The sequence below is a fragment of the Alteraurantiacibacter aquimixticola genome, from assembly GCF_004965515.1.
GTDB lineage: Bacteria > Pseudomonadota > Alphaproteobacteria > Sphingomonadales > Sphingomonadaceae > Alteraurantiacibacter > Alteraurantiacibacter aquimixticola.
This window is the reverse complement of sequence record NZ_SSHH01000001.1, coordinates 1,078,127-1,133,238: the sequence shown is the minus strand read 5'-3', so window position 1 is coordinate 1,133,238 and position 55,112 is coordinate 1,078,127. Positions and strand designations below refer to the sequence as shown.

Here is a 55,112-nt window from a genome sequence, read left to right as displayed (position 1 = left end):
TTGCCGATGATCGTCCAGTGGAAGGCGCGCCCGCGTTCGCCCAGCGCTGCCTCGATAATCGTATCGATGCCATGCAAGGGGATGAACTGGCCGTAAAACAACACCTTGACCAGCCCTTGCCCACCATCCTGCTCCCTCGCCGGGAGAGCCGCAAAGGCGCTATCCTCCGCCCCGACGAAGGCGTTTCCCATCGCCTTGGCCGGCAGATTGTGCAGTTCGGCAAACATGTCCGCATGCGCCGCGGTATCGAGCACTACCAGGTCTGCCCAGCGCGCCGCCGCCGCTTCCGCCCGGCGCAGCAGCCGCGCTTGCAGTGAACGCTCGGCAGCCATCCCCCTATCCCGTGCATAGGTATCGTAGAGCGAGAGGAAAGCGTCCCAGACGACGGGAATGCCACGCATGCGGGCAAACGGCGCGATCACCAGCACATCGAACAGGCCGAGATAGCCCACCACGACAACGTCTGTGCGCTCAGCACGCAGGAAACGCCAGACAAGGCCCGGATAGGCGAGCAGCCAGCGCAGCGCGAAGCCCAGCAGCCGCCCCGAACCGGAAAGGCCGCTCTTGTCCTCGACCCCTTGCCATACACTCGTATGAATCTCGGTCAGCTGCAGATCGATCCGGCGCAGCGCCTCACGCATCAGGCGCGTGCGCGGCTTGCCCGTATCATAGGTCCCCCACAGCATCACCCGCATTGCGCATTATCCCTGTTTGCCCCCGGAATAGCTCGAAGATCCGCGAATGGCACCAATTGCAGCCAAGAGACTTAACCAGTTCTTCACCTAAATTCGCAAGAAGCATCGAGTGAGTAATCCGCCGCTTTTGAGCGTGGCGGAAAGATATGACGGGGACAGACGCATGAGCGCTTTCGGACGCAAGAACGGAGCTGGTGGCATGAAAGCAGGTGCCCGCCCCTCCTTCGGTGTGGCCAAACCCATGCAGGGTGGCGGTGCAGGTGGTTCCGCGCAAGACTCCGGCGGCGAACAATTCCCTCCCGTACCCGATGAAGGCGCCGAAGCGCCGATGGCAGATGCCATGCCCGGCATGCCGGGCGGTAGCGATGCGATGTCGCGCCTTGCCGATCGCGCCAATTCGGTCAACGAAGCCTCCAACGAGCCGACAGGCTTCGAGGCGTCGGTCCACAAGATCAAGGAGCAGGTGCTGCCGCGTCTGCTCGAACGCGTCGATCCCGAAGCAGCGGCTACGCTGACCAAGGAAGAGCTTTCCGAAGAATTCCGCCCCATCATCCTGGAGGTGCTGGCCGAGCTCAAGATCACCCTCAACCGCCGCGAGCAGTTCGCGCTGGAAAAGGTGCTGATCGACGAGCTGCTGGGCTTCGGCCCGCTCGAAGAGTTGCTCGGCGACCCCGACGTGACCGATATCATGGTCAACGGCCCGGACCAGACCTATATTGAAAAGAAGGGCAAGCTGACCATCGCGCCGATCAAGTTCCGCGATGAAAGCCACCTCTTCCAGATCGCCCAGCGCATCGTGAACCAGGTCGGCCGCCGCGTCGACCAGACCACGCCGCTGGCCGACGCCCGCCTCAAGGACGGTTCACGTGTGAACGTGATCGTGCCGCCGCTTTCGCTGCGCGGCACCGCGATCTCCATTCGTAAGTTTTCCGAGAAGCCGATCACCATCGACATGCTCAAGGGCTTCGGCTCGATGAGCGACAAGATGGCGACCGCGTTGAAGATTGCCGGCGCCTGCCGCATGAACGTGGTCATCTCCGGCGGTACGGGTTCGGGTAAGACGACCATGCTCAACGCCCTGTCGAAGATGATCGACCCGGGCGAGCGCGTGCTGACGATCGAGGACGCCGCCGAACTTCGCCTGCAGCAGCCGCACTGGCTGCCGCTGGAAACGCGTCCGCCGAACCTTGAAGGCCAGGGCGCCATCACCATCGGCGACCTTGTGAAGAACGCCCTGCGTATGCGTCCTGACCGCATCATCCTGGGCGAAATTCGTGGCGCGGAGTGTTTCGACCTCCTCGCCGCCATGAACACCGGCCACGATGGCTCCATGTGTACGCTTCACGCCAACTCCCCGCGCGAGTGCCTGGGCCGTATGGAAAACATGATCCTGATGGGCGACATCAAGATCCCGAAGGAAGCCATTTCGCGCCAGATCGCCGAATCTGTCGATCTGATCGTGCAGGTGAAGCGCCTTCGCGACGGTTCGCGCCGCACGACCAACATCACCGAGGTGATCGGCATGGAAGGCGACGTGATCGTGACGCAGGAACTGTTCAAGTTCGAGTATCTGGACGAGAGTGAGGACGGCAAGATCCTCGGCGAATTCCGCTCCAGCGGCCTGCGCCCCTACACGCTCGAAAAAGCCCGCCAGTTCGGCTTCGACCAGGCTTACTTGGAAGCGTGTCTCTGACACGCCTGCGCAGGCCCATCCGGGCCTGCGATATCCTCGCCTGAATCCCTCCGTTTCGCTTCGCTCCACTGCGGGGCGGCTGCGGGCGCGCGGTCGCGCTTGCGGGCCTTTGGCCCGTTCAGGCGCTGCATCACAATCGTCATTGCGAGCGAAGCGAAGCAATCCAGTGCGGGACTGCACTTCTCTGGATTGCCGCGTCGCTACGCTCCTCGCAATGACGGTGAAGTGAGGTCGCGGCAGCACGGGCGCCCAGCCGACCGCAAGGCCGAACGGCCGCCCGCAGCGGGGGCAGCTTGCTGCCCGTCTAGCGAGGACGCACCCGCGGATGCGTGCCCACAAAAAACCCCAACTACCCCGCAACCCAGCCCTTCACCGCCACTACCAGCAAGCCGCTGCCGACAAAGGCGGAGACCAGGAACACCAGCGTCCAGGGCATATAGCCGACACGGTCGATGTCTCTCCGCTTCGCCCGCCGCTTCTCTGCCACAAGCGCATATACGGCGAGCAGCAGGAAACCGCCGGCCCAGAAGGCCAGATGGGTCGCCTCGCTGGCGAAGGTGATGAAGGCGGGCCAATGCATTTGCGTCGCGCGCATATGCGTCCTGCCCCGCCGCTGTTCAATGACCCTTCAAGCACTGTTTGCAGATTGCCGCGCCGCGCCTATGGCAATGGCATGAATGCCGGCGAAAGCGATAATGACCGTCCCTTGCTGGCGCTGCTGATCCGCCTTTTGGGCATTGCCGGCCTTGCCACCATGGCCGCGCTCATCAAGTTTGCATCCGAACGCGGCATCCATCTGATCGAACTGCTGTTCTGGCGGCAGGCCATCGCCATTCCGATCCTGCTGGTCTGGGCCATGCTGTCGGGCGGCGTGATGACGCTCGCTACCAAGCGGCCAAAGGCGCACTTGGCGCGCGGGCTCTATGGCCTGGCCGGAATGGTGCTCAATTTCGGCGCGGTGGTTCTGCTGCCGCTGGCGGAGGCGACCACGATCGGCTTTTCCGCGCCAATCTTCGCGGTGATCCTCTCGGTCATCCTGTTGAAGGAGACGATCGGCGTATGGCGCTGGTCAGCGGTGGCAGCGGGCTTTGCTGGCATCATCGTGATCGCACAGCCGGGCGGCGGGCACATCCCGCTCTACGGCGCGCTGGTGGCACTGGGCGGCGCTTTCATGATCGCGCTGATCTCGATCCAGATCCGCGACCTCTCGCGCACGGAGAAGTCGCTGGTGATCGTGTTCTGGTTCGCTGTGACGAGCTCCGTCTGCCTGCTGCCCGTCGTGCCCTTTGTCAGCAAAGCGCATTCCTTCGAGGACTGGATGCTGCTGCTCGTGATCGGCCTTGCCGGTACTTTCGGCCAGCTGGGGATCACGCTGGCGCTGCGTTACGGGCAGGTCTCCAGCGTGATCGTGATGGACTATTCATCGATCGTGTGGGCGACGATCTATGGCTGGCTGCTCTTCGCCATGCTTCCGCCCGCCACCACCTGGCTGGGCGCGCCGCTGATCGTGGCGGCGGGATTGATCATCGCCTGGAGGGAACGCATCGTGGCCAGGAACCGCTTTGCCGACCAGCGTGGCGCGGCCGGAACTTGAGGCTTCCATCGGCGTTTTTTCTGCTACATCCCCAAGTCGGGATTCTTGAAAGGAAGAGAAGAATGGCTCGCAAGATCGTAATCGCCGTGACCGTCGGCCTGCTGACGCTGAGCGTGGCTGCCTGCAACACGGTGCGCGGCGTAGGCGATGACCTGAAGTCGGCCGCGGACGCCGTCGACGACGAAACCTGAGGCTGCACGCCTCCCCCTAGCGCTTGCGATAGACCAGCATGATATTGTTGGCGGGCATGGCCACGCGCCGTGTCCGCCTCAGGCTATGAGATGCCGCCAGCGCTTCCATCCATTCCGCGCGGCGCAGGCCCCACTGCGGATTGCGCGACTTTAGGCTGGCATCGAAGGCAAGGTTGCTCTCGACCGTCTCCACCCCCTCCTCCAGCCACGGGCCGTAGAAGATCAGCGGCGCGCCTGATGGCAGCATCCGCCCGGCGGCTGCGAGCAATCCCTCGCTGGCGGCGACGGGACTGATATGGACCATGTTGATGCAGATGATCGCATCGGCGGCCTCAACCGGCCAATCCAGCGCGGAGGCATCCACTTCCAGCGGCGGCGCGATATTGGCAAGGCCCGCCTCGGCGGACCATGCGGCGATGGAAGCGCGCGCCTCCGCATCGGGATCGCTCGGCTGCCAGTTGAGTTGCGGGAAGCGCTCGGCGAACAGGGTTACATGCTCCCCCGTCCCGCTGGCGATTTCGAGCACCGTTCCGCTATCAGGCAGCTCTTCAGCCAGCACATCGGCGATGGATTCGCGATTGCGCGCGGCCGCGGGGGCTTCCTTCTTCACAGCTTGAGCTTTCCCTTGCGCGGATTGGCCCGGCGCGCCGCCGGCTCGCGGATGATGAGCCAGATAAGCAGGCCGAAGGGCCCGGCGATGAAAGTCAGCAGCAGCACCGGCGCCTGCACGATCCGCGAAATGCCCTTCGCATCCGCATCACGCGCGATCCACATGCCGGCGAAGAGGTCCAGCGCGAGATAGTGGATCCAGCCCACCGTCACCCCGCCATCGGACATGAAGATATTGCGCACGCCCTCGATCGTCGTGAAACCGGCCCCGCCCGCGCCCGCCAGCGCGCCATTGTCCACCGAACCCGTCACCAGCAGGACGAAGAGCACGGAATAGGCGAGGCACAAGAGGCCTATGCCGAGATAGAAGACCAGCGCCTTGGTGATTTCGCCGCGCGGCAGCAGGAGCAGCACGGCCCAGCTCGCCAGCGCCCAGATATTCGCAACGCCGAACAGCGTATCCCAGTTCATTCGCCCTTATCCTCTTTCCGCGACCACCAGGCCGCCAGCAGCGAGCCGATGACCACGTGATAGACGGAGGAGATGGCGCTGGGAACCGGCGCCAGCGCCGCCTGCGCCACGCTGGAGAATTGCGCGGCGAAGCTCGGCGTGCTGGCAAGGCTGGCACCGAGCCCCGAATTCTGCATCCCCACCTCGATACTGATCGTGCGGCAATCGACCTCCGCAAAGCGCAGCAGGCGCGGCACGGCATAGCCAAGCGCGAATCCGGTCAGGTGCAGCAGCAGGATCGCCAGCAGCAGCACGCCCGCATGTTCGATGATCTGCGCCTTGGAATTGCCCATGATCGCCCCGACGATCAGCACCACGGCGATCACCGAAACCAGCGGCGAGACCACCGCGATGCGCCGCGTGACATTGGGCAGCAGCGTGTTGAGCGCCACGCCCGCCACCACCGGCACCAGCACGATGGCGACCATGTTGCGCAGCAGGCTCCAACGGTCGATGGCGATGAAAACACCCGCCAGCCAGTCGGTCAGAAGCGGGGTCAAGAGGATGGCTACAAGGGTCGAGCACAGCGTCATCGAAACCGACAGCGCCAAGTTCGCCCGCGCGAGATAGGTCACCACGTTGGACGCCGTCCCGCCCGGACAGCAAGCCACCAGCACCAGCCCCACCGCCAGTCCCTGCTCAAGGCCGAACAGCATGGCGAAAGTCAGGCCCGCCAGCGGCATCACCGTGAATTGCAGCCCCGCGCCCGCCAGCACCCGTCGCGGCATGGAGAGGACGTGGCGGAAATCATCAAGGCTCAGCGTCAGGCCCATGCCGAGCATGATGACGCCCAGCATCACGCTGACCAAAGACTGGCCCGCCACCTGCGTGCCCGTGACCCAGGCGAAATGCGCCGGCACCGCCCATGCCCAGGCGACGCCCAGCAGCGTCCAGATGGCGAACAGGCCCGTCGCCCTGTCGATCAGTTTTTGCAATGATTGCCCCTCCCCCGCCTGCCTATCGCGCGGGGCCGGAGCTGCCAAGCGTCAGTCTCGTTCCAGCTTGGCGATCAGCCTCTGCATCGCGTCATATTCGTGCGTGAAGCGCCCGCCCGCCTTCTCAAGCGAGGCTTGCAGCAGCGCCGCGGCAACTTCGCTGGCATGAATGGCGCGGTATTTGCGCCGCTCCCCGGTAAGGAACAGGTTCGCCAGCGGAGAGGCCATGCGGGCGAGGCCTTCGAGCGGGCGAAGATCGTTCTCGCGCGCACCTTTCAGCAGGCCGGGACGCAAGATGTCGATCCGCTTGATGCCGGTCTTGAGCAGGCGCTGCTCCATCTCGCCCTTGGTGCGCAGGTAGAAATTCTCCGAGCGCGGGTTCGCACCGACCGAAGAGACGACGGCGAAGCCCTGCACGTCCGCCGCCTTGGCCGCCTCCGCCATGCGCAGCACGAAGTCGCGATCGATCGCGGCAAAGGCCTCCTGATCGCCGCCTTCCTTGGAGATGGTAGTGCCCAGCGCGCAGATGATCTTGTCGGGCGCGATCATCGCGATCGCTTCTTCCCAGCCCTCGTGCGGGGCGACCAGTACTTCCATCCGCGCGCCTTTGGGCATGGCAATCTCGCGCCGGGCGAGCGCCATAAGCAACAAGTCCTCGCGCCCCACCGCGCGCTCCATCACGTGGCGGCCGACAAGCCCCGTCGCGCCCAGCAGCAGCACGCGTTGCGGATCAGACATTCGATAATCCCTCCGGCACCTGCCCGAAGATACGAGCATAGCAATCCATTGCATAGCGATCTGTCATGCCGGCAATGAAATCGGCAATATGCCGCGCACGTCCGGCGGGATCCTGCGGCAGGCTGTCGTGCCAGCCGGCGTTCATCAGCGAGGGGTCCTGGTCGAAAGCGGCATAGAGCTGCGCGATCACCTTATGCGCCACTTCCGCGGTGTTGACCTGTTCGGGGTGGTAATAGAGCCGTTCGTACATGAAGGCCTTCAGCCGACGTTCGCGCGCGGTCCATTCGTCGGAGAATGTCGCCAGCGCACGGCCTGCGGCGCGCACTTCGGCGACCGAGCCGATGCCTTCCACATTGAGGCGCGTGGTTTCGATCAGGTCATTCACCATCACGCCAATCTGGTCGCGCACCAGCTCACGCAATTGCAACGCTTGGGATGCATCGGGATGGCGAGCCTGCGCCGCATCCCAAGCCTCGGCGAGGAAATCGAGCTCGAGCAGATCCTCCACCTTGAGGAACCCGGCGCGCAGCCCATCATCGATATCGTGATTGTCATAGGCGATATCGTCCGCCAGCGCCGCTACCTGCGCCTCCAGCGAAGGCCAGAGGGTGAGGTCGAGCGGGTAGTCATTGTCGAGCGCGGTGAGCGCCCAGCCGGGCTGGTCCACCGGGCCATTATGCTTGGCGAGGCCTTCCAGCACTTCCCAGCTGAGGTTGAGGCCGGGAATATCGCAATAGGGCCGCTCCAGCCGCATCAGCACGCGCAGGCACTGTTCATTGTGGTCCCAGCCGCCATGCTTCTCCAGCGCGGCCTTCAGCGCGTCCTCTCCCGCATGGCCGAAGGGCGGGTGGCCGATATCATGGGCAAGGCACAGCGCCTCGGTCAAATCCTCGTCCAGCCCCAGCTGGCGAGCGATCACGCGACCGATCTGCGCCACTTCCAAGCTATGCGTCAGCCGGACGCGGTAATGATCGCCATCGGGCGCGACGAAGACCTGTGCCTTGCCCGCCAGGCGCCGGAACGCCACCGAATGGATGATCCGGTCCCGATCGCGCTGGAAAGCGCTGCGCGGACCGCGCGTACCGCCGCCGGCTTGCTGGAATTCGCGGCCGCGCGAAGCTGCGGGATCGGCGGCGAAGGGGCTTCGTGACATGTCCCGTCAGCTACGGCGCGGCGGCGTGACTGGCAACGGGAACAACAGGTGAACTGCGGCGCGACGGCTTTATTTGCCGTGCAATATCCATTCCGCCGCGCGGCGTGCGTGGATGCGCGTGCTGTCATAGATCGGCAGCACATTGGCATCGACATCGACGACCATCTCCAGCTCGGTCGAGGCAAGCACGATGGCCTGCGCGCCTTCCTGCCCCTTCTCGGTAATCATCGTCTTCAGCACGCGTTCGGCGTTGCGGGTGGCACGGCCCATCACCAGCTCGTCATAGATGATGCGGTCCACCGCCTCGACATTGACCATTTCGGGCGGCAACAGGTCGATCCCGTGGGAGACCAGGCGGCGGCGATAGAAGCCGCCGGTCATCACATTCTTGGGCCCGATGATCGCAGCCTTGGTCACGCCATCGGCAGCCATCGCCTCGCCCACGCATTCGGCGACATGCAGCATGGGAATGCCGACTTCCGCCTCGATCTCGCGATAGACGCGGTGCATGGAATTGGCGGCGATCACCAGCACCTCGGCCCCCGCCTGCTCCAGCCGCTTGGCAGAAGCGATCAGGATGGCCGCGGCGCCTTCCCAGTCCTTGTCGGTTTCCAGGCGGGAGAGTGCCGTGAAGTCGAGGTTCTCGATGATCATGGGCGCGCTGGCATGGCCGCCCTTGGTCTTTTGAACGATGCGGTTGATCTGCTCGTAATAGCTGCGCGTCGAAACCCAGCTCATACCGCCGATCAGCCCCAGTTTGTGCAATGTCGTGACCCCTTGAACGCTACATAGTTGACGGGGCTCGCGCCCTGCCGCCTTGTTTCGCTGAACGAATTACGGTGGCAAGCGTTTCCCCCATATTAACCATATGGAGCGAGTACTTTGTGCGACAGGATGAGGGCGAGCGGGTGCAAAACCGCCGCAATTGCGGCGCTGCACCGCCCTCCTGTGACCGAAATCAGTCGCCGAGAGCCTTGTTGATTTCCTCGACCATCTTCTTCGCATCGGACAGCAGCATCATGGTCTGGTCCATGTAGAAGACATCGTTATCGACGCCTGCATAGCCCACGCCGCCCATGCTGCGCTTGATGAAGAAGACCTGCTTGGCCTTGTCCACGTCGAACACGGGCATGCCGTAGATGGGGCTGGACTTGTCGGTCTTCGCCGCCGGGTTCACCACGTCATTCGCGCCGATGATGAAGGCGACGTCGCATTGCGCGAATTCGCTGTTGATGTCCTCCAGCTCGAACACCTTGTCATAGGAGACATTGGCCTCGGCCAGCAGCACGTTCATATGCCCCGGCATACGTCCGGCAACGGGATGGATGGCATATTTCACCTCGACGCCCTGCTCTTCCAGCAAGTCGCCCATTTCACGCAAGGCATGCTGCGCCTGCGCCACCGCCATGCCGTAGCCGGGAATGACGATGACCTTTTCGGCCTGCTTGAGCATGAAAGCGGCATCTTCCGCGCTGCCCTGTTTGTAGGGGCGCTGCTCGCGCGCCTCGCCGCCCCCACCCGCGCTGTCATCCGCGCCGAAGCCGCCCGCGATCACGCTAAGGAAGCTGCGGTTCATCGCCCGGCACATGATGTAGCTGAGGATCGCGCCGGAAGAGCCGACCAGCGCGCCGGTGATGATCATCGCCGTATTGCCCAGCGTGAAGCCCATCGCGGCGGCTGCCCAGCCCGAGTATGAGTTGAGCATGGACACCACCACCGGCATGTCCGCCCCGCCGATCGGAATGATCAGCAGGAAGCCGATGATGAAGGCGGCAATGGTCAGCGCCACGATCAGCGGCATGGTGCCCGATGCAGCGGCCGTGGCGAACAGGCCGGTCAGCACGATGATGGCGGCGAGCGTGCCGAGATTGATCACATGCCGGCCGGGCAGCAGGATGGGCGAACCGCTCATCTTGCCCGACAGCTTGGCAAAGGCGATCACCGATCCGGAGAAGGTGATCGCACCGATGGCGATGCCGAGGCCCATCTCGATCCGCGACACGGCGGAGATATCGCCGCTCGCCTCGAGAATGCCGAAAGCGCCCGGATTGAGATAGGCCGCCCAGCCCACCAGCACGGCGGCGAGGCCCACTAGCGAATGAAAGGCCGCCACCAGCTCGGGCATGGCGGTCATCGCGATGCGGCGGGCAATGGTGAAACCGATGATCCCGCCGAGCAGGATGGCGATCCCGATCTCGACGATATTGGCGACGTCATGCGTCACCAGCGTCGTCACCACGGCGATCAGCATGCCGACCATGCCATAGCGGTTGCCCGCGCGACTGGTGGTCGGATGCGACAATCCGCGCAAAGCGAGGATGAAGCACACGCCCGCGATCAAATAGGCAAGCGCCACCCAGGGGTTTACCGCGCCGTGTGCCGGATCAGCTGCTTCCAATGCCCGCATACCGAGCGCGAAGTGGGAATTGGGATTGCCGGGATCACAAGCTCCGCCGTCATTGGTAATATCAGCACAAGCCTGCAAGGCCATGAAAATGCCAGAGAAGTTGGACAGCATGCTCACTTCTCCTTCTTCTTGTACATGGCGAGCATGCGCTCGGTGACGGCAAAGCCGCCGAATATATTGACAGAAGCGAGCACCACGCCCGCAAGCCCCAGCCACTTGGCCGTCGCACTCCCCGCCTCAGCCGAGGCGACCAGCGCGCCGACAATGATCACCGAGGAAATCGCATTGGTCACCGCCATCAGCGGCGTGTGCAGTGCGGGCGTAACCGACCAAACGACGTAGTAGCCCACGAAACAGGCCAGCACGAAGATCGAGAGGATTGAAATGAAGTCCAAGGGTTCTACTCGCTTCTATTATGCCCGCTAGCAACGCAAAGTCGGCATTAGTTCATCAAGTCCTGCAATTCTTCACCTCTGAAATTGCTAAGAATTTCGAGACGGATCATCTCGTCCTGAACGTCAATGACGCGCATCACCATGTTGCCAAGCCCGAGCAACGTATTGGTGCGATAACCGACACAATAACCTTGCTGCGTAAGGCAAAAAAACGATCGACCTCCATCGGGGCCAGTGATCCTTACTCGCACAAAGGCTTCCCAATAAGGCGGAGAACCATCGCGCGGTCGACGGCGCAAAGCCATATGATCTGAATAGATTTCCAACCGCGGAAGGTTCGCAAGATCATCCGGACTGATCGGAACAAGCGACGGGCTGGAAATGCTGAGGGGAGCCACCGGAACGCGGGCACTGAATTCCCAGACAGGTTGTCCCGATGAGAACTGCCACGCCCTTTCATAGCTGCCATCACGGTCAAAATCGCCGACACAGACCCGCCTCAGAGGGTTCAGGAAACCCGCTTCCGTTTCAACGTGGCTGCAAAGAATCGAATATCTTGATCGCATGCTGACCATCTGCGTACCGCTTGGCAGAAAGACGTTTTCGTCAGAAGTCTTCAGCTCTTCATCAAGGACGTAGGCCTTTTTCGGCTGGAGTGGCACGTCGACGAACCGTTCGCGTTCGTCATACCAACCATCAGGCTCGGTCAGCGTAACACTGGCGGGCACCAATTGCGCCCGGAACTCGATGTCCCGTGCAGGCAGTGCCTGCGCGAATGATGGTGCCGCGCAGAACATGGAGGTTGCGGCAGCAACAACTAAGAAAAAGAAACGCCTCACCCCTTCAGCCTCTCATTCACCACGGCCCCACCCTTGGTCAGCCGCACCGCATCGCCGATTTCCTCGTCCAGCGTCACCGTGCCCGTCTCCTTGTCCCAGAAGGCGGAGAGGAAGTTGAAGAGGTTGCGGGAGAACAGCGCGCTCGCATCGGGTGCGAGGTGTGCGGGGGTGTTGGAATAGCCCATGATGAAGACGCCGTGGCGCTCCACCACTTCGTCAGCCACGCTGCCTTCGACATTGCCGCCTTGCGCCACGGCGAGGTCGAAGATGACGCTGCCCTTGCGCATGGTGGCGATCTGCGCGTCGCTGATCAGGCGCGGCGCGGCGCGGCCGGGGATCAGCGCGGTGGTGATGACGATGTCCTGCTTGGCGATGTGGCTAGACACCAGCTCGGCCTGCGCCTTCTGGTATTCCTCCGACATTTCCGTGGCATAGCCGCCGCTGCCCTCGCCCTCGATCCCCTCGACGCTTTCGACGAAGACGGGCTTGGCGCCCAGCGACATGATCTGTTCCCTGGTGGCGGAGCGCACATCGGTTGCCGAAACCTGCGCGCCCAGGCGCTTGGCGGTGGCGATCGCCTGCAGGCCCGCCACGCCCACGCCCATGACGAAACACTTGGCGGCAGACACGGTGCCCGCCGCAGTCATCATCATCGGGAAGGCACGGCCATACTGGTTGGCGGCGGCCAGCACCGCCTTGTAGCCGGAGAGGTTGGACTGGCTGGAGAGCACGTCCATGCTTTGCGCGCGGGTAATGCGCGGCATGAATTCCATCGCCAGCGCCTCGAACCCGGCCTTGGCGTAGAGGTCCACGCGGTCCTTGTCGCGGAAGGGATCGAAAGTCGCGGCCACCATCGCACCGGGCTTTGCACCCGTCAGCGTCATGACGTCGGGCGCCTGCACGCCCAGCACGATATCGGCGCCCGCCACGGCCTGCGCCATGGGCAGCACATCCGCACCGGCGGCGCGGTAATCCTCGTCTGTAATGGCGGAGGTCTCGCCCGCGCCTTCCTCGACCGCGAAGCTGGCGCCCAAGCCGATGAATTTCTTCACCGTTTCGGGCGTTGCAGCCACGCGCGTCTCCCCCGCGGCCCGTTCCTTCAGAACGGCAATGCGCAGATCCCCCATACCGCGCGGCTCAGGAAATGAGCACGAGAACGATCAGAACCAGCACCGCGATCAGCGGAATCGCCCATTTCAGCATGGAAATGAACCCGCCATAGGTCTTCTCGTTCGACTTAATATCTTGGGAATTGGCCATTTTCGCCTAAGGTCCTTTGCCTGAAACCATTGAGTGTTTCGCATGCTCTATCGGCAGTGGGCAAACCACTCAAGTGTTCGCTTAACAGCCTCTTTACCCACGCTTGATATGCCGTCCGTTCACACCGGAAAACCGGATCTTACAGCACCCTTGGGTCGGAAGGGAACGAATGGCCGAAGCCGAACAGCGCCTGTTGATGCTGATCGACGACGAGCCGGCGCAAAGCCGGCTGATCAGCGCACTCGCAGCACGCGAGGGCTGGCGCACGCTCGTGATCGACGAGGCAGAGAAGGCCATCGCCACGCTTGGCACGCGGCAGGGCATGCAATTGTCCGCGATCATCCTCGACCAATGGGTACCGGGTGACCAGGCCTGCGAACTGATCGCGGAGCTGAAGGAACGCCGCCCCGCCCTGCCTATCCTGATGCTGACCGCGAGCACCTCGCCGCTCTTGGCGGTGGAGGCAATGCGCGCGGGCGCGACCGACTACCTCGTGAAACCCGTCGCTCCCGAACGGCTGATGCAGGCGCTGCGCAATGCGACCACCCGCGAAGCGCCGACCGACGAGCTGATGCCGCTGACCGAGAAGATGCATGCGAAGCTGGACTTCGATGCGATGGTCGGCACCGCCCCACCCTTCCGCGATGCGCTGGCCAAGGCGGCCAAGGCCGCGCGCGGTCATGGTAATGTGCTCATCGAGGGCGAGAGCGGCACGGGCAAGGAAATGCTGGTGCGCGCGATGCATGGCGCATCGCCGCGCGCCAAGGCGCCCTTCCGCATGATCCATATCGGCGGCGTCCCCACCTCCAGCCTCGAATCGGTGCTGTTCGGGCATGAGAAGGGCGCTTTTGCCGGCGCGTTCGACCGGCAGGTGGGCGCACTGCAGAATTGCGACGGCGGCACGCTGGTGCTGGACGAGATCGACCGGCTTTCAACCGACCTGCAGGACCGCCTGGCCGAAGCGCTGAAGAATGGCTCGGTCCGCCCGATCGGCGCCAAGCACAGCTTCAAGGTGGACGTGCGGATAATCTCCGCCAGCAACCTTCCGCTGGCCGATCTCGTCGCCACCGGCCACTTCAACGGGGAACTGCTGGAGCTGCTTTCGCGCACCAGCATCACCCTGCCCCCCTTGCGTGAGCGCAACCGCGATGTCGGCGCGCTGACCCGCTATTTCCTCCACCAGATCGGCCAGCAGCCGGGCCTGCGCCCGCTGGGAATCACTTCCGATGCGCTGAAACTGCTGGGTGCTTTCGATTGGCCCGGCAATGTCCGCCAGCTGCAGGCAGTGCTGTTCCGTGCCGCCGTGTTCTGCGAAGGCGACGCGCTGACAGCCGAGGACTTCCCGCAGCTGCGCGAAATCGTGGGCGAGAGCGAGCCGACGACCACCAACGGCCCGATCCGCGAAAGCGCAGGCGTGATGCTCTACACGCCCGATGGCAATCTGCGCCCGCTGGAAGAGATCGAGGCCGACGTGATCCGCCTCGCCATCGGCCATTATCGTGGCCGCATGACCGAAGTCGCCCGCCGCCTCGGCATTGGCCGCTCGACGCTGTATCGCAAGCTGTCGGACCTCGGGATCGACAACGCGGCGTAAGGCTCGACAGCGCTGGCCGCAGCTTATAGCGACCGCGGCATGGCTATCGAGACTTCCTTCACGGGCAAGACCGCCCTCGTCACTGGCGCTGCCTCGGGCATTGGCGCCGCCTGCGCGCGCTGGCTTGACAAGCAAGGTATCGGCAGGCTCGTGCTGGTCGATCGCGACGCGGAAGGCCTTTCCGCACTCCCCCTGTCCTGCGAAATCGAACGCCATGCCGGCGATGTGTCGGACCCCGCCTTCTGGCAAAAGCTGGAGGGCGATCTGGGCAAGATCGACCATGCGGTGATCAACGCCGGTATCGCCGATGGCGCGACGATCCGCGATGCGAGCTTCGATCACTGGCGCCGGATCATGGCGGTCAATCTCGACGGCGCCTTCCTCTCGCTGCAAGTGGCCATGCGAACGATGGGATCGGGTGGCAGCGTGGTAATGCTCGGCTCGGTCTCCGGGGTGAAGCCGATGGCGGGCGCATCGGCCTATTCCGCTTCGAAAGCGGGGCTGATCCACCTTGCCAAGATCGCGGCGCTGGAAGGTGCTCCTGACGGCATCCGCGTCAACGTCATCGCGCCGGGCGGCGTCGATACGGCGATCTGGGACGACAATCCCGACTTCACGAAGATGGTGGAGGATATGGGGCGCGAACAGGCCCTTGCCGCCATGGCCAGCGCCACACCCAGTGGCCGCTTCGCCAGCGCGGAGGAAATCGCGCAGTCCATCGGCTTCCTGCTGTCCGATGCGGCAGGCAATATCACCGGCGCCGTGCTCGCCAGCGACGGCGGCTTCTCGCTCTAGGCAGGAATTGCCGGGAGTTATCAGACCCTGGCTGACAGGCGTCCGTCGAAATTGTCGCGGACGAAGGAAGCGAGGAAGAGCCTGTATGCCTCTTCGGTGACGGTATAGGTGGTCGCGGGAATTCCGCGCGAGTGATGTATCTCCCTGGCCAGCCCGCGAAGCTTCAGAGTCTTGAGCCAGAAGTGGCCATCGTCGGCGCTCATCGGCAAGTCTCTCAGGGTCAATGGCTCTCCCTTGAGATAGGCCTGGATCAACACCAGCAGGACGCTCCATGATGGATCGGTGGAGCGGCCGACACCGTCCATCAACGAGCGCCGGACCAATTCCGCCCGCAGCGCGACATCCAGGAACTCGGCCACGTCATTGGAGACGGTCGGTTCGATCCTGTTTTCCTCCGCTTTCTCGAGAACCTGGTCGACCTTGTCCGCCATGGCGGCAAGCTGGCGTTTGATGCTGTTGAGCTCGCCCGAGAGGTTTTGCGATCCGAGGGCGCCGAAGGCTTTTGCCTGGATGTTTGGAGTACCGGCAAACTTGTCGTTCATTTTCATTCCCGCTCCTTGGTCCCCATGCCCCAAACAATGGCTTCCAATGACATTCGAATTGGCACGCGGCGCGCGGTCCCAGCGATCAGGCCGGGACTTTGCTGGCAGACCTGCAACCCTTGCGGCGATCCGCTCGCACCTTGCCGCATGCCGACGGCCTGGCGCGGTCGGCAAACGAAGCGGCAGCTGCGCGGTCGCCGGCTTTTGGGATGAGGTCGATGAAACGCATGGCAGTCCTCCAACAGGGTCTGCCACAAGCAATTCAAGGATCGTGCCGTTTTCCGGCAACCGCAGAATTCCGTTGAAGCCGACCATCACCGGAGCCAGAACATGCAAAATGCAAAGCGATTTGTTGCGATTTGCAACGCGTGATTTGCAGAGTGCGATTTTATCGCACTCCGCCGGATCGGACCGCTACAGCGCAAGAAGCCCGTTAAAGTCCGTCACCCCAGCATCGCGCAGGCCGCGCCAGACATTGCGCGCCGGTATTCTGTGCCGCCTCATAGGTGTCGTGTAGGCACAACAACAGGCGCTCGACGCTCTACCGAAAGCAGAGCGCTCGGGATCGACCACGCCGCCTAGCCTTGGTCGCGGCCGAACCAGCCAAGGCGCGAGGCCCATTCGCGCTGCCGCTCGCAATCCACACCGCGATAGAGATCCGCTCCATTCACGAAGCCCCTCCCGAAATAGGACCAATGCATGGCCGGTGCCTCGTCCACCCGGATCTGCGCGTGATTGGAAAGGGCGATCTGTCCCCTCGCTGGTGCCCTCATGATGACAGGCGTCAGGTCGGCCAGCGAGCGCGCCGGCCGATGTCCGCGGTCACCATCTGCAACCAGCAGGCAATATGGCTGCCCCTGAGCGGCGCGGTTGGCCTCGCGGACAACAATGCCAGGCTGGGTCAGGCTGAAGAGCAGCAATCCAGAAACGATCGCGCTGGCTGAAAATGCGGCAATGCGGTGGTGGACAGCCGCCATGCGCCGCGCGAGAACGACGAGCGCGATGGCGACGATTGCCCCGGCAAGGAGGACCACATGGGGTCCGACAACTCCTGCAACCAGCGGCATACACCACCACAGAAAGGCCAACCCCAGCGTGAGCAACAGACTAACCTTGAATGGACGCCAGTCGATTGGCGAAGGGGCCGCCTTGATGAGGAACTTCGCGGCAAGTGCAGAAGCAATATAGCGAAACAGGAAGGCCAGCAGGCAGGCGATGACCCCGGCAAAGAGTATCATGTTACCGAAAGCCGCCCAATCCTGCTGGAAGGAAACGGGCCGGTTCGAAAGCCAGAGGAGTCCGGCAAGCAGTGGCGCAAAACTGGCGACCAGCCATGGATAGAGGATGCGCGGTGTTACAAGGGCCAGTATGGGGACGATCAAGAACGCTGAGATGACCAGCTTGGCGATCACCCGGGTAGCCCCGTGAAATCGGTCACCCCGGCATCGCGCAGGCCGCGCCAGACATTGCGCGCCTGCACCGTCTCGAAAACATCGTGCACGCGCAGCAGGTGATAGCCCGCATCCATGCCCAGCTGCGCCAGGACGATGGAGCCGCCGAGCCGCTTGTTCGATCCCGCCTCGTTCGAGAGCGCGCCGATCATGCGCTTGCGGCTTGCGCCCAGCAGCAGGGGCTGTCCGAGTGCGTGGAACAGCGGCAGCGCGTTCAAGAGGTTGAGATTGTCGGCCACCGACTTGCCGAAACCGACACCGGGATCGAGCACGATATTGTGCCGCGCGATCCCGGCCGCCAAGGCTGCATCGCGCCGCTCCTTCAGCCAGTCGAACACGTCGAAGGCCACGGCGGTATAGTCGGCGTTGGAATGGAGGTCCTCGGCCGCCTCATTGCTCGGCCCCGGCGCGTGCATCAGGATCACCGGCTTGCCGCTGGAGGCTGCGAATTCCAGGCTGCGCGGATCGTGGCGCAGGGCTGATACGTCATTGATGATCGCCGCGCCTGCATCGAGCGCCGCCTGCATCACCGCGGGCCTGCGCGTATCTACGCTGACCGCCGCGCCCATGCCCTTGCAATATTCGATCGCGGGGATGACGCGCTTGATCTCGTCGCCTTCCCACACCGCCGCAGCGCCGGGCCGCGTGCTTTCGCCGCCGATATCGATGATCGCCGCGCCCGCTTCGTGCATGTCGGCCGCCTGATCCTGCATGGCGAGCGGATCGTCCATGAACTTCCCGCCATCGGAGAAGCTGTCGGGCGTGACATTGAGGATGCCCATGATCTGCGGCGCGTCGAGGCGGATCACCCGCTCCCCGCATTGCAGCGGTTCGTGCACCGTGGAGAGGTTCGACCACTGCGCCTCGCCTTCCGCCGCGAGATCGTCAGGCAGGCCGCCCAGCAGATCGGCGATACTGCGCGAGGTGGCCAGCTGCCGGTCCACCACCTTGCCGCCCTCGCGCGTGATCACCGCGAATTCGCGCGCATAGGCCATGGAGCCGCCGAGGCGCACCGCATCGCCCTCCACCGCCTGCGGTCCGGTGACGGTGGAGATGGGCTGGATATAGATCGATTGGGTCATGACCTGCCTTTAGCTTCCTTCGTCATTCCAGCGAAAGCTGGAATCTCCCACGTCACGCGACAGGATGGAGACCCCAGCTTTCGCTGGGGTGACGGATCGGATCAGTCTTCTACCGCCAGCAGGTACAACTGCCGCGCGGCATCCACAGGTTTGACGTCGCCGTCCACCTCGTAATGCCAGAAGGTCCAGCCATTGCAGCTGGGCGCGCCTTGCAGGTCCTTGCCCACGCCATGGATCGAGCCGGTGACCTTGCCGCATTCGATCGAGCCATCCGCGCGCACCTTGGCGATCCAGCGGCGCTTCTTGTCGAACACCTGCGTGCCCGGCTTGAGGAAGCCCGATTCCACCACCGCGCCGAAGGCGACGCGGGGCTGGTTCTTGCGGCTCTGCATCGTCTTGAGCGCACTTTCGTCGAGCGGCAGTTCCTTGGCGATGCGCTTGGTGGCGACTTCGCGATAGGCGCTCTCACGCTCGCAGCCGATCCAGTCGCGGCCCAGGCGCTTGGCGACAGCGCCGGTGGTGCCGGTGCCGAAGAAGGGATCGAGAACCACGTCGCCCGCCTCGGTCGTCGCCAGCAGCACACGGTAGAGCAGGCTTTCGGGCTTCTGCGTCGGATGTGCCTTGTGGCCTGTATCGTCCTTCAACCGCTCCCCGCCGGAGCAGATCGGCAGCACCCAGTCGCTGCGCATCTGCAGCTCGTCATTCAGCGTCTTCATCGCGCGGTAGTTGAAGTGATACTTCGCCTTCTCCCCCTGCGAGCACCACAGCAGCGTCTCATGCGCATTGGTGAAGCGGGTGCCGCGGAAGTTCGGCATGGGGTTGGTCTTGCGCCAGACGATGTCGTTGAGGATCCAGAAGCCGAGGTCCTGCAGGATCGCGCCGACGCGGTAGATATTGTGATAGCTGCCGATCACCCACAGCGCGCCATCGGGCTTCAGCACCCTGCGCGCTTCGATCAGCCAGTCGCGGGTGAACTTGTCATAGAGCGCGAAGCTGTCGAAGTGATCCCAGTCGTCGGTCACCGCATCGACATGGCTGCCATCGGGCCGGTTGAGATCGCCGCCAAGCTGCAGGTTGTAGGGCGGATCGGCGAAGACGAGGTCGACGCTGGCATCGGGCAGCTTGCGCATCGCGCTCACGCAGTCGCCCGCAAGGATCTTCCCCAGCGGAAGGTCCTCCTTGCGCACCGGCGCAGCGCGTTTCGCTTTTGCAGCAGGAGCCGCGCGTAGCTTCGTCAATTCACCCATGGATCGGATAGTCCCCTGTAGTTATCCACAGGGTGAATCCTTGGGAGTCCGAGGTCAACCCGCAAATGCCGGGCGGACTCCGACAAGCGGCGAAGCGTTTAAAGAGAACGAAAAGAGTCCCCTACAAGATGTTGAGTCTGATGGATTCCCCGGGACTCGACATGATGGGGTGTGGCCCGGAAGACTCGCCCGGAAAGAGACCGCAATTTTTTTTCTAAAGCTGCATTTCCAGCTGCGCAACCGGAGCGAAGCTGCGACGATGCAGCGGCGTGGGGCCGTGCACGCGCAAGGCCTCCATATGCTCCTTCGAGCCGTATCCCTTGTTCCGCTCCCAGCCGTAATGGGGGTAACGTTCCGCAGCCTCCACCATCAGCCGGTCGCGCCAGGTCTTGGCGAGGATGGAGGCGGCGCCGATCGCCTTCTCCTTGCCGTCCCCACCCACGATCGCGCGGGCGGGCCAGCGCCATTCGGGCAGGCGTCCCTCGGGCGTCAGATTGCCGTCGATCAGCGCCTCGCCCACTTGCGCGCCCGCAGCCTCGCACAGCCGCTCCACCGCGCGGGTCATCGCCAACATGGTGGCGGCGAAGATATTGATGCGGTCGATCTCCTCCACCTCGACCACGCCGATGCCGAAAGCGCAGCGGGCGCGGATCGTTTCCTCCAGCCTCTCGCGCGTCTTGGCGGTGAGCGTCTTGGAATCGCCCACACCCCTTGGTCCCGGCTTGCATAGAATGACGGCAGCGGCCACAACCGGCCCCGCCAAAGGGCCGCGTCCAGCCTCGTCCACCCCGGCAACAAGGGGAGCGGGGCCAAGGCGGTCGCAAAAATCGCGAGAGGGAGTACCCGAAAGCATGCGTAATCGTTTCCTGACCACCGCTTTATTCCCTGCCACTCTTGCGCTCGCAAGCTGCGGGACGTCCGCAAATGGGGAAAGCGTCGCAATTCCCGCGCCGATGGCGGGCACGGCCGTCGAGCTTGAGGAAGGTTCGCCCTTCCTCGCCGAGGCCTATATCGACCTCGACGAAGGCTGGGGCATCGCGATCGAGCCGACCACCGGCAACCTGCTGATCACCGAGAAGGGCGGCACGGCCAAGTATTTCAATCCCGCTACCGGCACCACACTGGAAGTGAACGGCCTTCCCGAAGTCGCCTATGGCGGCCAGGGCGGCCTGGGCGACGTGGCCTTCGCACCCGATTATGCGGAAAGCGGCACCGTCTATCTCAGCTGGGCCAAGGCCGATGAAGGCGAAGCGCGCCGCGCCGTGGCCGGCAAGGGCACTTTCGCCTGTGACGAGGCGGCCTGCACCATCTCCGGCCTGACCGAGATCTGGCAGCAGGATCCGGCAATCGAAAGCTTCGGCCATTTCAGCCACAAGATCGCCTTCTCGCCTGACGGGCAACACCTGTTCATCACCAGCGGCGACCGCATGCAGCAGGACCCGGCGCAGGACCTGTCGAACAATCTCGGCAAGGTGCTGCGCCTCAATCTCGACGGCACGCCCGCTGCGGGCAATCCGTTCGAGGCAGAGGGCGGCGTCACCAGCCAGATCTGGTCCTATGGCCAGCGCAACCTGCTGGGCATCGATTTCGATGCCGGCGGGCAGCTGTGGACGATCGAGCACGGACCTGCTGGCGGCGATGAGCTCAACATGGTGGAGCCGGGCAACAATTATGGCTGGCCGGTCCGCTCCAACGGCGACAATTACGATGGCCGCGACATTCCCGACCACACCGAGGATGACGGCTTCGTGAAGCCCGCCATCTTCTGGAACCCGGTGATCGCGCCGGGCGACATGGTCTTCTATTCGGGCGAGATGTTCCCCGATTGGGAAGGCCAGCTGCTGGTCGCCAATCTCGGCACCATGACCATCGCACGCATTGCCACCGATGCCGCGACCGGCACCGCGACGGAGGAAGCACGCTACGCCTTCCCGCAGCGCCTGCGCGATATCGCCGTGGCGGCCGACGGTTCGCTGTGGGTGGTGGAAGACACGCCCGATGGCCGCCTGCTGCGCCTGACCGCCGCTTCTGCGGAATAGGTAACGGCTGAAACAATTGCATGGAGGCGCGCCGGTCCCTATCGGCGCGCCTTCCATGACACCTGATACCGCCACGCTGATTCCCCTCGAAGGGGTCGATCCCGCCATGATCGAGCAATTGCTCGACCGTGCATTCGGGCCTGAACGGCGCCAGCGCACGGCATACATGCTGCGCGAAGGCGTGGACTGGCTCCCCGCCCTCAGCTTCGCCGCGCTCGATGCGGACGAGATGCTGGTGGGGACGATCCAGGCCTGGCCCGTCGCGCTCACCGATCCGCAGGGCCGCCCGCATCCGTTGATCATGGTCGGCCCCGTTGCCGTACTGCCCGAGCATCAGAATGAGGGCTTCGGCCATGCGCTGATGCTGGCGCAGGCAGGCGCGATGGACCCGCGTGCGGCGATCCCGCAATTCCTGATCGGTGACGCGCCCTATTACGGCAAGTTCGGCTTCACCGCCGATCACACCACAGGCTGGCAATGCCCCGGCCCGTGGGCACCGGAACGGCTGCTGGTGCGCACGGACAATCCGGCGGTTCTGCCCCGCGAAGGCATGCTGGGGCCTTGGAAGTCCTGATCTGACCTGTCATCTGTGGCGCATGCCTTATGAAGCGCCGCCCCAGCTTGCCGACATGTCGCTCGCCGATATTGCCCGGGCGCTGGAGGAACGCCGCCTCCCTCCCATCGAAAAGTGGAACCCGACCGAAACGCTCGATAGCAAGATGCGCATCGCGGCGGACGGCACATGGTTCCATGAGGGCAGCCCAATCTCTCGCGCGGCCATGGTGCGCGCCTTTTCCACCCTGCTGGTGCGTGAGGAGGATGGCAGCCACGCGCTGCTGACCCCGCAATGCCGCCAGACGATCAAGGTGGAGGACGCTGCCTTCGTCGCGGTGGATGTGCAAAGAAAAGGCGATGCCCTCGCCTTCCGCCTCAACACCGACGACCTCGTGCTGGCCGGGCCTGATAACCCGCTGCAAGCGCGCGGAGATGCGGAAGTACCCGCGATCTACCTCAAGGTCCGCCACGGGACGGAGGCGCGCGTGAACCGCTCGACATGGCTGCAACTGGTCGACCTTGCCGAGGACTTGGACGGCGTGCCCCGGGTCTCCAGCCAGGGCGCAACATTCCCGCTGGTCCCGCAATGAGCCCGCTGTTCGAGCGGGTGAGCGTGCTGTTCGAACAGACGCATCATGTCGGCCTCAAGGGCCTGCATGACGATGGCCGCTTTATCCCCGAACGCGTACGGCCCGCCGCCGTGCTGATCGCGGTGACCGACCGCAGCGAGCCGGGCGTGATCCTCACCCATCGCCCAAAGACCATGGCCAGCCATCCCGGCCAGGTCGCCTTCCCCGGCGGCAAGCTGGAGGCGGGCGAAACCCCTATCGAGGCGGCGCTGCGCGAGGCGGAGGAGGAGCTGTCCATCACTCCATCGCATGTCAGCGTGGTGGGCGAGGCGGCGCGCTTTGCCACCGGTTCGGGCTATGAAGTGACCCCGGTGCTCGGCGTGGTGCCCTCCGACCTGCCGATCGTCCCCGATCCGCGCGAGGTCGACAGCTGGTTCGAGGCGCCGCTCCGCTTCGTGCTCGATCCCGCCAATCACGAGCACAAGGTCGGCCTCTTCCGCGGGCATCAGCGGCCCTATATCGAGATCAACTGGAACGGCCACCGCATCTGGGGCATTACCGCAGGCATCCTCAGCAACCTCTCTCACCGCCTCGCCTTCCAGGACCTTCTTCCATGAGTACTGCCCTGCCCGAAACCGACTGGAACCAGCGGGAGGACCTCGTCCAGCTGGTCAAGGCGCTGGGCAGCGGGAAGGTCCGCTGGGTCGGCGGCTCGGTGCGCGATACGCTGATGGGTCACCCGGAGGATGTCGCCGATGTCGATGCGGCGACCCCGCATTTGCCGGAAAAGGTGATCGAGCTGTGCAACGCGGCGGGCATCCGCACCGTCCCCACCGGGATCGACCACGGCACCGTCACCGCCATCCTGCCGCACGGCAATGTCGAGATCACCACTTTGCGCAAGGACGTCTCCACCGATGGCCGCCGCGCGACGGTGGAATATGCGGACGACTGGAAGGACGACGCCGCAAGGCGCGATTTCACCATCAACGCGCTCTATGCCGATCCCGAGACGCTGGAGGTCTTCGACTATTTCGCCGGCATGCTCCACATTCAGGAACGGCGGGTAAAGTTCATCGGCGATGCGCGCGAGCGTATCCGCGAGGACCACCTGCGTATCCTCAGGTACTTCCGCTTCCAGGCGCGCTTCGGCTGCAAGGTCGACCGCGAGGCGGAGGAAGCCTGCCAGGAACTGGCAGAAACGCTGAAAGGCATCAGCCGCGAGCGCGTGGCGATGGAATTGCTGAACCTCCTCGGCCTGCCCGATCCGGTCCATGCGATGACCCGCATGTGCACCTTGGGCGTGCTGAAAGTCGTGCTGCCCGAAAGCTGCGGCGATGCGGAGATCATGCGGCTCGAAGGCCTGCTTGAAAGCGAGGATTGCGTCGATTGCGAGATCGAACCCTTCGCCATGCGCCGCCTCGCCGCGCTCCTTCCCGCCGACCGTGAGGTGGCGGAAAAGGTCGCCGCGCGGCTCAAGCTGTCGAGGGACCAGCGCAAATATCTCGGCTGTGTGGCCGAGCGGTCGGACAGCGATGCGGACAACCCGCACGCCCTCGCCTACCGTGTGGGCCGCGAATGCGCGCGCGACCGGTTGCTGATTGCCCGCAAGGACCCTACCCCGGTGCTCGACTGGGAAATCCCGATCCTGCCGCTGAAAGGCGGCGAGATCGTCCAGCGCGGCGTGGGCGCCGGACCGGAGGTCGCGCGCATCCTGCAGGCGGTGGAGCAACGCTGGGTCGACGAAGGCTTCCCCGACAGGGCGCGGGTGGAGGAACTGCTGGGCGAGGAGCTGGCTTAGGTCAGGGTTTCCCGCCCGCGTCATCATACAATGCAGCCATATAGTCAAAGCCCAGCATGGGTTGCCTCACCGGGATGATCGCAGCCTTCCTCGTCCAAACATACTTTGGCGGATCATCGGCTGCATCAGATAGCGCGACATAGCCGAGGTCATCCAAAATCCCATAAATCGCCAAGATCTCTTCGCGCAAATGGGAATTGCGTTGGTTGAAGTGCGGACCGGCATCGGCAAGTGCACCAATGAGGTTATAAGCATCGCACAGCTGTCCGGTGAGCAAAGCCACGACATTGTCGATGTCGATACCCTTCTCGTAATCGGCATCGATTGCATCGTCGAGGTCATCCAGAGGAACTTGAAGCCGTGCGCACAGGCAGTCTCCACTCATCAGGCCGCGATCGATGAGATACTCATGCGCTACCTGATCCCAGCTGTTCGGCGAATAGAAGTCGTAGTGACCATCCTCCAAACGGACATGCCCTATCTTGGCAGCCTTGACCAATTCGAGCCCACCGGTCCAAATCAAGACAGCATGCACTAACGCGCGGTAAAGCGTTTTTTCGGCATCTTGGCGGCTCTGGTTTGCCAATTCGATTCTCCAGTGAACCTTCGGAGAATAGCAGCACGATCCAAACAATAGATGACTGAGTGACCTGACGGCTATCAAACGCCGTGTGATCTGCCGTATCCCCGCACTCACGCAATTTACTTGCTTGTCAGCGAAACGTCTCTATATGCCGCCGCGACCGGCGCGAATTCGTCGCGCGTTTCGGATGCGAGCGTGAGCCTGCCCATTTCCAACGGGGCAAGGACCGGCTCCGGATTAGCGGTCAACCTGCCAAAGCTTCCCGTGTCACGCTTGGGTCGCCGAAAAGGCCCCAATTTGCGCCCGGAATCCATCCGCGGCGCCCGTGACTGACGAAAGAATTACACATGTCCTATTTTTCCGATCTCGGCCTCGCCGAGCCTATCCTGCGCGCGCTTGAGGAAAAGGGGTATAACGACCCCACGCCGATCCAGCGCCAGGCCATCCCCGCCCTCCTCGAAGGGCGCGACATCCTGGGCATCGCGCAGACCGGCACCGGCAAGACCGCTGCCTTCTCGCTGCCCTCGCTCCACCGCCTCGCGCAGAACCCTACGGGCCGTTACCCGCAGGGCTGCCGCATGCTGGTGCTTTCCCCCACGCGTGAGCTGGCGGCGCAGATCGCCGACAATATGCGCCTCTATGCCCGCTTCCTGAACCTGTCGGTCCAGTGCATCTTCGGCGGCGTTCCGGTGTCCAAGAACATCAATGCCATGCGCAAGGGTGCCGATATCCTCGTCGCCACGCCCGGCCGCCTGCTCGACCTGATCGAACAGCGCGCGCTGACGCTGGATCATGTCGAGATCTTCGTGCTGGACGAAGCCGACCAGATGATGGACCTCGGCTTCATCAAGCCGCTGACGCGCATCGCCAACCTGCTGCCGAAAAATCGCCAGAGCCTGTTCTTCTCTGCCACCATGCCGAGCGAGATCGCCAAGCTGGGCGAGAAGTTCATCAGCAATCCGGTGAAGGTGGAAGTCGCCCCGCAATCGACCACGGCGGAGCGGGTGGACCAGTATGTCACCCATATCGACCAGAAGGAGAAGCAGGCGCTTCTCACCCTGACCCTGCAGAAGGGCCTGGCGACCGGCGAGATCGAGAGCAGCCTGGTCTTCACCCGCACCAAGCATGGCGCGGACCGCGTGGTGCGCTTCCTCGTTGCCGCAGGCATCGAGGCTGCGGCGATCCATGGCAACAAGTCGCAGGCGCAGCGCACCCGCGCGCTCGACGGCTTCCGCGCCGGCCGCATCGCGGTGCTGGTGGCGACCGATATCGCCGCGCGCGGCATCGACGTGCCGGGCGTATCCGCCGTGTTCAACTTCGAGATCCCCAATGTGCCGGAGCAATATGTGCACCGCATCGGCCGCACCGCGCGTGCGGGCCGCAGCGGCCTTGCCATCAGCTTCGTCGCGCCGGACGAGAAGAGCTATATGCGCGACATCTGCCGCCTCACCGGTGTGCAGCCCGCCGCCTATCCGCTGCCCAAGGACTTCATCGCCTTGGCCGAGCGCCTGCCCAAGCCGAGCCGCAAGGCGGCCGGGGCTGAACACTCCGAAGAGCGCCGCGAGGGTCGCGGCGGCGGCGGCCGTGGAGGCCGTAGCGGAGGCAATGGCGGTGGTTCGAACCGTCGCCAGCGTGGCCGCAACAGCCGTCCGAAGAAGGATCCCAACGCGACGGTGCAGCCGCGCGGCAATGGCCGTCGCGGTGGCGGCCAGCAGCGCCGTAATCGCGGTTCCAACGCGGCCCGCGCGCAAAGCTGAACCTCACATTTCGGGCCGATCAGGCCTGATTCAGCGGCTTTTTGGCAATTTTACGCCTGACAGCGGGTTGTCACCGGCTGTTTGGGACGATACCCAATGTGCCGAGTTCATACCTCGCTTTCCATTTTGGTCGGTCCTTTTCCGCGTTCGCGGGGTCGGGCTGGCGTAACCTTGAGACCTCAAAAGTTATAAAGGGACCGCTATACATGAAATCTGCAAAATTCCTCGCCGCCGCTGCCGCACTGGTTATTGCTCCCTTCGCCGCGCAGGCACAGGACGTGGGCGCCACGGTGATGGGCAATGACGGCAACGCCATTGGCACCGTGCTTTCGAACGACGGCACCCTTGTCACCGTCGACACCGGCAAGCACCAGGTTCCGCTGGGCGTCGAAATGTTCGGCTCGGACGAAAACGGCCCGACGCTGAACATTGCCAAGGCGCAGCTGGACCAGATGATGGATGACCAGATCGCCGCCGCTACCGCCACACGCGACGCGGCTCTCGTGGTTGGCGCCGAAGTCGTCACCGCCGACCAGCAATCGCTGGGCGCGATCGACGAAATCGACGGCGACAACATCGTCATCATGAGTGCCGATGAATCCAAGTTCACCCTGCCGCGCGAACTGCTGGCAGTGGATGCCAATGGCAGCCTGATGGCGCTGGCCAACCACGCCGACATCATGGCTGCACTGGAAGCTGCCGGCGGCTAAGCCAGCTGAGCTGAAACCAGTTACCCGATGGGGCCGGCGGAGCGATCCGCCGGCCCTTTTGCTTCTCGAAGCCGCATCCGCGGCTTCGTCCTCGCTAGACGCGCAGCGGAGCTGCGCCCGCTCCGGTGCGGCCGCGTGGCCTTGCGGTCACTTGCGTGACTGGCTGCCGCGCAGCGAAGCGGAGCGAATAGCACCGAGGACGCGCCCACGCAGGTGGGCGCATGAGACAAACTAGAACTTGTTGTCCTTCGGAAAGCCCGTGGGCGGGAGTCGCCCGGCCGCGCCACGCGCGACCTTCCACATGGCGATCTCGTTCTCGGTCCGCGTACGGTCACCCTTCCCGCCCATGGTCCAGCTGAGGCCGTCCTCCAGCTTCAGCGTTGTCGCATCGGAAAGGCCGCCATCGCGATAGCGTTGCAGCGTCACGCCCTGCCCGCGCGTCATCACCGGCATCTCGTCCAGCGCGAAGACCACCAGCTTGCGGTTCTCGCCGACCACGGCGACGTGGTCATGCTCCGGGGCAACCGCGCGGACCACGGACAGTTTCGCATCGCCCTTCAAATTCGCCACCTGCCGGCCCTTGCGCGTCTCTGCCAGCAGCTCGTCCGTCACGGCGACGAAGCCCTTGCCGATGGTGGAGGCGAGGAGGAGCTGCTTGTCCTTCTCATGCACCACCATGGCCACGATCTGCGCGCTCGCCTCGATATCGAGCGTGTTGCGCACCGGCTCCCCGAAACCGCGTGCACTGGGCAGCTTGTCCGCCCCCAGCGTGAAGAAGCGCCCGTCATCGCCTGCGAGCAGGATCTTGTCGGTCGTCTGGCAATGGACCGCGTAAGCCGCCTCATCGCCTTCCTTGTACTTGAAATCGCCGCAGCCATCCTCGCCCAGGTCGACATGGCCCTTGGCGGCACGGACCCAGCCCTTCTTGGAGAGGATCACCGTCACCGGCTCCTTCTCGATCATGGCGTCCATGCTGAATTCCACCGTGGGGGCGGCTTCCTCGATCCGCGTACGGCGCGCGCCGATCGCGGTATCCTCGGCATATTCCTTGCGCAGCGCGGCAAGGTCACGCTTCAGGCGCGTGCGCTGGCGGGCCGGGCTGTCGAGCAGCTTCTGCAGCTCGTCCTGCTCCTTCAGCAGGTCGTCCTTTTCCTGCCGCAGCTGCATTTCCTCCAGCTTGCGCAAGCTGCGCAGCCGCATGTTGAGGATCGCCTCTGCCTGCCGGTCGGTGAGGTTGAATTCCTTCATCATCACCGGCTTGGGCTCATCCTCGGTGCGGATGATCTCGATCACCCGGTCGAGGTTGAGGAAGGCGATGATATAGCCTTCGACCAGCTCCAGCCGCGCGGCGATCTTGTCCAGACGGTGCTGCGTGCGGCGCTGCAGGATCTCGATCTGGCTGTGGATCCACTTCTGCAGCAGCTCCTTCAGCCCCATCACCATCGGCGTGCGCCCGGCACCGCCAGAGGCATCGAGCACGTTGAGGTTGAGGCCGAAGCGCGTCTCGAGGTCGGTCAGCTTGTAGAGCGACTCTTTCAGCAGCTCGGGATCGACATTGCGGCTGCGCGGGATGAGGACGATGCGGATCTGCTCGTCGCTCTCATCGCGCACGTCCTCAAGGATCGGCAGCTTCTTGTCGGAAATCGCCTGCGCGATCTGTTCGATCAGCTTGCCCTTGGGCACCTGGTAGGGGATTTCGGAGATGACCAGCTGCCAGCCGCCGCCCTTCTGGCGCTCGATCCCGGCGTCGCGATCCTCTTCCTTCTCCGCCTCCGCGGCATAGAAGCGGCCGCGCACGCGGAAGCTGCCGCGCCCGGTCTCATAAGCCTGCGAGATTGCATCGGCGCTGTCGACGATCAGGCCGCCGGTCGCGAAGTCCGGCCCCTTGAAGACGCCCATCAGCTCTTCATGGGTGACGTCCTTGTTGAACAGCACCAGCTCCGCCGCATCGACGATCTCGGCGACATTGTGGCTGGGAATGCTGGTAGCCATGCCCACGGCGATGCCGCTGGCGCCATTGGCGAGCAGGTTGGGGAAGATGCCGGGGACGATCTCCGGCTCCTCTTCCTCGCCATTATAGGTCGGGATGAAATCGACCGTGCCTTCGTCCAGCCCCTCCATCAGGGTCATGGCCGTGCGCGTCAGGCGGCATTCGGTGTAGCGGTATGCGGCGGCATTATCGCCGTCGATATTGCCGAAGTTGCCCTGCCCTTCGACCAGCGGATAGCGCAGTGTGAAAGGCTGGGCGAGACGGACCATCGCGTCATAGACCGCCACGTCGCCATGGGGGTGGTACTTGCCGATCACGTCGCCCACGACGCGGGCCGATTTCTTGAAGGCGCTGTCATGCGTCAGCTTCATCGCGCGCATCGCCCACAGCAGGCGGCGATGGACCGGCTTCAGCCCGTCGCGCAGGTCCGGCAGCGAGCGGGCGGTGATGGTGGAGAGCGCATAGACCAGATAACGCTCCGACAGGGCGCTTTCGAAAGGTTCTGCAATGATCCCGTCCTCGGGACGCTGATCGTCTTCAATGGTCGACATGCCATTCGCCCTATCACCGGCACGGCTCACGGGACAGCGTGGAACCTCCAGCTTTCCCCATAAGTTGAAGGGGTAATCACCAATTCGACGAAAGGAGCTTTCCCATGCCCCGCCGTATCCTGATTATCGCGACCGACGGCTTCGAACAGTCGGAACTCACCGGACCGCGCAGCCGCCTCGAACAGGCAGGTCACACCACCATCATCGCCAGCCCCGAATCGGGCAAGATCAAGGGCTGGAACAAGGACGATTGGGGTGACGAGGTCAAAGTGGGCATGAAGCTGGAAGATGCCGAAGCCAAGGACTTCGACGCGTTGCTGCTGCCCGGCGGCCAGATGAACCCGGACAGGCTGCGCCTGGAACGCAAGGTGCCGCAGATCATCCGCGACTTCCTGGACCAGGGCAAGCCGGTCGCCGCCATTTGCCACGCCCCGTGGCTGCTGGCCGAAGCCGGCGTTATCGCGGGCAAGACGGTCACCGCCTGGCCCTCGATCCGCAAGGACCTCGCCAACGCTGGCGCGAATGTGATCGACAATAAGGTCGTGGTTGACGGCAAAATCATCACCAGCCGCATGCCGGATGATATCCCCGCCTTCTCCGACGCGCTGCTGAGGGCGCTGGAAGACCAGCTGGAGCTGCCGGAACCCGCCTGATTGTCCCTCGGTGATCCGGTCAATGGACGGGCTGCACGATAGAAGGCTCTGTCTCCTTGGGAGGCAGGGCCTTCTTTGTGCAGTTCCGCCTCAGGGAGCCGCCACCTCGGCCGCCAGCGAGAGGACCGTGTCGGGCGAGAGCTCGCCCGTCAGTGCATATGCAAAGGGGCCGACTTCCCAATAGGCTACCGAACGCCGGTCCCTCTTTTCAAGCAGGGGCAGCTTCTCGGCGGGAGTCTCCGCACGCGTCGCGAACAGCGAGACCAGCTGGCCATCGCCCGTCACCGCAACCAGGGCCAGCGCGGTGCCCAGATCGGAAGGGTAGACCTGCACATCGGTGACGCGCCATGCAGGCGGCAACGCGGGCAGGTCGATGCCCGTCGTGCGCCGGATTTCCGTCCTGTCGAGATGCGAGGTCTCGACCTGCGAGGCCATTCTCTGCCGTGTCAGGCTGGCGGAGAAGGAGGCATCGGCCTCGTCCACGATCGTGCTCGCATGGGCCGGTTCGGACAGGCCGCCCAGCACATCGTTTCCGATCCACCCTGTGGCCATCAGCGCCAGCATCGCCGCGGCCCGCCGCCAATGCGACCTGCGCTGCGGCTTGCGTTGCGGGAACGGCAGGATGGTGGCGCTGCTCGCCTTGCGTCCGACAAGCGTGCCCTTCGTGCTGCCCGCGACAAGCTGGAAATCGATCTGCGGCCAGCGCTTGCGCCAGCGCGACGCGACCACGCGTTCGCCTGGGCGGGCGCCGTCGTCGAGCAACACGATCGCACCGGGCGAAAGCCTGTCGAACAGGCATTCGGCTGCGCCGCGGACATAGGGATGGACGGACCAGGGCGGCCCGTCGATGATCAGCAGGTCGATCTGCTCGGGCACATGGTCCAGCCGGTACCAGCCGCCCGGCCAGCCCGGCACTTGCGCACCCAGCGGGGCATGGCTGACATGTGCGGACGCGCCTTCCTCGTGAAGCCACTCCTCGACAGAATGGGCAAAAGCACCGTGCTGGTCGTAGCTGTAGAGGCGTCCACCGCCGTTTAGCTGCAGCGCACGGGCACACACCAGCGAAGAGGCCCCAGCACCAAGTTCCACTACTGTTGCAGGCTGCAACTCCTCTACCGCATCGACGATGCGATGGAGGAAACCGGTATCCGCCTTCCAGCTACCGAGATGTGGCAGCGCATCGTCTTCAAGGCCCACGCGGGAGAGCAGGCGGCGCTTGTCCGCCTTCGTCCCGCCCCACAGGCTGTAGAGCAGCCAAGGCCAGCCAATGGCACCAAATGCCAGGCGATACAGCATGTCGGAGAGACCCGTGGCGGGCAGCGCGAAGCCAGAATCGTGTGCTAGCGCGCGCAGAGGCGTCGTCTGGCGGGAGGTCATACGATTTTTCCGGAGACTCCAGAGAGGATATGCCTCGCGAATAGTTCCCTCTCCGCGCGCGCGCCAGCGATTTCAGACGGAGGCTTACGGCAATGCGACAAGCTGCATCACCCGTTGCGCGTCACCACATAGCTTTCGTCGTTGAACCACAGCGCGCCGTGTTTCTGCAGCACGGCGCGCGTGGCGTCGAGATAGGCGGAGCTGGTCATCGCCTCTGCCAGCCGCTCATCCTCGATCTGCGCCACGTAGGTCGCGGCGTTCCATGCGGCGAGCAGGGTGGAGGTGCCGATGCGCGTGTCCTGCGCCTCGATCTCGTCCGGCAACGTATGCATGTGATAGCGGAACAAGGCCTCGCGATCGGGCAGCGGATCGAAGGTATAATTCGCTGCCTCCTCGCCTAAAGCCTCACGCGTGGCGTCGAGCAATTCGCGGCGGTGCGCCGTAAAGGGGTTCTCCTCCGGCCAGACCTCCTGGACGATCTCCAGCCCCGGATCGCCGCCCGCCGAATGGATGCCGAGCAGCCGCCCGCCTACTCGTAGAGCGCGCGCCATCGGGGCCATCACCCGCGCTGCCTTGAAGCGCGTTTCGGCCCGCAGGCGGAAGGGCTGGCTGGCCAGCACGAGGTCGAAATCGGCCACCGCCTCCCCCTCGCGCGGGATCACCGCATCGAGCAGGAAGCGGCAATCCTTGCGGTAGAGCACCAGCACCGTGGGCACTTCGGGCACCAGCACGCCGCTCTTCTCGCTCACTTTCGTGCGCCAGTGTTCGCCCAGGAAATCCTGCAATTCGTGGATCTGCCGTTCGAAATCCGCCGCCGTCGCCCCTTCCAGCGCAACCGATTTCCATACCACCGGCGCCCCTTTGCGCGATGTCAGCCAGGGCGCATCGGCATAGGGCAGGTTCGTCACCGCCAGCACCGTCTCCGGGTGCTCGAAAAAGCGGTCGGGCATCTTGTCCAGCGTGAGGCGGATATCCTCCAGGCTGATCTCCTTCGCCGCGATGTAGAAGGGCAGCCGCTCATATCGCCGGTGCAGCACGCGCAGGAAGCGGGTGAGCACGGTGCCGTCCCCCACCCCCGCATCGAAGAAGCGCAAGGCGGGCGGTTGCGGGCTGATCTGGTCGAGTTCCTGCGCCAGCCTTTGCGCCACCACCCACTTCTCCGAGCAGGTATTGACGAACATCAGGTATTTCTGGCGGTTATCGTAGAACCGGAAGTCCTCTTTCATCGGGCTCTCCCTCCCGATTTCAAAGGCTAGCCTTGCATATCGTGGCTGTCACGCGGGATGCGGACTTCGAGCCCGTCGAGTTCCTCGGTCAGCAGGATCTGGCAGGACAGGCGACTGGTGGCGTGGAGGTCTGCGGCAAGGTCCAGCATGTCCTCCTCATCCTCCGATGCTTCGGGCAATTTGCCGAACCAGTCCTTCGCCACGATCACGTGGCAGGTGGAGCAGGCCATCTGCCCTTCGCAGGTCCCTTCCAGCGGCATGCCGGCGGCCTGGGCGACTTCCAGCAGACGGTCGCCGGGGCTGGCCTCGGCTTCCGACTTTTCGCCGTCGCGATTGATGAAATGGACCTTGATCGGACTTATCCTTGCTGCACTGCAGCACTGGTAATGGATTTTGCCGCCGCTTCAAGCTCTTCCATCGTGGTGTAGCGCCCGAAGCCGAGACGGATGGAGCTTTTGGCACGCGCGTCGGTCAGGCCGATGGCGCGCAGCACGTGGCTCGGGCGGCCCGAGCCGCTGGCGCAGGCGGATCCGGCGGAGAACATCACCTCGCGGCAATCGCTCATCAGCCGGGCCACATCGAGGCCGTCGCGGCGGAGGTTGAGATTGCCATGCCAGCGGGCAACGGCGGAGCCGTTGAGCTCCCACCCCTCGAACAAGTCCAGCGCGCGGTTCCATAGCGCTTCGACGTGTTCGGCGTCCTCTGCCATCCGCTCCTTCGCCACTTGCGCAGCCGCGCCGAAGCCGGCGATCAGCGCAGGGCTGAGCGTGCCCGAGCGCAGGCCTTGCTCCTGCCCGCCGCCGGTGATTTGCGGATCGAGCTCCAGCCCGTCGCGCACCCACAGCGCGCCGACGCCCTTGGGTCCGTACAGCTTGTGCGCGGAGAGGGCAATCATGTCGGCGGAGGTCACCTCCACTTTCCCCGCCGCCTGCACCGCATCGCAGAGGTAGAGCGCATTCGCCGCCTTGGCGTTGCGGTGCCAGTCGAGCGTGGACTGGATCGTGCCTATCTCATTGTTCACCTGCATCACGCAGATAAGGCGCACGTCCTCGGGCAGCTTCTGCGCGGTGTTGCACAGGCCGTCGGCATCGACTTCCAGCTCATGCAGCTGGCCGAGCGCGCGGGCGGTGTCGAGCACGGCTGCATGTTCGATGGCGCTGGCCGCGATGCCGCCGCCCTGCCCCCGATCGCTACCGCGCATGGCAAGGTTGATCGCCTCAGTCGCGCTTCCGGTGAAGATCACCCTGCCACCCGGCGGCAGCAGCGCAGCCACCCGCTCGCGCGCCAGCTCGATCGCGGCGGCGGCCATGCGGCCCATGCGATGCGGGCTGTGCGGATTGCCGAAGCCGGTCCCCTCCGGCCCGTCGAGCCATTGCAACATCGCCTCGCGCGCTTCGGGGGCGAGCGGGGTCGTGGCCTGATAATCGAGATAGATCATGTTTGCCCTATAGCGTCATTGCGAGCGAAACGAAGCAATCCACGGCGTCGCGCACAACCACCCTGGATTGCCGCGCCGCCTTGCGGCTCCTCGAAATGACGTTCAGGCAAGGCCGCGCCAAGCCTCGGCAAAGGCGGCCACATCCTCAGGCGTAGTATTCCACCCAATGCTCACCCGGATAACCCGCGCGGCGAGGTCATCGTCCAGCCCCATCGCCTTGAGCACATGGCTGGTCTTCATCGTACCCGAAGAGCAAGCGCTGCCCTGCGACACCGCAAAGCCCGCCATGTCGAGCCGCATCACCTGCGCGCTGGCGGACATGGAGGGCATGGCCATGGCGGCGATATTCGCGGTCGGATCGGACAGAAGGTCGCCCAGCCACACGCCGCCAGCATCGCGCACCACCGCTGCCAGCGGATCGAGCGAGGCGGAGCTGTAGCTCTCGCCGCAAGCCTCCAGCGCCGCAGCCATGCCCAGCGCGCCGGGCAGGTTCTCCGTCCCGCGACGATATCCGCGCTCATGCCCGCCAACCGGTTCCAGCATCGCATAATCCTTCACCAGCAAGGCCCCGATACCGATCGGTCCGCCGAACTTGTGCGCGGAGATCACCGCCATGTCGCAAACCGGAAGTGCCATCTTGCCCGCACCCTGCGCGCAATCGGCGAGCAACAACCCGCCCGCCTCGCGCACCATGTCCGCAACGGATGTGAGGTCCTGCCTATTGCCCGTCTCCGAATTGACCTGCTGCACCGCCACCAGCGGCGTCTCGCGCTGCACAGCCTCTGCCAGCACCTCCATGTCGAGCGCACCGTCGCTGCGCACCGGCAGCCGCTCCGCATCGGGCACCGTGCCGAGCACGCAGTCATGCTCCACCGCACCCACCAGCCGCGCCCCGGCCTTGGCACGCGTCAAGGCAAGCGCCGCCGCCTCACTCGCCCCGCTGGTAAAGATCACTTCACCCTCCCAGCCCAGCGCCGCTTTCACCCTCGCGCGGGCATCCTCCAGCGCGGCCCGCGCCTTCCTTCCCTCGGCATGCGGGGAGGACGGATTGGCCCAGATGGCGAAGCCTTCATCCATCGCCGCTTTCGCCTCCGGGCGCAGCGGGCTGGTGGCGGCGTGATCGAGATAGATGCGGCTTGTGATGGCAGGGTCCATGGAACAATTGCGAAAAGGAAAGAAATTCCTATATAGCCCCCGACTTCCACCGCGCCAGCCGTGCGCGGGACCCACATTGCTTTGAAGGCACTCGCTACCATGCCGCACGTCATCTTTCCCGGCCCCGAAGGCCGTCTCGAAGGCCGTTTCTCTCCCGGTCCGCGTCCGCGCGCGCCCGTCGCCATGATCCTGCACCCGCATTCGCAGGGCGGCGGCACCATGAACGACCGCATCGTGCAGATGCTGTACAAGAACTTCGTCGACCGCGGCTTTGCCACCTTGCGCTTCAATTTCCGCGGCGTGGGCAAGAGCCAGGGCAGCTTCGACAACGGCATCGGCGAGCTTTCCGATGCCGCAGCCGCGCTCGACTGGGTGCAGTCGATCCATCCCGAAGCGCAGACCACCTGGGTGGCAGGCGTCAGTTTCGGTGCGCTGATCGGCATGCAGCTGCTGATGCGCCGTCCGGAAATCCGCGGATTCATCTCCATCGCCCCGCCCGCGAACCTCTACGACTTCAGCTTCCTGGCCCCCTGCCCGGCCAGCGGCATCTTCATCCAGGGCACGGCGGACACGGTGGTGCAGCCCGCCAGTGTTCAGAAGCTGGTCGACAAGCTGCGCACGCAGAAGCACATCACCATCCACCATGACGAGATTCCGCGCGCTAACCACTTCTTCGAAACGGAGATGAACGAGTTGAAGGCCTCGGTGGACAATTACCTCGATTTCCGTCTGGACCCGGCCTGCCCGATCACCTGATCCGGCCCGGATTTCCGCGGTTTACCGCATATCACACCCCTTCGCATCCACCGATGCGGAGGGGTTTTTCATTGGGGGCTTGTATCAAATTGTCGCAGGATGTAATGTTACATTGTCACACGCAATGACGCCGTAAGCGATGCAGCCCGAAACCGGGTGGTCCCGACGGACCGCACAGACATCGCACCGGATGGGAAAAGGAGAGAATGCCGATGGCCTATACCGACACCCAGCACACGCATAAGCGCCTGGCCGGACTGACCGGCGTGGCGTTGGTCCATATCGCCCTTGCCATGGGCCTCGCCGCGGGCCTGACGATCAAATACACGCAGGCCCCGCCAGAGCCGCGGCTCAAGGGCACCAATGTGAAGTTCGAGATACCTCCTCCCCCGCCTGTGGAGGAAGACATTCCCGAACCGACACCCGCCTCCGACACGGCCGATACGACGCCGTCGGTTCCGGATACGATCATCGACCTCGCGCACAACGCCGACTTCGATGTCGATCTCGACCTGCTGCCGATTCCCCACGTGCCTAGGGTGGACACAAGCGTGTTGGAAAGGGGAAATTTGCGCCTGCCCGATCCGCCGCCGACCTTCACCCCGCGCGATCCAATCCCGCGCAACGGCCCGCGCGGCTGGCTCAGCAATGCCGACTATCCGCGCCGGGCATTGCAGCGCGGCTGGGAGGGCGACCTCACCTATGCGCTGGCCGTGGGCAAGGATGGCAAGGTGGACGATTGCCGCGTCATCAGCTCGACCGGGCATGACATCCTCGACAGCACCGCCTGCGACGTCATCACAAGCAAGGCGCGCTTCGACCCCGCGACCGACCGCACGGGCGCGGAAGTCGGCGGCACCTATCGCGGCACCGTGACCTGGATGATCCCGGAGGATTGACGAACCGGCGGCTGCCGGGTCGCAGCGCTGATTACAGCGAACAGTGTCTCAGCCGCCGGGGGCGGTGTCGTTGGCAGCATCGGCACCGCTTCCGGCGGTTTCCTCCAGCGGGCCGCCGGGAATGGTCCACACCAGCACATTGGCCAGCATCACCAGCGACAGGATCGCCATCAGCATCGCCTGCCGGTCCTGCCCGCGCTTCTTCCAGAGATACCACGCCCCGCCCATCAGGGCGAAAGCGGCGAGCACGGTGATCGAGAGGATGAGATCGAACATTGGGCCTCGGTAGCGTGGGAGGGCGCGGGTTGCCAGAAGGGCGGCGCTCAGCGCGTCAGTTCATCGACATCTTCTTGGTCCAAACGGTCGTGCAGCAATTGACGCCCGCACCACTTCGAGACGTCGGCAAAGCCTTCGAGGCTGATCCGTTTCGTCCGATGGACGATCTCTGGATCGTCTCCGCCGGTATACTCCTCGTAGCTGTAGCCCAGCTCGAAATATCGGGATTCCAGCAACTCGTTTGTTAGGAACACGAATGGCAGCCACGGGTGGTCACTCTCCCGGCGAACCATAAGCAGAGGAATGTCGAACGTTAGTACGATCACATCCTCTCCGCGCTGCATGGGCCCGTAAAGGCGCCACGGCATCCGTGTAACCTGATAGCGCTTGCGCCCTAAACGCACCATGTTGATCGTGAGGCCTGGCCGTTGCTCGGACTCATCCCTGAAGAAAGCCCAGGTTGATGGCATTTGAGCGGACTCGTGCGGTCTGGCTTGTATCAGCACTGCACCGGGCGTGCTTATTCGGCATTGGTATTGCGGGCCAAAACTATATCCCTCGTCAAAATAAGCGGCTGTGCCGGTCCACTGCCCAGACTGGTATTCACCGAGCACATTCTCGTCCAAGTCGTAGAACCATCCATCCTGCGCCGCTACGGGCGACGCGGCTAGCATCGTTGCGCTCAAAAAAAGCACCTTGGTTTTCATGTTCTCCTCCCGCGTAGAAGGCCGAAAATACCTCTCGCGGTCTTGCAAGGCCGTTAATCGAGCCGCCCAGCTTCACGCCCCATCCGTGCGTCGCTGCAACTGCTCCGCCACCCATCGCGCTTAACCCGGTCCTAACCAAACCTCGCAACTCCAGCTTAACCAGCCGGGCGCACTCCATCGTAACTATGGCCCCGTTGTGGAGGCCATTGATGGAGGTCCATATGGGCTCGTTTTTCCTGATTATCGCCATTGCCGGAATGATCGGTCTTATCATGTTTCCGCATTCCAAGAATCGCTGGGAAAACCTCTATCGCCGGGGGAGCGCGGCCACCGCTTTCGGTGTGGGACTGTTCGGATCGGTCTTCATGCTGTTGCAGGTCTGAGCCGTCGCTTCGGGGCAGGCGATCGGAGGGAGCGGGTGAAGGATTGGCGGGGTTGGACTGACAGGGCCGGATTGACAGCAACGGTTGCAACGGTAACCACTGCACCATGACATTCCCCTTCGACAATCGCTTCACCCGCCGCCAGGCGCTCGGCACATTCGCCGGGGCCGCGGCTTTCCTCACCCTTCCCGCCTGCCGCGCATCGGGACCGAGCGCGGCCGAGGCCGATGCGACGCTCGACGATATCGCCTGGCGCCTGCTGGCGCATGAGCCGGAGCGGGCGACGACTTTGGGCGTGGATGTGGGCGAACATGCCGCCCTGCGCGGCGCGCTGGAGGACCTCTCCGCCGCCGGGCAGCAAGCCTATGCCGAGACATTGCGCGCGGACCTGGAGCTGGTGCGCGCCACCGATACTTCCGCGATGGACGATGCGACACGGAACAGCTTCGCCGTGGTCGAAAGCGCCTATGCCAATGCGCTGGAAGGCTTTGCCCTCCCCTATGGCGATGTCGCGGTCGGCAGCTGGCGCAATGCGCCCTATGTCGTGATCCAGAATGTCGGCACCTATATCGACCTGCCGCGCTATCTCGATTCCGACCACCCGATCGCCAGCTCCGCCGATGCGGAGGCTTACCTTGCGCGCCTCAACCAGATGCCCGCGCAATTGGATGGCGAGCTGGAGCGGATGCAGGCAGCCCATGGCATGGGCGTGGTGCCGCCAGACTTCCTGCTGGCGAAGGCGATCCCGCAGATGGAGGCCTCTTTGGCCGATGCGCGCCAAGGTGGCGGGCTGGTGGAATCGCTGGTGCGGCGCACGGGCGAAGAGGGCATCGATGGAGACTGGCAGGCGCGTGCCGAAGCGATCGTCACCGGCCCCGTCGCCGCAGCGCTCGAACGCCAGCTGGAGGAATTGCGCAAGCAGGCGGCCGAAGCAGGTTCCGATGCCGGCATGTGGGCACGCCCGCGCGGCGATGAATATTACGCATGGGCGCTGAAAGCCTCGACCACCACCGATCTTTCGGCGGACGATATCCACCAGATCGGGCTCGACCAGCTGGAGGAAATCCACGGCCGCATGGACCCGATCCTGCGCGACCTTGGCTATAATGACGGCACGCCCGGCCAGCGGATGGTGGAGCTTTCCAAAGACCCGCGCTTCCAGTTTGCCGAGGGCGACGAGGGCCGGGCGCAGATCATGGAGTTCATCGAGGAACGCATCGACTGGATCCGCGCGCAAATGCCGCGCGCATTCGAGGAGACGGTGACCGCCAATCTCGAAGTCCGCCGCCTGCCGCTGGCCGAGGAGCCGGGCGCGCCCACCGCCTATGGCGGCGCGGGCAGCAAGGATGGCAGCGTGCCGGGCAAGATGTGGATCAATTTGCGCACCACGGACCTGCACCGGAAATATGACATCCCCACCCTCGTCCATCACGAGACGATTCCCGGCCATGTGTGGGAAGGCGAATATTCGAACCAGCTGCCACTGATCCGCTCGATCCTCGCCTTTAATGCCTTCTCCGAAGGCTGGGCACTTTATGCCGAGACTCTGGCGGACGAGCTGGGCGCCTATGACGAGAACCCGGCATGGCGGCTCGGCTATCTGCAGGACCAAGCCTATCGCGCGGCGCGGCTGGTGGTCGATACCGGCATGCATGCGAGGCGGTGGTCGCGGACGCGCGCCAGCGAGTTCTTCCAGACAATGGTCGGCAAGCCCCAGGGCGAGGCGGATAACGAGATCGACCGCTATTGCAGCTGGCCGGGCCAGGCCTGCGGCTACAAGATCGGCCACACCGAAATGCTGCGCCAGCGCGCGCGGGCGCAGGAAGCGCTGGGCGATGCCTATGATTTGCGCGCCTACAACCAGGCCGTGGTGCGCGGCGGCAATGCCCCGCTGGACGTGCTGGCGAACAATGTCAGCGCCTATATCGAAAGCGCCGGCTGATCGGGCATAGGGAAACGTCCGGCGGCGAACCCGGACCTGTGACGCCGTTGGGAGAATTCCAGCAGATCGCGCGACCGGCACGGCGCCGGAATGGCGCGGGCGGGAGTGCGGTGGCGGTTTGCCTTGCTCGTGCGAATGGCGGGGGCGGCGCGCCTGCCACGGCGCTGGAATGATCCCCGCACGGCCCTTGGTTGAAGCGGCTTGAGTCGCGGGATGTGGCGGGCGGGCTCGCAAAGCCCTCCACATCCGCTGCGGCTGAACCACCGCACCTGCGCCGCCCCGGTCCGCCGACTGAGAGCCTGCCTGCTGCGGGCAGGTTGAGACGGCAGTAGCGAGGCAGTCATACCCTTGCCGCTATCCGACATCGGCTTGCCTTGGAGGGGGTTTGACGCCCCGCCCGGGCCCACCGCGCCGGTCGCGATGCAGGCGGCGCCCCAAAGGAACGTCCGCCCGCATGGAAGAGGAACAAGCCGGCCTTGCCCGCTCCCGATCCACCCACGTTCCGGTTGGAACGAGGTGTGCCACATAACCTATTTGGTTATCTTTGTCAAGGATGGAAACCTAAAACAAGAACGGCACCGAGGTTCCGCACCCCGGCGCCGTGTCTGTTCCGTTCGCAGGCGCGCCGATTAAGGCGCCGCCTCGATCCCGTCAGCCTATTCCATGCTCACCGCCGGACCATTCCCGTCACGACCTGCGTCAGGATAGACCCGAGCGCGCCGCCCAATGCGCCGCCGCCACCGCCTGCCGGGGCAGGCGATTGCTGCGAAGGCTGGCCGCCATTCATCATGTAGCCGACCACCGCCATGGCGAGGATCGGCAGCATCTTCTTCAGGATGTCGGAGCTGATGCCGGTCGATCCGGACACTTCCTCCGCCACGCCGCGGCTCACATCCTTGCTGCCGAAGATTTGGCCGAGGATATCGTTGCCCGGCTGGGTCGGCGTCGGATCGCGCTGGAGCACGGCGTCGAGCAATACGCCGCCGAGGCCCCCGGCAAGCGCACCGCCAAGGCCGCCCGATGGCGCCGCGCCGCCGCCAAGCGAACCGGCGAGAATATCGCCCAGTCCGCCAAGACTGCCTGCGCCGGGGGCAGAGGTCGTCTGCCGCCCCATGCCCGCAACGATCGCCGGAAGCAGCGCGCCTGCGCCGATCCTGGCGGTCTGTTCGTCAATGCCAAGCTCGTTGGCCATGCTGATTATCACGCCGCTTTGCTGCAGCACTTGTGACAGGTTCATTGTCGATCCTCTCCGAATGTCCGGTCCGGGCGACCAAACCCGGACCCGGGCATTACTTCTTGCCGAACAGGCCCTTGGCCATGCCGGCGATGTCGTTCAGCGGATTGCCGTCCCCGTCGCGGTCCAGCATGTCGAGGATGCCCTTTGCCTGCGGGTTGTTCTCCAGCATGGAAGCGAAGTGGGTCAGCGACCCCTCGCCACCGATCTGGGTGACAATCGTCGAGAGGATGCCGGCATCGAGGCCGGTCTGCGCGGAAGCCAGTTCCACCGTGTCACCCTGCATCTGGTGCGAACGGCCGAGAGCGGCAATCGCCTTCTCCGCCTGGTCGGGCGAAATGCCGACCTTTTCGGCCAGATTGGCCACATCATCAGGGGCGCCGCCGATACCCTTCAAAACTTGATCGAGAACACTCATCACAATTCTCCTTTCAGCCCCTTCCGATTCGCATCATCTGCCCCGTTAGTCCTTGATGCAAGTCAGACTTCCGCGAGTGGCAGCACATCGGGCTCGACCTGGCCCAGCCGCGCTTCGGGCGAGAACAGCAGCGCTTTCGAATAGAAGCGCAGCGGATAGTCGCGACGCCCCCTTTCGCTGGCGAGCAGGCGGTTGACGCGATCCACCAGCCGCCCTTCCCCATCCTGCGCCAGATGGGCGCGCACGGCGGCGATGGAGAACTGGGTAATCGTCTCGTGATAGCCCTGCGTCGCATCATTCACCCCGCCCTTGCTCTTATTGTAGCGGGCGATGGTGCCGGGCAGGTCGCGCTCGGGCTCGAAATCGGGATGTTCGGCCAGCAGGCAGGTGCAGGCGGCCAGATGCGCCTCATGCGTCCACTCCTCCTTGGGGAGCGAACGGTCGAGCAGGCCGCTGGCGACGCGGCGCACGGCCTCGTCGCTGGCGAAGTAACGGATAGGGTGGTCGGTCATGGAAACTTCCGGGCTTCTTCTTGGAGAGGCCCGGAGGTTTCCGAGCCGGGTCAGGCGGCTTGCGGTGCCGCTTGCCTCACGCTTTCATCGACGTACTCGGCAAATTGCTCGAAATTGTCGACGAAGAGCTGGACCAGGTGCTGCGCCATCGCGTCATAGGCATCCTTGTCCGCCCAGGTGCTGCGCGGATCGAGGATCGTCTGGTCGATGCCCAGTTCCTCCAGCGCGGGAACGAATACCGGCACGTCGAAGCCGAAATTCGGATCCTTGCGATATTCGACGCTGTCCATCTTGCCATCGAGCGCTGCGTTCAGCAGCCCGCGCGTCGCCTTGATCGGCATGCGGTGGCCGGTGCCGTACTTGCCGCCGGTCCAGCCGGTGTTGAACAGCCAGCACTGCGCGTTGCCCTCTGCAATGCGCTTCTTGAGCAGATTGCCGTAAACGCTGGGATGGCGCGGCATGAAGGCTGCACCGAAGCAGGTGGAGAAGGTCGCTTCCGGCTCGGTCACGCCAATCTCGGTGCCCGCCACCTTGGCGGTGTAGCCGGACAGGAAGTGATACATCGCCTGATCGGGCGTGAGGCGCGCGATCGGCGGCATCACGCCGAACGCGTCGGCGGTCAGCATCACGACATTGGACGGCACGGGGCCGAGGTTCTTTTCCGAGGTGTTCGGGATGAAATCGATCGGATAGGCGCCGCGCGTGTTCTCGGTCTTGCTCGTATCGGTGAAATCGATCTCGCGCGTATCCTCGTCCATGGCGACATTTTCGAGGATGGTGCCGAACATCTTCGTGGTTGCGTAGATTTCCGGCTCGCCCTCTGCCGACAGGTCGATCATCTTGGCGTAGCAGCCGCCTTCGAAGTTGAAGACCGCATCGTCCGACCAGCCATGCTCGTCATCGCCGATCAGCGTGCGGCTGGCATCGGCGGACAGCGTGGTCTTGCCGGTGCCGGACAGGCCGAAGAAGATCGCCGTCTTGCCGTCCGCGCCGATATTGGCGGAACAGTGCATCGGCATCACGCCCTGTTCGGGCAGCAGGTAGTTCAAGAGGCCGAACACGCCCTTCTTCATCTCGCCCGAATATTCGGTGTTGCCGATCAGGATCAGCTTCTCGGTCAAATTGACCGCGATCACCGTGTCGCTGCGGCAGCCGTGGCGTTCGGGATCGGCCTTGAAGCTGGGCAGGTTGATGATCGTGTATTCGGGAGCGAAGCTGGCCAGCTCATCCTCGGTCGGGCGCACCAGCAGCGTGCGCACGAACAGGGAGTGCCAGGCCATCTGCGTGATGACGCGCACATTCACGCGATATTCGGGCTGCGAGCCGCCGAACAGGTCGGCCACGTAGAGCTCTTCCTTGCCTTCCAGCTCGGCCATGAAGTCGGCCTTGAGGTTGGCGAAGTGTTCCGGGCTCATCGGCTGGTTGATGGCGCCCCAGTTGATCGTCTCTTCCGTCTTCGCATCGCGGACGACGAACTTGTCCTTCACGCTGCGGCCGGTGAAACGGCCGGTTTCCACTACCAGCGGGCCATGCGCGGCCAGCTTGCCTTCGCCCCGGGCCAGCGCATGTTCTACCAGCGCGGCGGTGCCCAGGTTGGTATGAAGTTTGGCATTGGTGGCAATGCCCTGGTCGGCAAGTGAAACACGAAGCGTCGTCGACACTGACAGGGTCTCCCTGTGGGAAATGTGAGTGGTACGTGATTACGGCCTGTTGGCCGCAGCTTTATTCAGGGCCTTAGGCGGGCAGTTCGCTCACGTCAATTTGCTCCTTTGGCGGGCTTTACCCTATTTTTTCAAATGCAGAAATCGAGGCTTTCTATGGTAGCGCTACCGCAATTGCGCAGCTGCCCGGCCCCCATTGTTTCATCCGCCGCTTCGCACTAGGTCTGATGCTGCAGCAAAAGTGCAGCATGAAAGGCATGGCAACCGATGGGCGCTGAGATGGCGGGAGAGGCAGTGCCGGCAGGCGAAGGCCAGCGTTCGATCGCGCTTGTCGACGATGATCGCAACATCCTCACCACCCTCTCCATCGCGCTGCAGGCAGAAGGATATGCCACCCGCGTCTACTCCGATGGAGAGGCCGCGCTGGAGGCTTTGCGCAAGAATCCGCCCGACCTTGCCGTGTTCGATATCAAGATGCCGCGCATGGACGGGATGGAGCTGCTGAGCCGCCTGCGCGAAACGTCCGACCTGCCGGTGATCTTCCTGACCAGCAAGGACGAAGAGGAGGATGAAGAGGCCGGACTTGCGATGGGCGCGGACGATTACATCGCCAAGCCTTTCAGCCAGCGCCTGCTGCTCGCCCGGATCCGCACCATCCTGCGCCGTTCCGGACCCGCGCATGAGGCGCAGCCCGACCTTGCCAGCCCGCCCGCTTCCGACAGCCCGATCATCGAACGCGGTCGCCTCAGGATGGACCCGGCGCGCCACCAGGTGACATGGGACGGCAAGCCCGTCTCGCTCACCGTCACCGAATTCCTGATCCTGGAGGCGCTGGCCGCACGCCCCGGCGTTATCAAGAGCCGCAACCAGCTGATGGATGCCGCCTATCCGGACGACGTCTTCGTCGACGATCGCACGGTGGACAGCCACATCAAGCGCCTGCGCCGCAAGTTCCGCGCGGTGGACAATACGTTCGGCGCGATCGAAACGCTGTACGGCGCGGGCTATTCCTTCTCCGATGGCTGAAGACATCGTCAGCGCCGGACGGCTGGAGCGGCTGGCCTTTCCGCTCGGCAGTTCGCTGACCGCGCGCATCCTGGCGGTAAACCTAATCCCGCTGCTGGTGCTCGCGGGCAGCCTGTTCTTCCTCGATTCCTACCGCCGCCAGCTGCTGGACGAACGCTTCAAACTCGCCCGGATCGAGGCACAGATCACCGCCGAAGCCCTCGCCGGGGCCACGCGCGAGAGGCAGGAGGCATTGCTGATCCAGATCGGCAAGGAACAACGCATGCGCCTGCGCATGTATGACGCCGAGGGCAATCTGTGGGCCGACAGCTTCGCGCTCGACACACAGCCCAGCTTCACTTTCGACGACCCGGTGGCCGAGCCCTTCATGGAAGACCTCGCCCGCTGGACGGATGAGGCGGTGAACTTTGCGGTCGGCGCGCCCAAGCCGCTGCCCTATGCCGAACCGGCAGAGCAGGACGCCGATGCCTGGCCCGAACTGGTCCTCGCCCGCGACCGGGGCATCACCCAGATCGAGCTGCGTAGCGCACCCGATGGCACGCCGGTGATCAACGCCGCCGCGCCGGTGGGCCTCAATGGCGCGACACTGCTGACCACGCGCAATGCGGTGGACATCACCCAATCGGTGCGCGAGGCGCGCACCGGCGTGATGACCATCATCGCCCTCGCCCTCGTCATGTCGATCATCCTTTCACTTTACCTCGCCAACACCATCATCCAGCCCCTGCGACGCCTCGTGCGCGCCACCGTGCTGGTCCGCACCGGGCGCGAGCGCGAGGTGGAAGTGCCGCGCATGCAGGAACGCGGCGACGAGATCGGCCTGCTCGCCCGCGGCGTGTCCGACATGACTGCGGCGCTTCGCCACCGGATCGACGCGGTGGAAAGCTTCGCCGCCGATGTCGCGCATGAGATCAAGAACCCGCTCGCATCCCTACGCAGCGCGACCGAAAGCCTGCCCAAGGTCAAGGATCCGGAACTGCACGCGCAGCTGGTCGATATCGCCGCGCATGACGTGAAGCGGATCGATCGGCTGGTGACCGAAATCTCCGAAGCGAGTCGCGTCGATGCCGAAATCAGCCGCACCAAGTTCGAGGCGGTCGATGTGGCGCTCCTGTTCGAAAACATCGTCAAGGCGCGCGAGGATCGCGGGGAGAATGCCGGGCGCGCGGTCCTGGTCATCCGCGAGCATCCGCAATGCGTCGTGCTGGGCGTGGCCCTGCGCCTCCAACGGATCGCAGAAAACCTGCTCGACAATGCCATCTCCTTCTCGCCTGAGAACGGCACGGTCGAAGTACGCATCGCCCGCCGTGAAGGCCGCGTGATCGCCTCCGTCTGCGACGAGGGGCCGGGCATTCCCGAGGGCGAGCGCGAGAAGGTGTTCCGCCGCTTCCATTCGGACCGCCCGGAAGCAAGCTTCGGCGACCATTCGGGCCTCGGCCTCAATATCGCGCGCACGATTGCGGAGGCGCATGAAGGCGCGCTGTTCGTGGAGGACCGGCAGGACGGCGCATCGGGCGCCTGCCTGGTGCTGGACCTGCCCGCCGCGTGACCTCTCCCGGCGAAAGCTTCCTGCGCCAGTCCAGCTGCGTGCTGGTGGAGGGAAAGGCCGTGCTGATCGAAGGGGAGCCGGGATCGGGCAAGTCCTCCCTCGCCCTCGCCCTGATCGACCGCGGCGCGCAGCTGGTCGGCGATGACGGGGTCACGCTGGCGCGGCGAGGCGAAACGCTCTGGGCCAGCCCGCCGCCCAACACCGCCGGGCTGATCGAGATTCGCAATGTCGGCCTGGTCGAAATGCCCGCCGCCGAAGGGCCGGTGGCGCTCCTCCTCACGCTCGATCCACAAGCGCCGCGTTTTGTCGATCAGGCTGGCACAATTGCCATAGGCGGCATGCAATTGCCGCAAATTGCGCTGTTTCCCGATGCGAGCACCCTTCCCTTGCGCGCCGAGTGGGCTGTCCGAAAATATGCCACCGCCCGATAGGGCCTTCACATTTGCCAAATTGCAGAGCACAGCGCGGCGAATGGTCAGCGAATCCGCTCCCAGCCGTCAGCGCATCCTGCTCGTCACCGGCATGCTCGGTGCCGGAAAGTCCACCGCCCTGCGTGAGCTGGAGGACCTTGGCTGGGAATCGATCGACAATTTCCCCATCCGCCTGCTCGACCGCCTGCTCGGCGGCGATACCAGCGGCCACCCGTTGGCAATCGGCTTCGATTGCCGCACGCGCGGTTTCGTCCCGGCGGAGGTCATCGAGGAAGTAAAGGCGCTGTCCGGACGCGACGACCTGGAGATCACCACCCTGTTCCTCGATTGCGCGGGGCATGAGCTGACCCGCCGTTTCGACGAGACGCGCCGCCGCCATTTCCTCGCCCGCGACCTGCCAGTACCGGCCGGCATCAAGGCGGAGCGCGAATTGCTCGCCCCCATGCGCCGCTGGGCCGACGTGCTGATCGATACCACCGATTTCACCACCAATGATTTGAAGCAGCGCATTCGCGACCAGTTCGGGCAGACTTCTCCGCGCGAGATGACCGTCACTGTTTCCAGCTTCGGCTTTTCGCGCGGCATGCCGCCCGCAACGGACCTGGTGTTCGACATGCGCTTCCTGGACAATCCGCACTGGCAGCCGGGCCTGAAGGAGCTGACCGGGCTGGATGCGCCGGTGGCCGAGTATATCGCCTCCAACCCGGTGTTCGAGAGCAGCTTTGCCCGCATGCGCGACCTGCTGCTGGAACTGCTTCCGCAATATGCCGCGCAGGGCAAAAGCTACGTCAATATCGCCTTCGGCTGCACCGGCGGGCGCCACCGCAGCGTGTTCACCGCCGAGCTTATGGCGCAGGCCTTGCGCGAGGGCGGCTTTTCGCCCACTGTCCTCCACCGCAATCTGGGCTCGCGCGCGGCCGAGTTGGTCGAAGGATCGAAAGCCCCATGATCGCCAATCATAAAAACCCGAGACACAACGTCCCTTTCGCGAGTTGCAACATCCGATGATCGGAATCATCCTTGTTACCCATGGCCGCCTGGCCGAGGAATTCGTCCATGCGATGGAGCATGTGGTCGGCGCGCAGGAAGCCGTCGCCACCATCTGCATCGGCCCCAGTGACGACATGGAACAGAGGCGCGAGGATATCTCCGCCGCGATCGAGGAGGTGGATGACGGCAAGGGCGTCATCATCCTGACCGACCTGTTCGGCGGCACGCCCTCCAACCTCGCCATCTCGTTGCTCGAACAGGGCCGGACCGAGGTGATCGCGGGCATCAACCTGCCCATGCTGATCCGCCTGGCGGGCGCGCGCAAGGAGCTCGACCTCGCCGGCGCCGCCACCGCCGCGCGCGATGCGGGGCGCAATTACATCACCATGGCTTCCGAATTCCTCGGACAGGATGCATAAGGGCCTTACATAAAAGGCAGGACATCCTGGGAGGGAACAGCTTGGCGGAAGCAAGCGAAACGGTCGAAATCGTCAATAAGAGGGGCCTTCACGCCCGCGCCAGCGCGAAGTTCGTGGGCGCGGTGGCGCAGATGGACGGCGTTACCGTCACCGTCGCCAAGGACGGGAACGAGGCAGCCGGCGGCTCCATCCTCGGCCTGATGATGCTGGGCGCGGCCAAGGGCGACAGCGTGGAAATCCGCGTTGCCGGCGATGGGTGCGAGCAGCGCCTGGCCGAGCTGGTGGAGATGGTCGCAGACGGTTTCGGCGAGGATCGGTAGGGCCATCCCATGCGCCGAGAGATCACCGGCTTTTCCAATCCCACGGTCAAATATCTCCGCTCTTTGCGTGAGAAGAAGCATCGCAAGGCTGCGGGCAAGTTCCTCGCCGAAGGGCTGCGCCTGCTGACCGATGCGCGCGAATGCGGCCACGTGCCGGAGACGCTGGTGATGAGCGCGGCACGCGATCCGCACCCTTTGATCGATGCGCTGGAAGCGGCGGTGGAGGCCGCAGGCGGCGAGGTGATCGAGTGTACGCCCGACATCCTCTCCAAGATCACCGGCAAGGACAATCCGCAAGGCGTGGCGGGCGTGTTCGCGGAATTCGATACGTCGCTCGCCGCGCTGGACCGAGGCGCGGCGAAGATCTGGCTGGTAGCGCAGGCTTTGCGCGATCCCGGTAATCTCGGCACCATGCTGCGCACCGGCGATGCGGTGGGCGCTGGTGGCCTGATCCTGATCGACGATTGCGCCGATCCCTTCAGCGTCGAGGCCGTCCGCGCCAGCATGGGCGCGGTGTTCACGCAGAAGGTCGCAAGGGCCTCGTGGGAGGAATTCCTGCCGTGGCTGCGCTCCGGAGAAGGCCAGCTCGTCGCCGCCAGCTTGCGCGACGCCGTCCCCTATCGCGGCGCACCCTACGCCGCGCCCTGCTTCATCCTCGTCGGCAATGAATCGCGCGGCCTGCCCGAGGAATACGAAATGGCCTGCGACCTGCGCGTGACCATGCCGATGCGCGGGCGCGCGGACAGTTTGAACGCGGCGGTAGCAGGCGCGGTGCTGGCCTATGAAGTGCTGGAGGCTTTGGGAGGATAGCCGTGGGCGGCATTCTGTCCGCTATTGGGATGGAAAGCGGACGTTACAGAGATTCCGTTAAAGAGCAGGGATGGACCGGAAGCGGAAGGTCGGCTTCCGGAAGTTGGGCGGTGCAAAGCGGAACGCCTCGATCAGGCTTGATCGAACCCGCTCACCGCGCCTACGCTTAAAAGGACAGAGCAAATGGCAAATCCGCAATCGAGTGTGCTCGAAGACTGTCGCTGGAACGCGCTGACCATCGGCGGGACAGTGCTCTGGCCCTGTTCGAGCTGGTTCTTGCGCTGAGCGCCCGGCGCTGCTGAACAGGGAGCGTATAGATGCGCAAATTTGGCTGGCCCATGCTGGGCCTGAGCATGGCGGTTGCCATGCCTTGTGATGCTGCTGCGCAGGAAAGTGACACTGAGGAACAGGCTTACGAACCGGACATCACGATTCGCTCGCGCTGGGAGGATAATCCTGCGCACGGCTCGGACGGCGATCGTCTGTTGCGACGCGCTTCTGCCGGGCGCTTCGGGTATGTCTATCTGCGTGAGGTGCCAATTCCCCCCATGCTTGTGCCGGATATGGGCGAGCGGGATGTGATGGTCTGGCTGGATGTCGATCTGAATTCAGCAGGCAATGTCACCGCATGCACCGGCGACCGGCTGGAATATTATTACCCGCAGGAACGCCGGTTTGAAGATGCGCCCGCCTTGCCTGCCGAACTGGCGGAAGAGGCGTGCGGCCTGTCGCGAAACCATAGCGGTTTTCGTCCCGCTCTCGACCAGCAGGGCAGCCCCGTATCCAGCACAGCCAGCGCGCGTGTGGAATACAGCTGGAGGCGCCCACTGACCGGACCGCCGCCTGCACCCAATCCGCCAGATAGCTGGGTGCCAAGCGTGCCCAATCGTTACATGTTCGATTATCGCGATTATCATCGCTGGGTATCGGTGAACCGGCCAGATGGCAGCCAGTTTCTGGAAGAGGACCGCACACGCCCGCGCCGTGCAGAGGTTGATCTGGTCATCTCGGCCGATGCGCAAGGCGCGATCACTGAGTGCACGATATCGACCCCCAGCGGTATTGCCGATTATGACAATGCGAGCTGCCCTGCGCTTGAAGCCGCAGGCGTGGAGCTGGTGCAGTCGGTGCGCGACTTTACCCGCATACTGCGCAATTTTCCCGTGAGGGTCCGCTGGAATCGCACCAAGATGCAGGTTGTGATGCCGGGCAAGCCAGTAGGGCCAATGATCATAGGTGATCTGACGCTCGATCCGGCGCTTACAGCAGGTATCGATATATCTGAAGTCGCGCGCGGCAGGGCAGAGCTGACAATTTCATCCAACGGAGAACTGTCTTTCTGCGAAATTTCGGAAAGCACCGGCCATGACTATCTCGACCTACTGACATGTAGACACTTCGCGCAAGGATTACGCTATTCGCAGCCCATCAACGCGTTTGGCGATGCCGCAGAAGGCCGCATTTCCGCCAGCGTCGACTGGAACCGCCAGCAAATCTATGTGCGGTACTGATCGCAGCCGAAAGGCAGGCGCGTATCGAACTGTCGTGGGGAATTCCGGGAACACGGGGAATTCCGGGGACACAATACTTATTTCTCCCGCTTCGATCTCCGCCCGGGCTTCCTTTTCGCAAGTACCCTGCCGGTGGGGTGCTGTTGCCAGGCAATCCACTCATCGGCAGCGAGCGGGCAGTAGTCGCACAGGCGTTACTCGATTCCTTCGACCACCGCCTCGACCTGTTCGTAGGCATCGCCCACTCATCGGAAAGTAAGTCAGCTTTCAGGGAACTCGCGAGCCCAATCGAATGACCGAGATTGGGGCGCATAGCGGCCATGTGCTTAAAGGTCTGCTTTTGGGTCGTTAGCCGACACTCCGGCACGCGCCTCCTCAATCCCCCGCCAACAGCGCCGTAATCCGCCAGCGGCCGTTGCGGCTGAAGGCGAGGAGGCGGTAGTCGATCACGCTGCGCAAATTGCGCGCGGGGACGAAGCCTTCCACTTCCGCGCGATCCTCGGTGGCAGGCACGCGCACTTTCATCCAACCGGCATTCGGGTTCTCGGGATCGTTGCCGAAATGAACGGGCATGCCGTCCTCATAGATCAGCTCCACCTCTTCCCAGCCGACCGTGGCGATCTGGCGCGTGTCATTGCCGCCCATTTCGCGCACGGCGACATCCTTGTCGGTGACGATCATGGAGGAATAGGGATCGAGCTTGGTGTCCTGCGCAAAATAGTAAGGCAGCGTGATGCCGCCCTGCCCGTTCTCCGCGCAGCCGAGGCTCATGACTTCGGCGAGATCCTCCCACAAACGGCCCTCGGGATCATCCAGCGCGGCGCCTAGATTCTCCATGCCATCCGCACCACCGAAGCCCAGCTTCACATCCTCTGCGGCGAGCGCGAGCACCACTTCGGTATCGCGCAGGGAAATCGCCGCATCGAGCGCGGCCATGAAGGCGTTGGCGCCTTGCAAATCGCCGCATTCATTGCGCGGTTCCAGCGGTGCAAGTTCGAGCTCACCAATCGGCGTCGCCATCACCGTCTGCACCAGCTCCTCCGCCGCCTTCTCCATCTCGTCGGACGGAGCCTCGGACTGGCTGCAAGCGGCAAGCGACAGCGCCAGCAAGGGCAACGCTGCGAACGAAGCAAATTTCATGAACCGGTTTCCTCCTCCGCCTCCTCAACCAGACGCGGGCTTGCCGGTTCCTGAATGTCGGCGCCGGTATAGCGCGGTGCGCCTTCCACCAGCGGCACGTCCTCGATCTCGCGCGATATTTCGAGGCCCTTGTCGGCCATGCGCTTGCCCGATGTGAGCACGTTGCGTTCAAAGCTGCCGACGAACTTGTTGTAATTGGCAACCGCCGTTTCCAGCCCTCCGCCGACGCGCTTCAGATGCTCGGCAGCGACGCGCAGCCGGTCATAGAGCTCGGCCCCCATGCGGCCGATTTCCTTGGCCTCTGCAGCCATCTGATCCTGCCGCCAGACCTGCGCCACGGTACGCGCAATGGCGACGAGGTTGGTGGGCGTTGCCAGCAGCACGCCGTTCTTGAAGGCGAAGTCCCACAGCTCCGGATCGGCCTCCAGCGCGGCGGCGACGAAATGCTCGCCGGGGACGAACATCACCACGTAATCGGGCGCTTCCTCGAACTGGCTCTGGTAGCTTTTCGCACCCAGCTGCTGGACATGGGTGCGCATGGACTTGGCGTGCAGATCGAGGTGGCGCTGCCGCTCCGCATCGTCATCCGCCTCGAACGCGGCCTGGTAGGCGTTGAGCGACACCTTGGCGTCGATCACCAGCTTCTTTTGCCCCGGCACATGGACGATCGCATCGGGCCGCAGCCGCCCCTGCTCTGTATCCATCGAATGTTCGAGGTCGAAATCGGTATGCTGTGACAACCCGCATTGCTCGAGCACGTTCTGCAGCGCCCGCTCCCCCCAGCGCCCGCGCGCCTTGGGGGCATTGGTGAGCGAATTGCCGAGCCGCTGCGCCTCACGCCGAACCTCTTCCTGCCCGCGCTGCATATTCTCGATCAGGCCGGTCAGCTGGCCGAAGGCATCGACGCGCTGCTTTTCCAGATTCGTCACCTGTTCTTCATAGCTCTTGAGCCGCTTGTCGACCGGATCGAGCAGCGCCTTCAGCTTCTCCTCGCTCGCCTTTTCCGAATGGCCGAGCCGTTCGGCGGCGCGCTTGAGGAACGCCTCCTGCGCCTCCCCCAGCACCCTGGAGCCGGTGTTCTGGAATTCCTTGAGCAACGCCTCGCGGCTTTCGACCAGCAGGCGCTTCTGTTCCTCGAACCCGGCGGCCTGCGTCTTCAGCGTGGTCAGTTCCTCACGCGTCCTGTCGAGCGTTTCGGCGAGGTTGTCCGCCCGCGCGGCCCGCTCGCTCATCGTCGCAAGTTCGGGCGTCATGCGGGCGAGCTGTTCGCGCAGGCCCGCGGCCTCCGCCTCCCGCTCCGCCACGCGCGCCTTCGCCTCCGCCACCGGCTTGCCGCCGAGGAACCAGCCCAGCGCACCGCCCAGCAGCAGCGCGACAATGACGAATGCGATAACGAGAATCGGGTCCATGGACAGCCTGACGGAAATGAGAACGAAAAGGGAACCTAACGCAGTCCGCCGCGCCGCACAACCGCCCGCGCGCAATCATCCACCGTCACCCACGCGGGCCGATATGCAAATCTTGCTTGAGTGCACCCCCCACTCGATTGTATGCGATGCAAACTAATTCAGATTCGCGAAATTTTCGCGTCAGTGAAAATCCGTTCGGCAATACGAGAGGATCCCAAATGCCCACCGATATCGAGATTGCACGCCAAGCCACGCTGATCCCCATCACCGAAGTCGCCAAGAATGCCGGCGTTCCCGATGAGGCGCTGATCCCTTACGGCAAGTACAAGGCGAAGGTCGACACGGCCACCCTGCCCACCACCAGCAACGGCAAGCTGATCCTGGTCACCGCCGTCAACCCGACGCCTGCCGGCGAAGGCAAGACCACCACTTCGGTCGGCCTTTCCGACGCCCTCCACCGCATCGGCAAGAAGACCATGCTGTGCCTGCGCGAACCTTCGCTGGGCCCCTGCTTCGGCGTCAAGGGCGGCGGCGCCGGCGGCGGCAAGAGCCAGGTCATGCCGATGGACGAGATCAACCTGCACT

Annotated in this window: 59 protein-coding genes (2 of these 59 running past the window's edge); 26 read left to right on the top strand and 33 right to left on the bottom strand. The window is 64.1% G+C overall.

Features of this window, described 5'->3' with window-relative positions; translation table 11 throughout:
* Positions 1–695: the 5' portion of a glycosyltransferase gene (locus E5222_RS05165; protein ID WP_136692623.1), read on the bottom strand. The gene continues 427 nt to the left of window position 1, outside the view; 695 of the gene's 1,122 nt are visible here — the first part of the coding sequence; its start codon is at positions 693–695; its stop codon lies off the left edge, out of view.
* A gap of 163 nt (positions 696–858) precedes the next feature.
* On the opposite strand from E5222_RS05165, the gene E5222_RS05160 reads away from it, so the two are divergent.
* Positions 859–2,388: a TadA family conjugal transfer-associated ATPase gene (locus E5222_RS05160; RefSeq protein WP_136692622.1), complete on the top strand. Its 1,530-nt coding sequence runs from the start codon at positions 859–861 to the stop codon at positions 2,386–2,388.
* Positions 2,389–2,737: 349 nt separating this feature from the next.
* Here E5222_RS05160 and E5222_RS05155 read toward each other — a convergent pair whose 3' ends face one another.
* Complete coding sequence (locus E5222_RS05155; RefSeq protein WP_136692621.1) at positions 2,738–2,983, bottom strand: hypothetical protein; 246 nt, start codon at positions 2,981–2,983, stop codon at positions 2,738–2,740.
* A gap of 51 nt (positions 2,984–3,034) precedes the next feature.
* Between E5222_RS05155 and E5222_RS05150 the strand changes: the two genes are divergently transcribed.
* Entirely contained in the window at positions 3,035–3,982 is a 948-nt protein-coding gene (locus E5222_RS05150; protein WP_246021546.1) for a DMT family transporter, read from the top strand.
* 62 nt (positions 3,983–4,044) lie between these two features.
* Entirely contained in the window at positions 4,045–4,173 is a 129-nt protein-coding gene (locus E5222_RS16810) for a hypothetical protein (protein WP_281276734.1), read from the top strand.
* A gap of 16 nt (positions 4,174–4,189) precedes the next feature.
* Here the strand turns inward: E5222_RS16810 and E5222_RS05145 are convergent, their stop codons facing one another.
* The 11 genes from E5222_RS05145 to E5222_RS05095 all read right to left on the bottom strand — a co-directional run bounded on the left by E5222_RS05145 (position 4,190) and on the right by E5222_RS05095 (position 13,019).
* Complete coding sequence (locus tag E5222_RS05145) at positions 4,190–4,783, bottom strand: DUF938 domain-containing protein (RefSeq protein WP_136692619.1); 594 nt, start codon at positions 4,781–4,783, stop codon at positions 4,190–4,192.
* A complete protein-coding gene (locus E5222_RS05140; protein WP_136692618.1) occupies positions 4,780–5,253 on the bottom strand; it encodes an ABA4-like family protein in 474 nt (157 codons plus the stop codon). The genes E5222_RS05145 and E5222_RS05140 overlap by 4 nt, the downstream gene beginning before the upstream one ends.
* Complete coding sequence (locus E5222_RS05135; RefSeq protein ID WP_246021545.1) at positions 5,250–6,227, bottom strand: bile acid:sodium symporter family protein; 978 nt, start codon at positions 6,225–6,227, stop codon at positions 5,250–5,252. Before E5222_RS05135 ends, E5222_RS05140 begins: the two co-directional genes overlap by 4 nt.
* 51 nt (positions 6,228–6,278) lie before the next feature.
* The gene (locus tag E5222_RS05130) at positions 6,279–6,965 is read right to left on the bottom strand and encodes an NAD(P)H-binding protein (RefSeq protein WP_136692617.1); all 687 of its coding nucleotides are present in this window, start codon (positions 6,963–6,965) and stop codon (positions 6,279–6,281) included.
* The gene (locus tag E5222_RS05125) at positions 6,958–8,118 is read right to left on the bottom strand and encodes a deoxyguanosinetriphosphate triphosphohydrolase (protein WP_136692616.1); all 1,161 of its coding nucleotides are present in this window, start codon (positions 8,116–8,118) and stop codon (positions 6,958–6,960) included. The genes E5222_RS05130 and E5222_RS05125 overlap by 8 nt, the downstream gene beginning before the upstream one ends.
* A gap of 69 nt (positions 8,119–8,187) precedes the next feature.
* Positions 8,188–8,883: an aspartate/glutamate racemase family protein gene (locus tag E5222_RS05120; protein WP_136692615.1), complete on the bottom strand. Its 696-nt coding sequence runs from the start codon at positions 8,881–8,883 to the stop codon at positions 8,188–8,190.
* A gap of 193 nt (positions 8,884–9,076) precedes the next feature.
* The gene (locus tag E5222_RS05115) at positions 9,077–10,525 is read right to left on the bottom strand and encodes an NAD(P)(+) transhydrogenase (Re/Si-specific) subunit beta (RefSeq protein WP_136692938.1); all 1,449 of its coding nucleotides are present in this window, start codon (positions 10,523–10,525) and stop codon (positions 9,077–9,079) included.
* 113 nt (positions 10,526–10,638) lie between these two features.
* The gene (locus tag E5222_RS05110) at positions 10,639–10,920 is read right to left on the bottom strand and encodes an NAD(P) transhydrogenase subunit alpha part 2 (RefSeq protein WP_136692614.1); all 282 of its coding nucleotides are present in this window, start codon (positions 10,918–10,920) and stop codon (positions 10,639–10,641) included.
* A 47-nt stretch (positions 10,921–10,967) separates the two neighbouring features.
* Entirely contained in the window at positions 10,968–11,759 is a 792-nt protein-coding gene (locus E5222_RS05105; protein ID WP_136692613.1) for a lipocalin family protein, read from the bottom strand.
* Positions 11,756–12,877: an NAD(P) transhydrogenase subunit alpha gene (locus E5222_RS05100; protein ID WP_136692937.1), complete on the bottom strand. Its 1,122-nt coding sequence runs from the start codon at positions 12,875–12,877 to the stop codon at positions 11,756–11,758. The genes E5222_RS05105 and E5222_RS05100 overlap by 4 nt, the downstream gene beginning before the upstream one ends.
* Before the next feature lie 19 nt (positions 12,878–12,896).
* Positions 12,897–13,019, bottom strand: coding sequence for an aa3-type cytochrome c oxidase subunit IV (locus E5222_RS05095; protein ID WP_136692612.1), 123 nt, complete (start codon positions 13,017–13,019; stop codon positions 12,897–12,899).
* 169 nt (positions 13,020–13,188) lie between these two features.
* Between E5222_RS05095 and E5222_RS05090 the strand changes: the two genes are divergently transcribed.
* Together E5222_RS05090 and E5222_RS05085 are read left to right on the top strand one after the other, a co-directional pair.
* Complete coding sequence (locus E5222_RS05090; protein WP_136692611.1) at positions 13,189–14,613, top strand: sigma-54-dependent transcriptional regulator; 1,425 nt, start codon at positions 13,189–13,191, stop codon at positions 14,611–14,613.
* A 39-nt stretch (positions 14,614–14,652) separates the two neighbouring features.
* Positions 14,653–15,408, top strand: a complete 756-nt coding sequence (locus tag E5222_RS05085; RefSeq protein WP_136692610.1) for an SDR family NAD(P)-dependent oxidoreductase — start codon at positions 14,653–14,655, stop codon at positions 15,406–15,408.
* Between the two features lie 20 nt (positions 15,409–15,428).
* On the opposite strand, the gene E5222_RS05080 is transcribed toward E5222_RS05085, so the two are convergent.
* From E5222_RS05080 to E5222_RS05060, 5 genes are all read right to left on the bottom strand, one after another.
* Positions 15,429–15,956, bottom strand: coding sequence for a hypothetical protein (locus E5222_RS05080; protein WP_211196090.1), 528 nt, complete (start codon positions 15,954–15,956; stop codon positions 15,429–15,431).
* A gap of 572 nt (positions 15,957–16,528) precedes the next feature.
* A complete protein-coding gene (locus E5222_RS05075) occupies positions 16,529–17,362 on the bottom strand; it encodes an intracellular growth attenuator family protein (RefSeq protein WP_136692608.1) in 834 nt (277 codons plus the stop codon).
* A complete protein-coding gene (gene folP, locus E5222_RS05070) occupies positions 17,359–18,483 on the bottom strand; it encodes a dihydropteroate synthase (protein WP_136692607.1) in 1,125 nt (374 codons plus the stop codon). Before folP ends, E5222_RS05075 begins: the two co-directional genes overlap by 4 nt.
* A gap of 101 nt (positions 18,484–18,584) precedes the next feature.
* A complete protein-coding gene (locus E5222_RS05065; RefSeq protein ID WP_136692606.1) occupies positions 18,585–19,730 on the bottom strand; it encodes a site-specific DNA-methyltransferase in 1,146 nt (381 codons plus the stop codon).
* Positions 19,731–19,944: 214 nt separating this feature from the next.
* Entirely contained in the window at positions 19,945–20,583 is a 639-nt protein-coding gene (locus tag E5222_RS05060; RefSeq protein ID WP_136692605.1) for a ribonuclease HII, read from the bottom strand.
* Between the two features lie 100 nt (positions 20,584–20,683).
* On the opposite strand from E5222_RS05060, the gene E5222_RS05055 reads away from it, so the two are divergent.
* Genes E5222_RS05055 through E5222_RS05035 form a run of 5 tightly spaced genes read left to right on the top strand, consistent with a single transcriptional unit; the run spans position 20,684 to position 24,694 of the window.
* Positions 20,684–21,769, top strand: coding sequence for a PQQ-dependent sugar dehydrogenase (locus E5222_RS05055; protein ID WP_246021544.1), 1,086 nt, complete (start codon positions 20,684–20,686; stop codon positions 21,767–21,769).
* A gap of 55 nt (positions 21,770–21,824) precedes the next feature.
* Positions 21,825–22,343 (top strand): GNAT family N-acetyltransferase, encoded by a 519-nt coding sequence (locus E5222_RS05050; RefSeq protein WP_136692603.1) that lies wholly within the window; start codon positions 21,825–21,827, stop codon positions 22,341–22,343.
* Between the two features lie 22 nt (positions 22,344–22,365).
* Positions 22,366–22,914: a DUF1285 domain-containing protein gene (locus E5222_RS05045; protein WP_136692602.1), complete on the top strand. Its 549-nt coding sequence runs from the start codon at positions 22,366–22,368 to the stop codon at positions 22,912–22,914.
* Positions 22,911–23,510 carry a CoA pyrophosphatase gene (locus tag E5222_RS05040; protein WP_136692601.1) on the top strand — a complete coding sequence of 200 codons (600 nt, stop codon included), beginning with the start codon at positions 22,911–22,913 and terminating at the stop codon, positions 23,508–23,510. Before E5222_RS05045 ends, E5222_RS05040 begins: the two co-directional genes overlap by 4 nt.
* Positions 23,507–24,694 carry a CCA tRNA nucleotidyltransferase gene (locus E5222_RS05035; protein WP_136692600.1) on the top strand — a complete coding sequence of 396 codons (1,188 nt, stop codon included), beginning with the start codon at positions 23,507–23,509 and terminating at the stop codon, positions 24,692–24,694. Before E5222_RS05040 ends, E5222_RS05035 begins: the two co-directional genes overlap by 4 nt.
* Position 24,695: 1 nt before the next feature.
* On the opposite strand, the gene E5222_RS05030 is transcribed toward E5222_RS05035, so the two are convergent.
* Entirely contained in the window at positions 24,696–25,280 is a 585-nt protein-coding gene (locus tag E5222_RS05030; protein ID WP_136692599.1) for a hypothetical protein, read from the bottom strand.
* Positions 25,281–25,624: 344 nt separating this feature from the next.
* On the opposite strand from E5222_RS05030, the gene E5222_RS05025 reads away from it, so the two are divergent.
* Entirely contained in the window at positions 25,625–27,034 is a 1,410-nt protein-coding gene (locus tag E5222_RS05025; RefSeq protein WP_136692598.1) for a DEAD/DEAH box helicase, read from the top strand.
* Between the two features lie 206 nt (positions 27,035–27,240).
* Entirely contained in the window at positions 27,241–27,744 is a 504-nt protein-coding gene (locus E5222_RS05020; RefSeq protein WP_136692597.1) for a hypothetical protein, read from the top strand.
* A 231-nt stretch (positions 27,745–27,975) separates the two neighbouring features.
* Here the strand turns inward: E5222_RS05020 and parC are convergent, their stop codons facing one another.
* Positions 27,976–30,285: a DNA topoisomerase IV subunit A gene (parC, locus tag E5222_RS05015; RefSeq protein WP_136692596.1), complete on the bottom strand. Its 2,310-nt coding sequence runs from the start codon at positions 30,283–30,285 to the stop codon at positions 27,976–27,978.
* Between the two features lie 104 nt (positions 30,286–30,389).
* Here parC and E5222_RS05010 point away from each other — a divergent pair, with 104 nt between their 5' ends.
* Positions 30,390–30,938, top strand: coding sequence for a type 1 glutamine amidotransferase domain-containing protein (locus E5222_RS05010; protein ID WP_136692595.1), 549 nt, complete (start codon positions 30,390–30,392; stop codon positions 30,936–30,938).
* A gap of 90 nt (positions 30,939–31,028) precedes the next feature.
* Here the strand turns inward: E5222_RS05010 and E5222_RS05005 are convergent, their stop codons facing one another.
* The 5 genes from E5222_RS05005 to E5222_RS04985 all read right to left on the bottom strand — a co-directional run bounded on the left by E5222_RS05005 (position 31,029) and on the right by E5222_RS04985 (position 36,134).
* Positions 31,029–32,315: a class I SAM-dependent methyltransferase gene (locus E5222_RS05005; RefSeq protein WP_136692594.1), complete on the bottom strand. Its 1,287-nt coding sequence runs from the start codon at positions 32,313–32,315 to the stop codon at positions 31,029–31,031.
* A 107-nt stretch (positions 32,316–32,422) separates the two neighbouring features.
* Entirely contained in the window at positions 32,423–33,541 is a 1,119-nt protein-coding gene (locus E5222_RS05000; RefSeq protein WP_136692593.1) for a hypothetical protein, read from the bottom strand.
* Positions 33,542–33,567: 26 nt separating this feature from the next.
* Entirely contained in the window at positions 33,568–33,894 is a 327-nt protein-coding gene (locus tag E5222_RS04995) for a 2Fe-2S iron-sulfur cluster-binding protein (protein ID WP_136692592.1), read from the bottom strand.
* Between the two features lie 5 nt (positions 33,895–33,899).
* Complete coding sequence (locus E5222_RS04990; protein ID WP_136692591.1) at positions 33,900–34,979, bottom strand: cysteine desulfurase family protein; 1,080 nt, start codon at positions 34,977–34,979, stop codon at positions 33,900–33,902.
* A 102-nt stretch (positions 34,980–35,081) separates the two neighbouring features.
* Positions 35,082–36,134, bottom strand: coding sequence for a cysteine desulfurase family protein (locus E5222_RS04985; protein ID WP_136692590.1), 1,053 nt, complete (start codon positions 36,132–36,134; stop codon positions 35,082–35,084).
* 99 nt (positions 36,135–36,233) lie between these two features.
* Here E5222_RS04985 and E5222_RS04980 point away from each other — a divergent pair, with 99 nt between their 5' ends.
* Together E5222_RS04980 and E5222_RS04975 are read left to right on the top strand one after the other, a co-directional pair.
* Positions 36,234–36,890: an alpha/beta hydrolase gene (locus tag E5222_RS04980; protein ID WP_136692589.1), complete on the top strand. Its 657-nt coding sequence runs from the start codon at positions 36,234–36,236 to the stop codon at positions 36,888–36,890.
* Positions 36,891–37,102: 212 nt separating this feature from the next.
* Positions 37,103–37,789, top strand: a complete 687-nt coding sequence (locus E5222_RS04975; protein WP_169053487.1) for an energy transducer TonB — start codon at positions 37,103–37,105, stop codon at positions 37,787–37,789.
* A gap of 48 nt (positions 37,790–37,837) precedes the next feature.
* Here E5222_RS04975 and E5222_RS04970 read toward each other — a convergent pair whose 3' ends face one another.
* Both E5222_RS04970 and E5222_RS04965 read right to left on the bottom strand, forming a co-directional pair.
* Positions 37,838–38,065 (bottom strand): hypothetical protein, encoded by a 228-nt coding sequence (locus E5222_RS04970; protein ID WP_136692587.1) that lies wholly within the window; start codon positions 38,063–38,065, stop codon positions 37,838–37,840.
* A gap of 47 nt (positions 38,066–38,112) precedes the next feature.
* Positions 38,113–38,772 carry a hypothetical protein gene (locus tag E5222_RS04965; protein ID WP_136692586.1) on the bottom strand — a complete coding sequence of 220 codons (660 nt, stop codon included), beginning with the start codon at positions 38,770–38,772 and terminating at the stop codon, positions 38,113–38,115.
* Between the two features lie 221 nt (positions 38,773–38,993).
* Between E5222_RS04965 and E5222_RS16510 the strand changes: the two genes are divergently transcribed.
* Positions 38,994–39,155, top strand: a complete 162-nt coding sequence (locus E5222_RS16510; protein ID WP_169053486.1) for a hypothetical protein — start codon at positions 38,994–38,996, stop codon at positions 39,153–39,155.
* Between the two features lie 106 nt (positions 39,156–39,261).
* Complete coding sequence (locus E5222_RS04960) at positions 39,262–41,097, top strand: DUF885 domain-containing protein (protein WP_136692585.1); 1,836 nt, start codon at positions 39,262–39,264, stop codon at positions 41,095–41,097.
* Between the two features lie 667 nt (positions 41,098–41,764).
* On the opposite strand, the gene E5222_RS04955 is transcribed toward E5222_RS04960, so the two are convergent.
* The 4 genes from E5222_RS04955 to E5222_RS04940 all read right to left on the bottom strand — a co-directional run bounded on the left by E5222_RS04955 (position 41,765) and on the right by E5222_RS04940 (position 44,922).
* On the bottom strand, positions 41,765–42,334 hold the full coding sequence (locus tag E5222_RS04955; RefSeq protein WP_136692584.1) for a DUF937 domain-containing protein: 570 nt from the start codon (positions 42,332–42,334) through the stop codon (positions 41,765–41,767).
* Between the two features lie 52 nt (positions 42,335–42,386).
* Positions 42,387–42,749: a hypothetical protein gene (locus E5222_RS04950; RefSeq protein ID WP_136692583.1), complete on the bottom strand. Its 363-nt coding sequence runs from the start codon at positions 42,747–42,749 to the stop codon at positions 42,387–42,389.
* A 62-nt stretch (positions 42,750–42,811) separates the two neighbouring features.
* Complete coding sequence (locus tag E5222_RS04945; protein ID WP_136692582.1) at positions 42,812–43,261, bottom strand: hypothetical protein; 450 nt, start codon at positions 43,259–43,261, stop codon at positions 42,812–42,814.
* A gap of 50 nt (positions 43,262–43,311) precedes the next feature.
* On the bottom strand, positions 43,312–44,922 hold the full coding sequence (locus E5222_RS04940) for a phosphoenolpyruvate carboxykinase (RefSeq protein ID WP_136692581.1): 1,611 nt from the start codon (positions 44,920–44,922) through the stop codon (positions 43,312–43,314).
* 267 nt (positions 44,923–45,189) lie between these two features.
* On the opposite strand from E5222_RS04940, the gene E5222_RS04935 reads away from it, so the two are divergent.
* From E5222_RS04935 to E5222_RS04900, 8 genes are all read left to right on the top strand, one after another.
* Complete coding sequence (locus E5222_RS04935; RefSeq protein WP_136692580.1) at positions 45,190–45,948, top strand: response regulator transcription factor; 759 nt, start codon at positions 45,190–45,192, stop codon at positions 45,946–45,948.
* Positions 45,941–47,497, top strand: a complete 1,557-nt coding sequence (locus E5222_RS04930) for a sensor histidine kinase (RefSeq protein ID WP_136692579.1) — start codon at positions 45,941–45,943, stop codon at positions 47,495–47,497. The genes E5222_RS04935 and E5222_RS04930 overlap by 8 nt, the downstream gene beginning before the upstream one ends.
* Entirely contained in the window at positions 47,494–47,928 is a 435-nt protein-coding gene (locus E5222_RS04925; protein ID WP_211196089.1) for an HPr kinase/phosphorylase, read from the top strand. The genes E5222_RS04930 and E5222_RS04925 overlap by 4 nt, the downstream gene beginning before the upstream one ends.
* 40 nt (positions 47,929–47,968) lie before the next feature.
* Positions 47,969–48,877 (top strand): RNase adapter RapZ, encoded by a 909-nt coding sequence (gene rapZ, locus E5222_RS04920; protein WP_136692578.1) that lies wholly within the window; start codon positions 47,969–47,971, stop codon positions 48,875–48,877.
* Between the two features lie 55 nt (positions 48,878–48,932).
* Positions 48,933–49,337, top strand: a complete 405-nt coding sequence (locus tag E5222_RS04915) for a PTS sugar transporter subunit IIA (protein WP_136692577.1) — start codon at positions 48,933–48,935, stop codon at positions 49,335–49,337.
* Positions 49,338–49,378: 41 nt separating this feature from the next.
* Positions 49,379–49,657, top strand: a complete 279-nt coding sequence (locus tag E5222_RS04910) for an HPr family phosphocarrier protein (RefSeq protein ID WP_136692576.1) — start codon at positions 49,379–49,381, stop codon at positions 49,655–49,657.
* Between the two features lie 9 nt (positions 49,658–49,666).
* Positions 49,667–50,467, top strand: a complete 801-nt coding sequence (locus tag E5222_RS04905; RefSeq protein ID WP_136692575.1) for a TrmH family RNA methyltransferase — start codon at positions 49,667–49,669, stop codon at positions 50,465–50,467.
* Between the two features lie 317 nt (positions 50,468–50,784).
* Positions 50,785–51,978, top strand: a complete 1,194-nt coding sequence (locus E5222_RS04900) for a hypothetical protein (RefSeq protein ID WP_136692574.1) — start codon at positions 50,785–50,787, stop codon at positions 51,976–51,978.
* 375 nt (positions 51,979–52,353) lie between these two features.
* Here the strand turns inward: E5222_RS04900 and E5222_RS04895 are convergent, their stop codons facing one another.
* Together E5222_RS04895 and E5222_RS04890 are read right to left on the bottom strand one after the other, a co-directional pair.
* Positions 52,354–53,118, bottom strand: coding sequence for a hypothetical protein (locus E5222_RS04895; protein ID WP_136692573.1), 765 nt, complete (start codon positions 53,116–53,118; stop codon positions 52,354–52,356).
* A complete protein-coding gene (locus tag E5222_RS04890; protein WP_136692572.1) occupies positions 53,115–54,527 on the bottom strand; it encodes a DNA recombination protein RmuC in 1,413 nt (470 codons plus the stop codon). The genes E5222_RS04895 and E5222_RS04890 overlap by 4 nt, the downstream gene beginning before the upstream one ends.
* 218 nt (positions 54,528–54,745) lie before the next feature.
* On the opposite strand from E5222_RS04890, the gene E5222_RS04885 reads away from it, so the two are divergent.
* Positions 54,746–55,112: the 5' end (the start) of a formate--tetrahydrofolate ligase gene (locus E5222_RS04885; RefSeq protein ID WP_136692571.1), read on the top strand. Its footprint extends 1,298 nt past the window's final position; the window shows 367 of its 1,665 coding nt (coding positions 1–367); its start codon is at positions 54,746–54,748; its stop codon lies off the right edge, out of view.

What these genes read in the sequence shown, in the direction of transcription:
- E5222_RS05060 (WP_136692605.1), bottom strand. Translation starts at nt 20,583, where the DNA reads ATGCTTTCGGGTACTCCCTCTCGCGATTTTTGCGACCGCCTTGGCCCC.
- E5222_RS04905 (WP_136692575.1), top strand. Translation starts at nt 49,667, where the DNA reads ATGCGCCGAGAGATCACCGGCTTTTCCAATCCCACGGTCAAATATCTC.
- folP (WP_136692607.1), bottom strand. Translation starts at nt 18,483, where the DNA reads ATGACCCAATCGATCTATATCCAGCCCATCTCCACCGTCACCGGACCG.
- E5222_RS04965 (WP_136692586.1), bottom strand. Translation starts at nt 38,772, where the DNA reads ATGAAAACCAAGGTGCTTTTTTTGAGCGCAACGATGCTAGCCGCGTCG.
- E5222_RS05040 (WP_136692601.1), top strand. Translation starts at nt 22,911, where the DNA reads ATGAGCCCGCTGTTCGAGCGGGTGAGCGTGCTGTTCGAACAGACGCAT.
- E5222_RS04980 (WP_136692589.1), top strand. Translation starts at nt 36,234, where the DNA reads ATGCCGCACGTCATCTTTCCCGGCCCCGAAGGCCGTCTCGAAGGCCGT.
- E5222_RS04915 (WP_136692577.1), top strand. Translation starts at nt 48,933, where the DNA reads ATGATCGGAATCATCCTTGTTACCCATGGCCGCCTGGCCGAGGAATTC.
- E5222_RS05160 (WP_136692622.1), top strand. Translation starts at nt 859, where the DNA reads ATGAGCGCTTTCGGACGCAAGAACGGAGCTGGTGGCATGAAAGCAGGT.
- E5222_RS04990 (WP_136692591.1), bottom strand. Translation starts at nt 34,979, where the DNA reads ATGATCTATCTCGATTATCAGGCCACGACCCCGCTCGCCCCCGAAGCG.
- E5222_RS04970 (WP_136692587.1), bottom strand. Translation starts at nt 38,065, where the DNA reads ATGTTCGATCTCATCCTCTCGATCACCGTGCTCGCCGCTTTCGCCCTG.
- E5222_RS16510 (WP_169053486.1), top strand. Translation starts at nt 38,994, where the DNA reads ATGGGCTCGTTTTTCCTGATTATCGCCATTGCCGGAATGATCGGTCTT.
- E5222_RS05155 (WP_136692621.1), bottom strand. Translation starts at nt 2,983, where the DNA reads ATGCGCGCGACGCAAATGCATTGGCCCGCCTTCATCACCTTCGCCAGC.
- E5222_RS05025 (WP_136692598.1), top strand. Translation starts at nt 25,625, where the DNA reads ATGTCCTATTTTTCCGATCTCGGCCTCGCCGAGCCTATCCTGCGCGCG.
- E5222_RS05085 (WP_136692610.1), top strand. Translation starts at nt 14,653, where the DNA reads ATGGCTATCGAGACTTCCTTCACGGGCAAGACCGCCCTCGTCACTGGC.
- E5222_RS05130 (WP_136692617.1), bottom strand. Translation starts at nt 6,965, where the DNA reads ATGTCTGATCCGCAACGCGTGCTGCTGCTGGGCGCGACGGGGCTTGTC.
- E5222_RS04900 (WP_136692574.1), top strand. Translation starts at nt 50,785, where the DNA reads ATGCGCAAATTTGGCTGGCCCATGCTGGGCCTGAGCATGGCGGTTGCC.
- E5222_RS04960 (WP_136692585.1), top strand. Translation starts at nt 39,262, where the DNA reads ATGACATTCCCCTTCGACAATCGCTTCACCCGCCGCCAGGCGCTCGGC.
- E5222_RS05115 (WP_136692938.1), bottom strand. Translation starts at nt 10,525, where the DNA reads ATGCGGGCATTGGAAGCAGCTGATCCGGCACACGGCGCGGTAAACCCC.
- E5222_RS04890 (WP_136692572.1), bottom strand. Translation starts at nt 54,527, where the DNA reads ATGGACCCGATTCTCGTTATCGCATTCGTCATTGTCGCGCTGCTGCTG.
- E5222_RS05020 (WP_136692597.1), top strand. Translation starts at nt 27,241, where the DNA reads ATGAAATCTGCAAAATTCCTCGCCGCCGCTGCCGCACTGGTTATTGCT.
- E5222_RS04945 (WP_136692582.1), bottom strand. Translation starts at nt 43,261, where the DNA reads ATGACCGACCACCCTATCCGTTACTTCGCCAGCGACGAGGCCGTGCGC.
- E5222_RS05010 (WP_136692595.1), top strand. Translation starts at nt 30,390, where the DNA reads ATGCCCCGCCGTATCCTGATTATCGCGACCGACGGCTTCGAACAGTCG.
- E5222_RS05035 (WP_136692600.1), top strand. Translation starts at nt 23,507, where the DNA reads ATGAGTACTGCCCTGCCCGAAACCGACTGGAACCAGCGGGAGGACCTC.
- E5222_RS05005 (WP_136692594.1), bottom strand. Translation starts at nt 32,315, where the DNA reads ATGACCTCCCGCCAGACGACGCCTCTGCGCGCGCTAGCACACGATTCT.
- E5222_RS05125 (WP_136692616.1), bottom strand. Translation starts at nt 8,118, where the DNA reads ATGTCACGAAGCCCCTTCGCCGCCGATCCCGCAGCTTCGCGCGGCCGC.
- E5222_RS04975 (WP_169053487.1), top strand. Translation starts at nt 37,103, where the DNA reads ATGGCCTATACCGACACCCAGCACACGCATAAGCGCCTGGCCGGACTG.
- E5222_RS04950 (WP_136692583.1), bottom strand. Translation starts at nt 42,749, where the DNA reads ATGAGTGTTCTCGATCAAGTTTTGAAGGGTATCGGCGGCGCCCCTGAT.
- E5222_RS04895 (WP_136692573.1), bottom strand. Translation starts at nt 53,118, where the DNA reads ATGAAATTTGCTTCGTTCGCAGCGTTGCCCTTGCTGGCGCTGTCGCTT.
- E5222_RS05080 (WP_211196090.1), bottom strand. Translation starts at nt 15,956, where the DNA reads ATGAAAATGAACGACAAGTTTGCCGGTACTCCAAACATCCAGGCAAAA.
- E5222_RS05000 (WP_136692593.1), bottom strand. Translation starts at nt 33,541, where the DNA reads ATGAAAGAGGACTTCCGGTTCTACGATAACCGCCAGAAATACCTGATG.
- E5222_RS04930 (WP_136692579.1), top strand. Translation starts at nt 45,941, where the DNA reads ATGGCTGAAGACATCGTCAGCGCCGGACGGCTGGAGCGGCTGGCCTTT.
- E5222_RS05050 (WP_136692603.1), top strand. Translation starts at nt 21,825, where the DNA reads ATGACACCTGATACCGCCACGCTGATTCCCCTCGAAGGGGTCGATCCC.
- E5222_RS04985 (WP_136692590.1), bottom strand. Translation starts at nt 36,134, where the DNA reads ATGGACCCTGCCATCACAAGCCGCATCTATCTCGATCACGCCGCCACC.
- E5222_RS05140 (WP_136692618.1), bottom strand. Translation starts at nt 5,253, where the DNA reads ATGAACTGGGATACGCTGTTCGGCGTTGCGAATATCTGGGCGCTGGCG.
- E5222_RS05055 (WP_246021544.1), top strand. Translation starts at nt 20,684, where the DNA reads ATGGCGGGCACGGCCGTCGAGCTTGAGGAAGGTTCGCCCTTCCTCGCC.
- E5222_RS05065 (WP_136692606.1), bottom strand. Translation starts at nt 19,730, where the DNA reads ATGGGTGAATTGACGAAGCTACGCGCGGCTCCTGCTGCAAAAGCGAAA.
- E5222_RS05090 (WP_136692611.1), top strand. Translation starts at nt 13,189, where the DNA reads ATGGCCGAAGCCGAACAGCGCCTGTTGATGCTGATCGACGACGAGCCG.
- E5222_RS04935 (WP_136692580.1), top strand. Translation starts at nt 45,190, where the DNA reads ATGGGCGCTGAGATGGCGGGAGAGGCAGTGCCGGCAGGCGAAGGCCAG.
- E5222_RS05045 (WP_136692602.1), top strand. Translation starts at nt 22,366, where the DNA reads ATGCCTTATGAAGCGCCGCCCCAGCTTGCCGACATGTCGCTCGCCGAT.
- E5222_RS04955 (WP_136692584.1), bottom strand. Translation starts at nt 42,334, where the DNA reads ATGAACCTGTCACAAGTGCTGCAGCAAAGCGGCGTGATAATCAGCATG.
- rapZ (WP_136692578.1), top strand. Translation starts at nt 47,969, where the DNA reads ATGGTCAGCGAATCCGCTCCCAGCCGTCAGCGCATCCTGCTCGTCACC.
- E5222_RS05095 (WP_136692612.1), bottom strand. Translation starts at nt 13,019, where the DNA reads ATGGCCAATTCCCAAGATATTAAGTCGAACGAGAAGACCTATGGCGGG.
- E5222_RS16810 (WP_281276734.1), top strand. Translation starts at nt 4,045, where the DNA reads ATGGCTCGCAAGATCGTAATCGCCGTGACCGTCGGCCTGCTGACGCTG.
- parC (WP_136692596.1), bottom strand. Translation starts at nt 30,285, where the DNA reads ATGTCGACCATTGAAGACGATCAGCGTCCCGAGGACGGGATCATTGCA.